Source organism: Pedobacter sp. L105 (assembly GCF_009765875.1).
In the GTDB taxonomy this organism is placed as follows: domain Bacteria; phylum Bacteroidota; class Bacteroidia; order Sphingobacteriales; family Sphingobacteriaceae; genus Pedobacter.
In genome coordinates this window covers 1-57,671 of the sequence record NZ_LMUP01000003.1, presented here as the reverse complement: position 1 = coordinate 57,671, position 57,671 = coordinate 1, and the positions used below count along the sequence as shown (strand labels likewise).

General features: G+C 41.1%; 41 protein-coding genes and 2 tRNA genes. 13 read left to right on the top strand and 30 right to left on the bottom strand.

The features are described from left to right. Nucleotides 1-440 precede the first annotated feature (440 nt). The 6 genes from GSQ84_RS04670 to GSQ84_RS04645 all read right to left on the bottom strand — a co-directional run bounded on the left by GSQ84_RS04670 (nucleotide 441) and on the right by GSQ84_RS04645 (nucleotide 5,234). A complete protein-coding gene (locus GSQ84_RS04670) occupies nucleotides 441-893 on the bottom strand; it encodes a nuclear transport factor 2 family protein (RefSeq protein WP_158796106.1) in 453 nt (150 codons plus the stop codon). A 49-nt stretch (nucleotides 894-942) separates the two neighbouring features. Beyond that, nucleotides 943-1,620, bottom strand: coding sequence for a GNAT family N-acetyltransferase (locus GSQ84_RS04665; RefSeq protein ID WP_158796105.1), 678 nt, complete (start codon nucleotides 1,618-1,620; stop codon nucleotides 943-945). 56 nt (nucleotides 1,621-1,676) lie between these two features. Next, nucleotides 1,677-2,426 carry an SDR family NAD(P)-dependent oxidoreductase gene (locus GSQ84_RS04660; protein ID WP_158796104.1) on the bottom strand — a complete coding sequence of 250 codons (750 nt, stop codon included), beginning with the start codon at nucleotides 2,424-2,426 and terminating at the stop codon, nucleotides 1,677-1,679. 39 nt (nucleotides 2,427-2,465) lie between these two features. Then, nucleotides 2,466-2,819 (bottom strand): helix-turn-helix transcriptional regulator, encoded by a 354-nt coding sequence (locus GSQ84_RS04655; RefSeq protein WP_158796103.1) that lies wholly within the window; start codon nucleotides 2,817-2,819, stop codon nucleotides 2,466-2,468. A 179-nt stretch (nucleotides 2,820-2,998) separates the two neighbouring features. Then, nucleotides 2,999-3,088, bottom strand: a tRNA-Ser gene (locus tag GSQ84_RS04650). Nucleotides 3,089-3,155: 67 nt separating this feature from the next. After that, the gene (locus GSQ84_RS04645) at nucleotides 3,156-5,234 is read right to left on the bottom strand and encodes an HD family phosphohydrolase (protein ID WP_371416349.1); all 2,079 of its coding nucleotides are present in this window, start codon (nucleotides 5,232-5,234) and stop codon (nucleotides 3,156-3,158) included. 144 nt (nucleotides 5,235-5,378) lie between these two features. On the opposite strand from GSQ84_RS04645, the gene GSQ84_RS04640 reads away from it, so the two are divergent. Further along, nucleotides 5,379-6,713, top strand: coding sequence for a sigma-54 dependent transcriptional regulator (locus GSQ84_RS04640; protein WP_158796102.1), 1,335 nt, complete (start codon nucleotides 5,379-5,381; stop codon nucleotides 6,711-6,713). A gap of 34 nt (nucleotides 6,714-6,747) precedes the next feature. Continuing rightward, nucleotides 6,748-7,464, top strand: coding sequence for a sugar isomerase domain-containing protein (locus GSQ84_RS04635; RefSeq protein ID WP_158796101.1), 717 nt, complete (start codon nucleotides 6,748-6,750; stop codon nucleotides 7,462-7,464). Between the two features lie 50 nt (nucleotides 7,465-7,514). Here GSQ84_RS04635 and GSQ84_RS04630 read toward each other — a convergent pair whose 3' ends face one another. The 13 genes from GSQ84_RS04630 to GSQ84_RS04570 form a co-directional block, all read right to left on the bottom strand. Next, nucleotides 7,515-8,384 carry an RraA family protein gene (locus GSQ84_RS04630; protein WP_254070783.1) on the bottom strand — a complete coding sequence of 290 codons (870 nt, stop codon included), beginning with the start codon at nucleotides 8,382-8,384 and terminating at the stop codon, nucleotides 7,515-7,517. Between the two features lie 199 nt (nucleotides 8,385-8,583). After that, complete coding sequence (locus GSQ84_RS04625) at nucleotides 8,584-9,873, bottom strand: amidohydrolase/deacetylase family metallohydrolase (protein ID WP_158796099.1); 1,290 nt, start codon at nucleotides 9,871-9,873, stop codon at nucleotides 8,584-8,586. A 250-nt stretch (nucleotides 9,874-10,123) separates the two neighbouring features. Next, nucleotides 10,124-11,647, bottom strand: coding sequence for a SusD/RagB family nutrient-binding outer membrane lipoprotein (locus GSQ84_RS04620; protein ID WP_158796098.1), 1,524 nt, complete (start codon nucleotides 11,645-11,647; stop codon nucleotides 10,124-10,126). A 13-nt stretch (nucleotides 11,648-11,660) separates the two neighbouring features. Next, nucleotides 11,661-15,089, bottom strand: coding sequence for a SusC/RagA family TonB-linked outer membrane protein (locus tag GSQ84_RS04615; protein WP_254070782.1), 3,429 nt, complete (start codon nucleotides 15,087-15,089; stop codon nucleotides 11,661-11,663). Between the two features lie 184 nt (nucleotides 15,090-15,273). Beyond that, nucleotides 15,274-16,254 carry a FecR family protein gene (locus tag GSQ84_RS04610; protein ID WP_158796097.1) on the bottom strand — a complete coding sequence of 327 codons (981 nt, stop codon included), beginning with the start codon at nucleotides 16,252-16,254 and terminating at the stop codon, nucleotides 15,274-15,276. A 177-nt stretch (nucleotides 16,255-16,431) separates the two neighbouring features. Then, nucleotides 16,432-16,971 carry an RNA polymerase sigma-70 factor gene (locus GSQ84_RS04605; RefSeq protein WP_158796096.1) on the bottom strand — a complete coding sequence of 180 codons (540 nt, stop codon included), beginning with the start codon at nucleotides 16,969-16,971 and terminating at the stop codon, nucleotides 16,432-16,434. Between the two features lie 230 nt (nucleotides 16,972-17,201). Then, on the bottom strand, nucleotides 17,202-20,015 hold the full coding sequence (locus tag GSQ84_RS04600) for a TonB-dependent receptor (RefSeq protein WP_158796095.1): 2,814 nt from the start codon (nucleotides 20,013-20,015) through the stop codon (nucleotides 17,202-17,204). 13 nt (nucleotides 20,016-20,028) lie between these two features. Beyond that, nucleotides 20,029-20,832 carry a hypothetical protein gene (locus GSQ84_RS04595; protein WP_158796094.1) on the bottom strand — a complete coding sequence of 268 codons (804 nt, stop codon included), beginning with the start codon at nucleotides 20,830-20,832 and terminating at the stop codon, nucleotides 20,029-20,031. Nucleotides 20,833-21,746: 914 nt separating this feature from the next. Beyond that, on the bottom strand, nucleotides 21,747-22,196 hold the full coding sequence (locus GSQ84_RS04590) for a nuclear transport factor 2 family protein (RefSeq protein ID WP_158796093.1): 450 nt from the start codon (nucleotides 22,194-22,196) through the stop codon (nucleotides 21,747-21,749). A 152-nt stretch (nucleotides 22,197-22,348) separates the two neighbouring features. After that, nucleotides 22,349-22,492, bottom strand: a complete 144-nt coding sequence (locus GSQ84_RS04585) for a hypothetical protein (RefSeq protein ID WP_158796092.1) — start codon at nucleotides 22,490-22,492, stop codon at nucleotides 22,349-22,351. A gap of 175 nt (nucleotides 22,493-22,667) precedes the next feature. Further along, nucleotides 22,668-22,961, bottom strand: coding sequence for a hypothetical protein (locus tag GSQ84_RS04580; RefSeq protein ID WP_158796091.1), 294 nt, complete (start codon nucleotides 22,959-22,961; stop codon nucleotides 22,668-22,670). Nucleotides 22,962-22,986: 25 nt separating this feature from the next. After that, on the bottom strand, nucleotides 22,987-23,391 hold the full coding sequence (locus GSQ84_RS04575) for a hypothetical protein (RefSeq protein ID WP_158796090.1): 405 nt from the start codon (nucleotides 23,389-23,391) through the stop codon (nucleotides 22,987-22,989). Between the two features lie 49 nt (nucleotides 23,392-23,440). Further along, nucleotides 23,441-23,593 carry a hypothetical protein gene (locus tag GSQ84_RS04570; protein WP_158796089.1) on the bottom strand — a complete coding sequence of 51 codons (153 nt, stop codon included), beginning with the start codon at nucleotides 23,591-23,593 and terminating at the stop codon, nucleotides 23,441-23,443. Between the two features lie 223 nt (nucleotides 23,594-23,816). On the opposite strand from GSQ84_RS04570, the gene GSQ84_RS04565 reads away from it, so the two are divergent. Further along, nucleotides 23,817-24,629 (top strand): sterol desaturase family protein, encoded by an 813-nt coding sequence (locus GSQ84_RS04565; RefSeq protein WP_158796088.1) that lies wholly within the window; start codon nucleotides 23,817-23,819, stop codon nucleotides 24,627-24,629. 336 nt (nucleotides 24,630-24,965) lie between these two features. Here the strand turns inward: GSQ84_RS04565 and GSQ84_RS04560 are convergent, their stop codons facing one another. From GSQ84_RS04560 to GSQ84_RS04545, 4 genes are all read right to left on the bottom strand, one after another. After that, the gene (locus tag GSQ84_RS04560) at nucleotides 24,966-27,986 is read right to left on the bottom strand and encodes an efflux RND transporter permease subunit (RefSeq protein WP_158796087.1); all 3,021 of its coding nucleotides are present in this window, start codon (nucleotides 27,984-27,986) and stop codon (nucleotides 24,966-24,968) included. 2 nt (nucleotides 27,987-27,988) lie between these two features. Continuing rightward, nucleotides 27,989-28,924: an efflux RND transporter periplasmic adaptor subunit gene (locus tag GSQ84_RS04555; protein ID WP_158796086.1), complete on the bottom strand. Its 936-nt coding sequence runs from the start codon at nucleotides 28,922-28,924 to the stop codon at nucleotides 27,989-27,991. Continuing rightward, nucleotides 28,924-30,168, bottom strand: coding sequence for a TolC family protein (locus GSQ84_RS04550; protein ID WP_158796085.1), 1,245 nt, complete (start codon nucleotides 30,166-30,168; stop codon nucleotides 28,924-28,926). Before GSQ84_RS04550 ends, GSQ84_RS04555 begins: the two co-directional genes overlap by 1 nt. A 108-nt stretch (nucleotides 30,169-30,276) precedes the next feature. Then, complete coding sequence (locus GSQ84_RS04545; protein ID WP_158796084.1) at nucleotides 30,277-32,232, bottom strand: LTA synthase family protein; 1,956 nt, start codon at nucleotides 32,230-32,232, stop codon at nucleotides 30,277-30,279. Between the two features lie 284 nt (nucleotides 32,233-32,516). On the opposite strand from GSQ84_RS04545, the gene GSQ84_RS04540 reads away from it, so the two are divergent. From GSQ84_RS04540 to hutG, 5 genes are all read left to right on the top strand, one after another. After that, nucleotides 32,517-33,026, top strand: coding sequence for a MarR family winged helix-turn-helix transcriptional regulator (locus GSQ84_RS04540; protein ID WP_158796083.1), 510 nt, complete (start codon nucleotides 32,517-32,519; stop codon nucleotides 33,024-33,026). Then, nucleotides 33,019-34,581, top strand: a complete 1,563-nt coding sequence (gene hutH, locus GSQ84_RS04535; RefSeq protein WP_158796082.1) for a histidine ammonia-lyase — start codon at nucleotides 33,019-33,021, stop codon at nucleotides 34,579-34,581. Before GSQ84_RS04540 ends, hutH begins: the two co-directional genes overlap by 8 nt. Beyond that, on the top strand, nucleotides 34,559-36,232 hold the full coding sequence (gene hutU / locus GSQ84_RS04530; RefSeq protein WP_158796081.1) for a urocanate hydratase: 1,674 nt from the start codon (nucleotides 34,559-34,561) through the stop codon (nucleotides 36,230-36,232). The genes hutH and hutU overlap by 23 nt, the downstream gene beginning before the upstream one ends. A 15-nt stretch (nucleotides 36,233-36,247) precedes the next feature. Next, nucleotides 36,248-37,477, top strand: a complete 1,230-nt coding sequence (hutI, locus tag GSQ84_RS04525; protein WP_158796080.1) for an imidazolonepropionase — start codon at nucleotides 36,248-36,250, stop codon at nucleotides 37,475-37,477. A 94-nt stretch (nucleotides 37,478-37,571) separates the two neighbouring features. Then, on the top strand, nucleotides 37,572-38,564 hold the full coding sequence (hutG, locus tag GSQ84_RS04520; protein ID WP_158796079.1) for a formimidoylglutamase: 993 nt from the start codon (nucleotides 37,572-37,574) through the stop codon (nucleotides 38,562-38,564). 117 nt (nucleotides 38,565-38,681) lie between these two features. On the opposite strand, the gene GSQ84_RS04515 is transcribed toward hutG, so the two are convergent. From GSQ84_RS04515 to GSQ84_RS28330, 7 genes are read right to left on the bottom strand one after another with little or no spacing between them, the layout of a single operon-like run. Further along, nucleotides 38,682-40,436: an ATP-binding protein gene (locus tag GSQ84_RS04515; protein WP_158796078.1), complete on the bottom strand. Its 1,755-nt coding sequence runs from the start codon at nucleotides 40,434-40,436 to the stop codon at nucleotides 38,682-38,684. A 50-nt stretch (nucleotides 40,437-40,486) separates the two neighbouring features. Beyond that, a complete protein-coding gene (locus GSQ84_RS04510; RefSeq protein ID WP_254070781.1) occupies nucleotides 40,487-41,614 on the bottom strand; it encodes a sensor protein KdpD in 1,128 nt (375 codons plus the stop codon). Between the two features lie 17 nt (nucleotides 41,615-41,631). Continuing rightward, a complete protein-coding gene (locus GSQ84_RS04505; RefSeq protein WP_158796076.1) occupies nucleotides 41,632-41,886 on the bottom strand; it encodes a hypothetical protein in 255 nt (84 codons plus the stop codon). Nucleotides 41,887-41,926: 40 nt separating this feature from the next. Further along, nucleotides 41,927-42,493 carry a potassium-transporting ATPase subunit KdpC gene (gene kdpC / locus GSQ84_RS04500; RefSeq protein ID WP_158796075.1) on the bottom strand — a complete coding sequence of 189 codons (567 nt, stop codon included), beginning with the start codon at nucleotides 42,491-42,493 and terminating at the stop codon, nucleotides 41,927-41,929. 11 nt (nucleotides 42,494-42,504) lie between these two features. Beyond that, nucleotides 42,505-44,535, bottom strand: a complete 2,031-nt coding sequence (gene kdpB / locus GSQ84_RS04495; RefSeq protein WP_158796074.1) for a potassium-transporting ATPase subunit KdpB — start codon at nucleotides 44,533-44,535, stop codon at nucleotides 42,505-42,507. 8 nt (nucleotides 44,536-44,543) lie between these two features. Then, the gene (kdpA, locus tag GSQ84_RS04490) at nucleotides 44,544-46,262 is read right to left on the bottom strand and encodes a potassium-transporting ATPase subunit KdpA (protein WP_158796073.1); all 1,719 of its coding nucleotides are present in this window, start codon (nucleotides 46,260-46,262) and stop codon (nucleotides 44,544-44,546) included. A gap of 9 nt (nucleotides 46,263-46,271) precedes the next feature. After that, nucleotides 46,272-46,349, bottom strand: coding sequence for a potassium-transporting ATPase subunit F (locus GSQ84_RS28330; RefSeq protein WP_158796196.1), 78 nt, complete (start codon nucleotides 46,347-46,349; stop codon nucleotides 46,272-46,274). A 502-nt stretch (nucleotides 46,350-46,851) separates the two neighbouring features. On the opposite strand from GSQ84_RS28330, the gene GSQ84_RS04480 reads away from it, so the two are divergent. The 5 genes from GSQ84_RS04480 to GSQ84_RS04460 form a co-directional block, all read left to right on the top strand. Then, a tRNA-Pro gene (locus GSQ84_RS04480) sits at nucleotides 46,852-46,925 on the top strand. Between the two features lie 310 nt (nucleotides 46,926-47,235). Further along, on the top strand, nucleotides 47,236-47,517 hold the full coding sequence (locus GSQ84_RS04475) for an Arm DNA-binding domain-containing protein (protein ID WP_158796072.1): 282 nt from the start codon (nucleotides 47,236-47,238) through the stop codon (nucleotides 47,515-47,517). Beyond that, nucleotides 47,495-48,061 (top strand): transposase, encoded by a 567-nt coding sequence (locus tag GSQ84_RS04470; RefSeq protein WP_158796071.1) that lies wholly within the window; start codon nucleotides 47,495-47,497, stop codon nucleotides 48,059-48,061. Before GSQ84_RS04475 ends, GSQ84_RS04470 begins: the two co-directional genes overlap by 23 nt. 440 nt (nucleotides 48,062-48,501) lie before the next feature. After that, nucleotides 48,502-52,716 (top strand): hypothetical protein, encoded by a 4,215-nt coding sequence (locus GSQ84_RS04465; RefSeq protein WP_158796070.1) that lies wholly within the window; start codon nucleotides 48,502-48,504, stop codon nucleotides 52,714-52,716. 66 nt (nucleotides 52,717-52,782) lie between these two features. After that, nucleotides 52,783-57,671, top strand: a 4,889-nt coding sequence (locus tag GSQ84_RS04460) for a DUF6443 domain-containing protein (protein WP_254070780.1), incomplete at its 3' end; no start/stop codon positions are given.

Below are 57,671 nucleotides of genomic sequence, written 5' to 3'. Positions count from 1 at the left end.
AAGCTATAATACAAATATAGTATTAAGATTATATATCGTAATTTTTTATTTAACCTTATTGAAGTTTTTGGATCAAACTCTGTTTCATATTAACAAGAACTATTCAATAAAAGGTATGTATATGTAGGCAACTTTCATCAGCTTCCAATAATTTCCCACTTGGTGGGGATAATGGGTTAATAACAGCACAACAGGTCTACTACATGAATGGCAATTTGATAAACAACGTATCATTAGCTGCGCTGATAAAAATCTCTATAATTACTACGCCAGCACTTTTAATACGGACTGGTTTAATTTAACAACATCTGCAACCCTGGCGGTAATCAGCCCGCTCTTATTTACTAAATGTGATTAATAAATCCGATCAAGCAATATCTTAAAACTTTCCCGCAACACTAATGATAAATTCAGCCTATTATTAAATACAAACCTCAAATTTATTCGTTAGACTGAGATTGGATTTCCTTATGAACTCCTTCAATGAAAAACGCATTGATGCCTGGAACATCAGAAAGATAAGTTGCCATCGACACGATAATGTTATTCTTAAGTTCAAAAACAATAGCTACCTGCTCATCTAAAATAAGATCCCCGCGGCTGGCAGTATTATGTAAAGACAAGCTGAAACCATTGATGCCTATAAGAATATGTTTCAGACTAAAATTAACACCGAAATTTTTAAGGCCTTGTGCCCGACTAATTATAGCCTCGGCACCGTTAGCCAAACCCGAAAGCAGGCTCGTACCAGGTAACGTCCACGTTGCATCATCAGCGAGTATGGCGCGCATATTTTCCCATTCATTTCTTTTCAATGAATTAACAAATGTATTGGCAATGACAAGTTTAATGTCATCAGTTAATGCCGGCTGATCTATTTGATTGAATATCATTTTTGATTTATATTAAATAATAAAACTAAGCTTTATCGACACTTGTTGCTTATTTACTGATAAAGTAAATAAACATTTGCTGCCGCGTCACAAATCCCAGTGATTTGTAAAGTTTGATCGCCCGATCGTTACCTTCCGCTACATGTAGATATGGTGTTCCTCCACTTTCTTTAATTCGATTGGCCTGACTTAATATAAGCTGTGCACCATATCCCCTCCCAATATAATCGGGATGAGTACAAACCGCGCTTATTTCTGCATAAGGTAAAGGGTGCATGCGCTGGCCAGCCATAGCCACAAGTTGTTCACCATCAAATATTCCCTGGTAATGTCCCAGATCAATTGTACGTTCCCTAAAGGGCCCTGGATTAGTAAGTGTAGTAAGCTGAAGCATCTGCGAAATATGCTTTTTGGAAAGCTCTTCTATTGAGTCACTAATAGTTTTGCGCTGAACAGGATCATCACAAACCATTTGTAAGAGTGGAACGCTACGAATAAGTTTCCAGGGAGCAGGTATGTGAAGCTGGCCAATGTTTTTTATGGCAAAAGTACCCTCCCCCGGAGTAATCTCATACAGCGTATTTAAATTCTCGGAGGTATTAAGCACTAATCCTGCAAATGGAGCTACATCTGCAGGGTAATATTTCACATTTTCTGTCCCGAGGGCTATATCCTTATTGCCACTATTAAGCGCGCTCCAAATGCTGTTGTCTAGTACGTGTTTCAAAGTAAAATACTATTTATTGTGAGTATATGATTGTAGTTTATTCATCAGTAAGTTATTCAATAAGTATGCACCGGGAACCTGCCTGCACTTGATTCAAATAACTCACTGACTATCTTGCCGGAGATTTGTGGAATTAGTCCCGCTGTCTGGGCAAAGCCAATCTCTGCCTGATCACCAGTTAACGCATTAAAAACCGCATCACAAAACTCGTTCAGCGGTACTCCGTGGTTCAATCCTGGTCCTGCAAGACCGCTTTGCACTGCTGGTGGAATTAATTCAACTACCTTGCACGAAGTTCTACTCAGCGCATGGCGAAGTGTTATTGTATAATGATGCAGCGCTGCTTTACAAGCACTGTATATTGGGGCAAACACTTGCGGAATAAAGGCTCCGCCAGAGGTGACATTCACAATGGTACTGGTTTTTCCGGGTAAAAGCAACAAAGGAATCAGCAAGTGATTTAAATGAACAGGTGCTGACAGTAATATATTTATCTCCGCTTGTCTTTCTGCCCAATCTGCATGGTCATCGGCCAATGCCACTCGTCGCTGAATACCCGCATTATTGATGAGCAAATTTAAGCCGGGCATGGTGTGGGCAACATATCGGGATAGCGCTTCCCGCTCTTCCGGAAGGCTAATGTCATTGATGAAAATTTCTAATCCAGGATTTTCTCTTGCCGCCTGTTTTAATTTTTCTCCATCACGGCCGGTAACCAATACGCGTATTCCTGCCGATAAAAAACGTTGGGCTAATCCAAGGCCAATGCCTGAACTGCCACCGGTAATCAATACTTGTCGTTTCATATCGTAAAGTTAGCCTTGTAAAATGATGTAAAATGGTCATCATTTCAGTATTTGTGTGCGATAAGCTTTGGGTGTGATTCCTGTCAGTTGTTTAAACCATTTTGTGAACTGGGATGGTTCAAAGGATAGCCGCAATGCAGTCTCATGGATCGAAAAATTTGTGTCAGCTAATAATTCCTGTGCAACCCTTAATATTTTTGGCTGGTAAAGGCCGCAGGGAGAAGTACCGCAAAGTTCTTTGATCGTATTGCTGAGGTGTGTAGGATGGATATGCAGAGTTTCGGCGAAATCTTTTATCTCCATCATTTCCGTCACACGCAGGTGCACCAGATCGTCCAGGTGCCGGTCGATCAGTGTTAAAAATTCATCCTTTATTTGTTCCGGGCGGGCCATACTACAAATTTAAAGATAAAAGTATCCAATCTGCTTTTTATTAGTAAAAGGAACATCTAATTACTTAGCTAAGTAGATTATACTATCATCCCCACCCAGTGCAGCAAGGAATATAGGTTTAAACGAAAAAAGACCGCTCTTTAGGAGCAGTCTTCATCGATTTTTTAGTGGAAACCACTTGGCGGAGGAAGAGGGATTCGAACCCTCGGTACCGTTGCCAGTACGACAGTTTAGCAAACTGTTCCTTTCGGCCACTCAGGCATCCCTCCGTTTAAAATTGTTACCCGTTTTTCGGGATTGCAAATATAGCAATTCAATCATATTTGCAAAAATTATTTACACAGATTGTAGGTAATCTATACGCACATGATAGATACTCATGAGCATTGTCTTGAATATCAGCTTTATAGTTTCTAAATCTTTTAGCGTTAAATCGCAATTATCTAACTGATTTTGCTCCAATTTGTAGTCAATGATGCGTTCTACCAGGTCATTTATGTTTTGCGCGTCCGGATTTTTGATACTTCTGGACGCCGCTTCCACTGAGTCAGCCAGCATTAACACCCCTGTTTCCTTAGAAAATGGTATAGGACCAGGATACCTGAAGATATTTTCATCTACAAACTTCTCCGGTGAATTTTTAAGAAAGGACTGGTAAAAGAAATCTACACGCGTATTGCCATGGTGCGTTCTGATAAAGTCGATCACACTTTCCGGTAACTGGTTCCTTCTGGTGATTTCAATGCCTTTATGCACGTGTTTAATGATAATCTGGGCACTTTGTTCATAAGGCAGCTTATCATGCGGACTGATCGACGTATTTTGGTTCTCAATAAAGTATTGCGGGTTCTCAATCTTACCGATATCATGATACAATGCGCCCGCCCGTACCAGCAAGGAGTTTCCTCCTATCTTGAAAATCGCTGCCTCCGCCAGATTGGCTACCTGCAGGGAATGCTGAAAAGTACCGGGTGCTTTAAATGCAAGCTCTCTGAGTAACTTATTATTGGTGTTGGTCAACTCTATTAGGGCAACATCAGAAGTGATTCCAAATACCCTTTCAAAAGCGTAGATCAGTGGATAAGCCAGTAAAGACAGCAATACGCTAATGATAAAAGGGACAAAATTAATCCATTCAATTTCCTTAAAAGATCCTTCACGTAACAAGCCAATACCCAGGAAGCTGATAAAATAAGCCGTTAGGATAAACAAAGCGGAAAGCAGCAACTGCTCCCTTTTAATCAGGTTCCTGATGCTATAGATAGCCACCATCCCGGCAGTGGTCTGATAAAATACAAACTCAAAACTGTTTGGTACAAAAAAGCCTGCGATCAATATAACCAGTAAATGGAGGTACAGGGCAAGGCGTGTATCAAACAATATCCTGATAATGATAGGAACTATACAAAACGGAATATAATAGACGCTGGGCAGGTTAAGCTTGTTCGACCAGGTTAAAGCCAGCAGCATGGAAGTGATCACCAACATCAGCAAAGAAAGTTGCCTGTTATCAGCAAAAATATCTTTCCTGAACATGTAAAGAAATACCATTTGTAAGGTCAGCACAAAAGCAACCAGCAATATCTGCCCCAGATAAACCAGCTTACTATCGCCAATAGTTTTAGTCTGTGCCTCGTAAGTTTCTTTAAATGATTGTAACTTCTGATAGATCTCGTCATCGATTACATTATTCTTGGCAATGATCAGCTCCCCTTTCTGCACCATTCCGCGGGTAGTGGAAAGGCTATTGACTGTATTGTTCTGTACAATACTGGTTAACTTTTCATCAAAAATAATATTAGGCTGCAAGTGATCTTCAACCAGGTTAATGATTACCTCTTTCTCTTTTAAATTTGTAGAGGTAAACGTATCATTGAAAAAATCAAGTGCCGTTTGTACCGTATATACATCCTGACTGCTAATGGTATAAGTAATGTTATTGTTCAATAATGAAAGGTCATAATACTTTCTTCCTTTCAGATGTTTTGGATTTACAGCTAATATTCCTTTCTCATAAATAGCTGTAAGCAGTCTCAGGGAAGCAGCTTTGCTAGGTTCTCTATCTGCCTCCAGAAATGTATTTGCACGCCATTTCACATCAAACTCATTCTCATAAGCTTCCTGTATCCCGCTAAATATATCCGGATCAAAGCGATATATGGGCAATACATTTTCCAAAGCATCATTTTTATCTGTAGCTACCTGTGGATTTGTTTTCAGAATGGCAAAACTGAAAGGGGAAACCAGATCTTTATTCAGCCATATTTTACCTTTTTGAAACTCATACCTGAAGCGCGGTTGTTTGGGCAAAAAAAAGGTAATGATAAAAACAGTTAAGGCCATCATCAGATATTTAATATTAGATGAATACTTCCTGTAAAGGATCTTATGAGAATTCTTATTGATCTTAGCCAAGATGTTGAAGATTATTATTCATCAAAAATAAGACTTTTTTGATGAATATGACCAAGTTACCTTTAAATAGAAGTTCGGTGCTTTAATTTTGAGTATTGATCAATACTATCATAATATAATTAAATTTGCTTAAATTTTTTATTTATGCAGCAAAGCGTTCTGATTATTGACGATGAAAAAAAGATCTGTAGCCTCCTGGCCAGAATTATTGAACTGGAGGGGTTTACAGTTTTTCAGGCCAATACAGGTAAAGAAGGACTTAAATTACTCGCCAATCAGGAAGTACATGTGGTGATCAGCGATGTAAAACTGCCCGATGTAAACGGCGTTGAGCTGGTTCAGCAGATCAAACAGATCAAACCTTACGCAGAGGTGATCAACCTGACGGCCTTCGGAACCATACAGGATGGTGTAAAAGCCATGCGCAACGGGGCTTTTGATTATATCACCAAAGGTGATGATAACGATAAGATTATCCCGCTGGTCTATAAAGCGATGGACAAAGCCAAGTTGCAGTACCGCGTTTTTGAGCTTGAATCCAAAATACAAAGACAATATGATTTCACGGCTATCCTGGGCCAGTCTAAACCTATTTTAGAAGCCGTAGACCTGGCCAGAAGAGTAGCACCTACAGATACTACTGTTTTATTATTGGGTGAAACCGGAACAGGAAAAGAAGTTTTTGCACAGGCCATTCATTATGAAAGTCCCAGAAAGTTAAAACCTTTTGTTGCGTTGAACTGCAGCGGCTTTAACCCGGATTTGCTGGAAAGTGAGTTATTCGGTTACAAACAGGGCGCATTTACGGGCGCCCAGAAAGATAAAAAAGGATTGTTGCAGGAAGCAAATGAAGGTACCCTTTTCCTTGATGAGATCGGGGAAATGAACCTCGACCTGCAAGCCAAATTATTACGTGTACTGGAAAACCAGACTTTTATTAAAGTTGGTGATACACAAACCACAAAGGTTAACGTACGTATTATCGCTGCTACCAACCGCGATCTGAAAACAGAAGCTGAAGAAGGCCGTTTCCGGCTGGACCTCTTTTACAGGCTTTCTGTTTTTTCTATTGAATTGCCTTCACTAAATGAAAGAAAAGGTGATATCCTGATCATTGCCAAATATTATTTAAAACAGTTTGCAGCCAAAGTGAATAAACCTGATTTCACGATGGAAGAGCAGTTTGGCGAGCGGTTAATGAACCATACCTGGAAAGGAAACATCAGGGAACTGAAAAACGTGATCGAGCGGGTAGTGATCCTGTCTGACGGACCAGTGTTAAATGCCGCTCTCCTGCCCTATGAATTTCACCAGGGAAATGTGGTGGAAGGCGACAACATGAAAATGGAAACCGTAGAAAAAATGCATATCATTAAAGTGCTGAAATATACCCGCAACAATAAAACCGAGACGGCACGCCTGTTGGGCATTGGACTCACCACACTTTACAGAAAACTTGAAGAATACCATATCAGCTAAACTATCTTCCTTACATTCCGATTAAAACAGATATATGTTCGAATACATTGAAAAGATCAGCGCGCTGATCAAACACATTTCCACCACTCAAAAAGAAAACATTGAAAAAGCGGCTGAATGGATTTCGGACGTTATTGTGGACGACCATATCATTCATGCATTTGGCTCAGGGCATTCTCATATCATCGGGATGGAGCTGTTTACCAGAGCGGGCGGCTTAGCCAATGTAAATGCCGTACTGGATGATCTGGTATTGGCTACCAGCGGCGCAAGAAGAGGCGGCGAAATTGAAAGAATAAGCGGATTAGCAGATATTCTCTGGGAAAAGTATAAAATCAGCTCTTCGGATATCATGATCATCATATCCAATTCAGGAAGAAATGCCATGCCCATTGAAATGGCTTTAAGGGCAAAAAAAGAAGGCCTTAAAGTAATTGCCGTTACTTCTCTTACGCAATCCCAAAGTTATCCTTCGCGCCATCAGAGTGGTAAAAAATTGTATGAGATAGCAGATCTTGTATTAGACAACGAGGTTCCTTCAGGAGATGGTTTGATGGAAATTGAAGGCAAATTAATCGGTCCCGGGTCGTCTATCGCCGGGATGCTGCTAGTGAATACCATTACAACGGAAGCTATCAAATTGGCCTCAGCCAGAGGTGCCAAATTGCCTGTCTACCACAGCCAGAACATAGATGGTTTTTCCAATGAAGAACTGTACCTTAAATATGAAGACAGAATAAAACATTTATAAAAAAACCCGCTGTTTTATATATAACAGCGGGTCTTTAATATTAAATGATATTACCAGGTTCTTGCTTTCATATATTCATCCAGCTTGGCACGCGTCATGGGCAATTTGCCTGGATTCTTGTCCAGCCATTTTAAAAATGCCTCTTTGATTTTATCTGTCCACTGGTTGTCAATTTCACCTGTCGCATAGGTTCCTTCTTTTAACATTTGAATGCCAAAAGTATCGCGTAAACCAATAAACTCGGCGGTCAGGATTACTTTCTCCGCTAAATGTGCAGGGATAAACAATACGCCTTCTTTTTTAGCCAATACCAGGTCGCCCGGCATCACAATCGCCCTTCCAATATGGATAGGTGTATTTAATCCCATCAGCACTTCGTCTTTCAGATAAGAAGGATCCCAGTCGCGTACAAAAGCATTAAAACCAGCGATGGCAGATAAGCCTTCCAGGTCCCTTGCAGAAGCATCAAAAATTACCCCATTACCAGATTTGGCATAAATGGAGTTTCCAAGGTTGTCACCAATTAAAGTTCCTTCGGCAATTTTCCCCATTCCATCGGCCACATATACGTCGCCTTTAGACAACATATCGATTGGCCAGGAATTGGAGTTCCCTTTTCTACCCTCCTTTTTACCCCTGTCCATGATCTTCTGCTGAACATCTGGTCGCGAAGGCATAAATGAAGCCGTTAAAGCCCTTCCCACTACAGGTACATCATCATGCACCATCTTCCAGCCCCGATCAAACTGGCAGTGATAACCTTCATTATTTAGCGTAGCCCAGGCATCTTCAATGCCTATGTTTTTTGCCCTTTCCAGCAGATCATCAGGAATTTTAGGCCTGCCATCAGGGAAACGCTCCCCTTTCCAATCGGAGGTCAAATAAATCAACTCTTCCTTTGACATCGTCTGAGCGCTCATGACATGGCCTGTTAAAATCATAACCGCCGCTAAAAGGACAATACGTACATTTAATTTCATCTATTTATTGCGTTTTTTCGAGTTAATATTGCTTTTTAAAGGTTCTCAGGCTAATCCTACGCATAGTTAAATTGTTAGATGCAGCTTTTGAACATTAAACTCATGGTCAGCCCTGATCATAAGTTTAATGTTATCAGTTTTACAGTTTGTGATGTTCTGAAGCGCCTTTTTTAACCACTTGTCTAACAGGAAACTCTGGAGTAGCAATTCCATTCAGGTCGTAAACAATCTTACCATCCCTGATGGTCATTTCACACTCAAACTTTTCAGTTCCTTTTTCTTTAATACCTGTATAATCATAAAAGCCAAAATCACCTTTACGAAGGTCGAAAATAGTAACATCGGCAGGAGCATCTTCAGATAAATTTCCCAGCATCTCTTTTTTAACCGCCTGTGCAGAATTCCAGGTAGATGCTTTAATCACTTCTTTCAATGGCATGCCCATATTCAGGAATTTAGACATTACACTCATCATATCTTTCATCGATCCGTTCATGCTTTCAGAGTGGATATCGGTACTGATCGTATTCGGGAAAAAGCCTTCTTTCATTGCCGGAATTCCTTCTCTGTAAGTGAAACTAATCCCTCCATAACCTACATCAAACAAAATTCCTTTTTTGCGTGCTTCCAGGAAATAAGGTTTTACCTTTCCGGTAGCCGGATCAATGATCTCTTCTCTCGAAGGATACAGACCAGCATACATATGTGTATAAATATCTCCCTTACGCAAATGTTTCATAAACAGATCATCTAAAGAAAGCGCAGGTGTGCTACCTCCAAAATCGATCATTACCGGAATGTTAGCCATTACGCCGGCAGCTACCGCGTGGTCAACAGCAGTCCACTCATGTCCTTCAAAATGCGCCACTTTGATTCCTACAATAATATCTTTATTGCCTCTGGCTACTAAAGCAATCATTTTAGAATTCATATCTGTGGTATCCTGCTCATAAGCCCCTCCGCGCATTCCTTCGCCCACTACGTTCAGCATGGCCAGTACCCTGGTTTTTGAACGGTCAACGATATTCTTTTTAAACAGTGCAAAATTACGCCATCCCGCACAGCCGGCATCTACTACTGTAGTTACCCCTACCCTAAAGGTAAAACCATCAGGGGTGAGCGCATCAAAACCATCATTTAAATAATGATCCGGCTCTGTACCCTGAAAATTATGGGTATGTAAATCAATAAAACCCGGAGAAACATATAATCCCTTAGCATCCACCACCTGTATTGCATTTGCTGTACTAATGTTTGCAGCTACTTTAGCTACTTTTCCGTCAATAATGGCCACATCCATGATCTGGTCAATGTTATTCTTAGGATCAATCACATGACCGCCCTTAATAACAATATTGTATTGCTGGGCATAAAGATTAGAACAAAGCATGCAGACAACTGCAGTGCATAATAGAAACAACTTTTTCATCTGTTTATGTATTTAATTTTAAAGGTGATGAAGCTTGCATGAGCTAGTTCATTTTTTTGAGAGCTTTAAACGCTCATGCAGGTTTCATATGTGTGTGTTAATGTTAAAGGTTATAAAGCTTGATCAGTTAAATTTATCAATGAAACCGATGTTTTTCATCTGATAAAATCTGGTGGTTTAAAAAAGCAGGGTTTTATTGCTAAAACCCTGCTGCAAGATAATAAATGAGAGTTTAATCTTGTGAAAATTCTTATTGTTTATCCCACCACATGCGTGTCATGAAATCATCTGCTCCCTGACGCGCCACTGCGGCCGCATAATTGGTACCGTTTAAATTCTGTTCACTCACCGGATATTCCATTCGTCTGAATATTTGTCCGCCTGTAGCATTACCCACATAATTGTTTGGAACGAGCGCAGGATATCCCGTTCTGCGATAGGAAGCAAAAACTTCCTGAAAATCAGGATATACGCCCACCCAGAACTGGGTATAAATCTGCGCCATCTGCGCATCCAGCGATCCGCCGGTATTTAGCGGATGGTTTCGGATATAACTATCCGTTTGATTTGCAGTAATCGTACCTGCAGCACCAAACAATGCCCATTGGTTCATCGAAGCCCTGATACCGCTTTCATAAAAGCTGCTTGCAGAACCTCCTGAATACCAGCCACGCAAAACAGCTTCCGCCAGTAAGAAATTGGTTTCGGCATTGGTTAAAAGTAACAACGGACTATTCAGCTGTAGCAATGTTAAAGGATTAGGCTGTGAATAGGTAACAAAATCTGCCGGTTTTGCACCTAATGTTGCAGACATTCCCTTCTGTACAGCTGCTGTAGTATCTGCAGTTCCATTAACATATACTACAGATAACACACCTAAACGGGGATCTGTATTTGCTTTTAAATAATTGATAAACACATCCTGAAACTTTCCACCTTCGGGATTGGTTACCCCATCCAGCACCGCATAATCTGAATTGATCATATTCAGTGCCAGCGGATTTTTATTGATATCCTGTCCGGCAGGAACATATCCGCCAACTCTCACAATGTCTGCATCGGCAGTGATTACACCACCTGCAATAGCTTTTTGTGCCCAGGTTTGTGCCAGCGTAGGATCTACTTTGGTCATTCTCATCGCCATGCGCAGCATCAGGGAATAAGCAAATTTCTTCCACTGTGTGGTATTACCGCTATAGATCAGGTCGGCAGCAGCAAAAGTTGGTTTAGCGGGGTCCAGACTAGCGGCAGATTCTGTCAGTTCTTTCAGAATATCTAAATAGATGCTCTGCTGTGTATCGTATACCGGTTTATAAACTGCTTCTGTATAACCTTTACCGGCTTCAGAATAAGGAATATCTCCATACAGGTCGGTCAGGCGGCTAAAACAGTATGCTCTCCAGATCCTGGCTTCGGCCAATAAATTGATATTGGTAGCGTCACCTGTTACGGCACGCACAACGGTACTGATCTCATTAATTTCATCCGGGTAGCCATTAGTGAAAGCACCCCACGACTGGCTATTCTGACTTAAGATATACTTAGCCCCAAAACCCGCCACATCGTTAAAACTAGTGGTATACTGCATCGTTCCCTGCAGCAGTATCAGATGATTGCCAGCACCATCAAGTTCCGCTTTAGTAAAGATATAAGAAGGATTAGGTGTAGTGGAAGCATTCGGGTTGGTATTCATTTGTACAAACCCTTTATCACATGCCTGGAAAACAAGGCAGGCGAGAACGGCAAAAGTAATTTTAGAAAAATATCTTTTCATATCTATAATATTATTAGAATTTAACCATAAGATTCACACCCAAAGATCTTGTTCTCGGTAAGCCGATAGATTCAAAACCCTGACCTGTTCCATTGGAATAACTTTGCTCAGGATCGAAGTTTTTAGTTTGACTGTAAAGGGTGAGCAGGTTACGTGCAACAAAGGATACGGAAGCCGACTGCACACCTTTGATCTTCATTTGTTTTACAGGGATGTTATAAGAGGCAATCACCTGGCGTAATTTGATAAATCCGTCGTTAAACACAAACAGGTCTGTATAACTTTTGTAATTGTCATAGTAAGACTGTAAACCGCTAACCGGGATAAATCGGCTGTAGGCAGCACCACTTTGGTCTACACCATTAACCGTTAAACCTGTGCCCCTTCCAGGAAGGGTGATTTTATCCAATCCAAGTCTAGTTGCATATACATCCTGCAGTGAGAAGATCTTGTTACCAAATTTACCATCAACCAGGATGCTTAAACTGAAAGCTTTATAATGGAAATCCTGTGTGATACCCATGGTATATGGCGCTACACCTTTTCCAAGCGTATGTAAGGCTGTTTGTACTGGTAATCCGGTGGTTTTATTAAAAATCACATCTCCATTAGCATCTTTCGCCATGCTTGTTCCTACAATGGAACCATACGACTGACCAACGATGTTATCAATATAAGCATATCCGTTTACAGAAGAGGCCATCTGGATCTGGTTTAAGCCAGAGCTCAGTTGTAAAACTTTGTTATCATTATAGGCAAAGTTATAGCTGATGTCCCATCCAAAGTTCCTTGTTTTAACCGGCGTACCGGTTAACAGGATCTCAACCCCTTTGTTGCTCAACTCACCAACGTTAAGAATTACATTGTTGTACCCTGAAGTTCCGCTGATCGCTGTATTTACAATATCATTGGTTGTTTTACGGTCGTACAATGTGAAATCAATACCTAAACGGTTCTTCAGGAATTTAGCTTCAAAACCAGCTTCAGAAGTAGTTGAGGTATAAGGACGCAAATTTGCGTTAGAAATACTGGTGCTGGAAACATTTTGCAACGGCTGACCAGAACTAGTGATCATGCTGTAAGCCAGGTTGATCGCATAAGGATCGGGAGCACCACCACCTACCTGTGCCCATGAACCTCTGAATTTGAAAAAGCTGATAAAGTCTGGCAGCTTAGTGGCATCAGAAAGTACAAAACTACCACCCACAGAAGGATAAAACAGGCTGTTGTGCTGAGGACTTAACGTAGAGAACCAGTCCTTTCTTCCGGTAAAGGTTAAATAAGCATAACTCCTGAAACCCAGATCGGCAGAGGCAAATAATGAATTTATGGCCGTGGCATTATAAGTAGGCAGTGTAGAAATAGTGGATAAATTGGTAGAACTGTAGAAGTAAGGAATGGTATAATTGGCACCATTGGTAGTTTCAAGGTCGTAAACCGTTCTTTGTTTGTTACCTCCGGCCAATCCTGTCAGCGTAAAATCATTTGAAAGTTTACCATTGTAATTTATGGTTACCATTCCATTTGTTTCCGAATTATCTGCTTTTAGAGCGGTATATTGTCCATTAGGTACATATAGCGTTCCTGTAGGCAGGATATAAGAATAGTTATAGTTATAAAAATCCCTGCTCACCGTACCTTTTATAGACAAATTTTTAACAATATCGTAAGTCAAACCAGCCTGGCCAATGAAACGGTTTTTGGTATCCTGTTCTTTAAATTTGTTGACTACAAAATAACTATTGGTGGCGATGCCAGCATCGTTCCATGCAATTTCATTCCCTTTACTGTCGTATCCAGGCTCCAACCAGCGGATGTCTGTGGTATTGGCAAGTAAAAGCGGGGTCCAGTTTGGGTTACCCAAAGCATCACCGGCAGTAGGCCTGTTGTGTGCCTGCTCTACATTATACTGCGCCAGGGCTTCAATCTTAATTTTAGATCCCAGTTTACCATTGATACTCAGGTTTCCTGTTTTTCTATTGTAATCACTATTGGGCAAAATACTTTTGCTATCCAGGTCGCTACCAGAAAAGCGGTATTGAAAAGTTTCAGAACCACCTGTAAAAGCCAGTGTGTTGGTATAAGTACGTCCGGTTTGATAAAAATTCTTTACGTTATCTTTCTCCGCAGAATAAGGATGTGTTAATCCATCAGCAGCAACATAATCAGAACCATCTATTTTAGCACCAAAAGAACGGCGTCCGCTGGCAATAGCTGCAGCCTGTGTCATTGGTTTTGTACCATCAGTACCCTGACCATATTCATATTGCCAGTCTGGCGATACTACGGCATTATCAAAAGTTAAAGCCGTATTATACTCAATACCTACGCCCTGTTGTGCTTTACCTTTTTTAGTGGTGATCAGGATCACCCCGTTTGCTGCCCTTGCACCATATAATGCGGCTGCTGTTCCACCTTTTAATACGCTAATAGATTCGATATCATCAGGATTGATGGCAGAAATTCCGTCTCCCCTGTCTACGTTTCCGGCACTACCGTTAGTCGTTGCACTTCCACCAGGAGTACTGTTATCTAAAGGCATACCGTTAATTACATATAACGGCTGATTACCCCCTGAGCCGGAAAGAGATCCGTTACCCCTGATCACGATACGACTTGAACCACCCGGGCCAGTGGATAAACCTGTTGCATTTACACCCGCAACTTTACCCGTTAAAGCATTTGCTACGTTATTTTCACGTGCCTGGGTAAGGTCGCTTCCATTTACCTCTGTAACAGAATAGGCCAGTGATTTTTTCTCTCTTTTGATACCCAGGGCAGTAACCACCACTTCACCAAGATCATTAGATTGTTCCTTTAATACCACGTCGATTAAATTTCTGCCGCCAACAGGTACTTCCTGTGAAACATAACCTATAAAGCTAAATAATAGTGTCGCATCTCCATCAGGAATAGTCATTGAAAAACGTCCTTCCGCGTTAGTACTTGCGCCTGTGCTTCCTCCTTTAACTTTTACACTTACACCTGGCAGTCCGTCACCTTTAATATCGGTAACGCGTCCTTTAATCTGCAACTGTTTTTTTGAAGATTCATTAACAGGTACAGGTTCATGTTTAGCAGCCGGTTTAATAGGTTCAATCAAGATCAGGTCGTCTGCAAATGAGTAACCCATATTCAAAGGCTCCAGCATCATTGTTAATACAACAGAAAGCTTTTGATCTTTAACATTTAAACTTACTTTTTTATCATCTGTTAAAACCCCTGATCCGTAGGCGAAATCGATTTTAACTTCGCGGTTGATTTTTTTTAATACATCCTTTACAGGCATTTGATTTACATTCAGGCTGATTTTTGTGTTCAGGTCCTGAAGTGTTAGCTTTGCGGCTTGCGCTTGGTAAGTAAATTGAAGTAAGATGATGGTCAATATAAGGCTAACCAGATTTTTACGCGAAAACCGGTAAGACAATGTCTTTTTTGTCATATATTTGGGAAATAATTGTGAAAAATAGCCTCCTTCCAGGGAGGTCAAAACGATTTAGTAGAGCGATAGCTCTGAATTTAGTTGAGTGTGCTGAAATCACATTCAACTTTTTTTTTGAGTCGGTCTTACCGCATAGGCAATTTTGTTTAGGTTAGGTTTAGGTTAAGTTGAAAAAGGTTATCGTTTAATAAATGATATAATCATCCGCAGATTTTTTATAATGTGTGTCTGAAAGGCGGGTTACCGCATCCATGATCGTGGTAAATGATTGTTTATTGAATACCCCGGTAATTCTTTTCTGATTTTGGTCGCTATCGGCTACCTCGATTTTAATTCCATATTTATAACCTACTTTATAAGCGATCTCTTCGAGGGTAGCATTGTTAAAAATTAATTCTCCTTTTTGCCATGCAATAGACTCCGTTACATCTTTTACTGAATCTATAGTAAAATCAACCTTTTTGCTGTTCAGTACGGCACGTTGCTTTGGCAACAGCGTTACCACCTGATCACTGGATGAATCTTTAACCGCTACTTTTCCTGTGATTACAGTAACCGACATGCTTGACATCCGTGGATAGGCCATTACATTAAAAGATGTTCCCAATACACTGGTGACCATCTTCCCTGAATGAACAAGAAATGATTTTTTCGGATTATGGTGTATTTCAAAGAAAGCTTCCCCATCCAGATAAACTTCCCGTTTGCCACCAAAAGTTTTTGGAAAACGTAATTCACTGCCAGAGTTAAGCGTAACCTTACTTCCATCACTTAAATAGACTACCAGTGTTTTGCCCAATCCAGCTTTCCTTAAGCTATAGCTGCTGGTAAGCGGACTTGTATTTTTACCTGCTGTTAGCCAGATCATCATTGAACACATTCCAATGAGTACCGCTGCAACAGCACCTAACCAAATGCGTTTGGCAGATAGTGATTTAATGATGCTATTTGGAGAGGTAGACTTTTTATATATTTTATCCCAGTCTACATTCTCCTGATCTGGCATTGCCTGCACCTGATTCCAGAAATTTTCCATCTCCATATCAAGATCTGCTTCAGAATTTTCGCTTTTAAGCAATTCCAGCAGTTCCCTGATTTCCTTTTGACTCGCATCACCCGACGTGTACTTGTTAAAAAGAGTAGATATCCTGTTTTTTTCTTCCATATTTCTGGCTGATTTGTAGTAAAGACACACAACTCAGCCAAACAGACTAATGAAAACTTAAAAAAAATGAATTACATAACAGAAGATGCTCACATTTTTAAATAAATCAGATTTATACCTATATATATAAGGTATAAAAATAGATTACCAGAGAATAAATTAGAATTTGAAAATTAATTATAGCCAATTCATGAATATAAAAAACATTATAGCAGATTTTACCCCGTTTTTTATTAAAAAAGAGCGTACTACACCTACAGCTGTCAAATAATGGTTTTTAACTGTATTTTTAGACAGATTGAGCTGAACAGCTATCTCGTCATAACTTAACTCATCCTCTTTGCTAAGTTTAAAAACCAAACGTCTCTGAGGGGAAAGACTAGCTACCGCTTCATTGATCAGTTTATTATACTCAAACAGATTAAATTTAGTTTCAGCATTGTCACCATCTTTTGCAGCAATCCTGATCAGCTCCGTAGACATCTTCTCATTATAGGCGATTTTCCGGAGATAATTTAAAGAAAGGTGTTTGGCAATTTTAAATATATAACCATCTAAATTTTTAATTTCATCTAAATGGTCCCTTGCAACCCATATTTTAATAAAAATCTCCTGTGTAATCTCCTCCGCAACATACTCCGACTTTGAAATAGCAAGAACATAGGCATATATCCTGTTCTTGTAATTATCAAAAAGCCTATTGAAGTCATTATTCATGAATTTTGCAGTATAAAATTTGGTTTTTAATCTATTAAATTGATAGAATATATAAAATCAGTGTTAAATTACAATTAACCGATCATATTTTCAAGTATAATAATTAAAACATTTAATATTTATAATAAAGTCAAAAAACAACTTCACTTACTATTGATAACATCAAAAATTACAGTAAATACATACTTATATTGCAACTTTGATAAAAGGGCATTGATCCCACAGCTATATTAATAAAAACTACCGTCACCACGTCGTTTTAACTCTTTTCCTCTCTTTTTAGCGGTACCGTTCCATTTTTGCAGGTTTAAGCTAAAACTAAGCATTAAATATCTGCTTAGCCTATTACTATTGGTATCGGTATACCCGTTAGCGCTAATCACACGGGATATGAATTTATTCTGATTAAACAAGTCAAAAACCGCAAGCTTTAAAATACCATTCCTCTTTTTGAATAACTGCTGTTCAAGAAATGCATTTATCACCAATGGATTATTGGAAAGGGCCGAAGTGATGCCATTGATGTAATTTTTGTTTGCATTATAACCAAGTGTTAAAGTCCTGTCGCTCAGCAAGTGCACCTGGCCTTCGATACCTAATTTTAATATGGTGAATTTTGTATCTATTGCTGCAGGAAGAGAATTTTTTGATTTATCCAGTTCATAGGACACAAATGGGTTTATTTCAATGATGTCATTGGGCGAAATTCTGGGACCCAATTTTTCATAAAAACGCCAGTTACTGACTACGTTGAGATCGTTATTATTAAATGTTAAGGTATGGTCTTTTGCAACCCATCCATTTAAAGCCAGGGAATAACTACGATTTTCCAATTGTTTAGTTACGCTATAATTACCTAAAAAAGAATAGGTTCCATCTGTATTTACAAAACGCGTTTCAGTAATATAACTTTTAAGATCCGGTGAGTATTCCAGCACACTATTAGGCACAATCTGATTGTGATAAAAAACACTGCTTAGCTCCCCTGCCAGATTAATTTTATCATTGGGGATATAATTTTGATAGCTTAGCTGAACAGTATGCCGCACAAATGGTTTTAACAATGGATTACCAATAATTGGGTTCTGCGGGGAGGAATAATCAGGAACAGGCTGTATCTGGTAACCTGCAGGTTCATTCTGCATCCCTGAATAATTAAGTTGCATACCTTGCTCTAAAGACCAGTTGTATTGAACCCTGAACACCGGTAGCAGGTAGATGAAGTTTCTTTTAAGTAGTCCATCCTGGTTTACCCCGCTTTCCTTTAATGTAGAAGGATTTACCAGAATACCAACATTCAGCGCAAATTTCTTTTTTACCAGGTCATAATTCAGCCCAAAGCGGTAATCATTAAAACTATATCTGTAATTGTTGCTCAGTGAATCAATCCTGCCTGAAGTCTGATTGGCGGCGACATTATTGGTAGTCATGATATCATTAAATTGCTTGGCATTTACCTGGGCGGTAAGGTTAATACGGGATACAGGTGAAATCGGCTCCGTATAAGTCAGGCTTGTTTTATAATTACGGGTAGTAGTGCGCCTGTCTATAACTCTCCGTATGGTAGAATCTGAGACTAAATTTTGTAACGAATCTTTGGTGATAAAAGTTGAATTAGAATTACTTTGCTGATTCTTATTATTACCCAATACTTCCATTTGCACCGAAATATTTCTTCCCGGTTTGTCAAATACATGCTGATAAAATACCAGTGTATGAGTTGCAGGAATGGTACTTTTATCTGCCTGGCTTCCTTTCGAATTTTGATTGATTAACCCCGTCTGATCGTAGGTGAAGTTATTCATATTTAAACTTTTGTCATATTTTAGGGAAGGAGAAATTTTCAGTAGATTTGATTTGTCCGGGGACCACTCCAGATCCAGATCCAGCACGTGCTGCGTTTGTTTACTGTAACCTTCCGCATTACGCGTAAAAAGAGTAGACAAGGCATAATTGCCCGCATCAGCTGTGTTAAAAAATAAAGCACCCGAACTGTTATTCACTAGATTTACATTGGTTGTATTCAGGTTATAATTGGCATTAACCTGCACATGTTCACCCCAGTCATCTCTGTAATTTAAAGAGGCCACACCAGTTTTAGTAGTACCGCCGTTTGGTGCACTGAAATTAGCAGAACTATTGTCAATAGCTGCGGAGCTAATAGAAACTAAAGCGTTATTGTCAGAAACTCCATTGATAGATTGATTAAAACTTCCTATCAATCCCAATTGTTCATTACCATTAATATGCTGTGCAAACAACTGTTCATCATATCGGCTGTCGCCACCAGCACCAGCGGTCGGCCGTAAAATAGTCCCCACCGACCGATCTGGTTTCGTGGTGATATTCAGCACCTTTTTTGAGTCTTCCGTTTTAACACCTGTTTTTGCCGCCTGAAAACCATAATCATCAATCACCTGGATCTTTTCTACAATGTCTGCCGGAAGATTTTTAATAGCCAGCGCAACATCCCCGCCCGCATATTCTTTACCATTCAGCTTCGCATTGTCGAGTTTTTTCCCAAGATAGCTCACCGAATTATCTGAACCAACTTCAAATCCTTCCATTTTTTTCAGCAACTCATTGATATTGGCATTTTCCCTGATTTTATAATCCGCAGCGCGGTATTCCACAGTATCCGTTTTATACTTTATGGTAGGCGTACCATTGATCTTAACTTCCTTCAGCATGCCCACATCTTCTCCTAAAATCACAGGATCGAGAATTAGCTTTACCTGACTATCATTGAACAGATATTTTCTTACTGCTGCCTTATAGCCGATTGCCAGTATAGAAAGCGAGAAAACGGAGGATTTAACTGTGCTAAAAACAAATATTCCGTCTTCATTTGTCATTCCTGAGATAGAATCCTGACTAGAATGTAAAATAACCGAAGCGCCGGGCACAGGCGAGCCGGCGGCATCTGTTAGAAGACCGCTCACTTTATGGATAACAGGAATGACTGTCTTATTAGAGGTTGAAGCTTGCGCGCAGACCTTTAACGATCCTGTTAGCGCAAGAACAAGGATAAAAATCCCCTTCATTATTTATAAGACATCAAAGTAGAACTTTATACTGAGCCCAGAAATCAGTGGGACTATACAACACAACGTCACCAGGATCAACAGGTGGCGGTGGTGGCGGGCGCTGTCCGTCTTTAGGAGCTGCGGGCTGCTTGTAGCCATTTAATTTAATGTTATAATAAAATACCTTGCCCGCATGTAAAGCATCACCAAAATATTTTAAAGGTATTGCAAGCTCGTAAGTGTAAGATCTATAACTATCAAAGGTTGCCGCAGCTTTGATACCATATTCATTGTAAACAGAGATTAAAGTGTCTTTAATTTCTTTAAATCCATAAACTTCAATTTCTTTAGCTTTTGCTTTAAGTCGCTTATTGATCACTTGATTTAATGAATCTTCTAAAACCACTTTATGATCAGAATTGGTTATTAAGTTTATTATCGCATCGAAATGAACTGCCAATTCAGCACCAGGCTGATAGACAGGATAAGAAACGGTCTTGCTGGTTGCATTGATCTCCTTTTTAGCAGTATTAATTGAAAAGGTAATCCCACCCATGATAATTTTTCTCATCATCAATTGATCTGTAGCTTTGACCAGCAGGTATAAATATTTATCGTTATTTCCTACGCTGTAGTAGACATTTACGTTTTTATTGTAAGCTTTAAAATCTTTAGGCCAGTCTGATGACTTACCATCAACAGTTACATTTGGCAGAACCAAACCTCCGGTTTGCACTGCGGGTAATTTTTGCGCAAGAGCGATACTATTTATAAATAGCGCCATTAACAGCATTAATAAAGGTGCTCGCCGCGTTGGATGGTTATTTGTAGTCATACAGCAGGTATTTAAGGAGTTAAATTATAGATTACGAAAATTCAATGACGACAACAACCCTGTTTTACAAGGAGATAAGAATCTTAAAAAAAAACACTCTAGGTTTTATATTGATAAAACAGAAGGTAGAAAATAAGAGACTAAAATAATAGTAGCTATACTTCGGTAAATAGGAAATTCAAGCTATTAAAATTGGGACTTAAATCCAAAGATTTTAGGTGAGACCATAAAACCGAACCAATATTGGCGATTTTTAGAAAGAAATTAAGTTTCATAATCATAAGAGGCATTAATTACACCCCAAATTAAAAAATAAAAACGTAAGAACCAATATATTTAATAGTAAAATTGATTTTTTTCAATCATTTATTGTTATAAATTTAAAAATATTGAATTTTAAGATTTACTTATTTAAAATAAAACAAATATCATTCGGCATGCATCCTGCAAAATAAAAATTAGCTCTTTAAAATTCATTTTTCTGCTGATTCAATTTTTTCGCTTTTGACAAAAGCATCCGCATTTATCTTTGAATAGTATCCGCAAGCACGCCGGCAATCTTAGCGATATGTTTTGTGTCAATATCAATATTAAATTCATCTAAGAATGTGTTGATCTTAGCGGTATCGGCTATAGGAATAACTTTGATGAAAGCTTCTTTCCAATTAAAGTAACCATTTCGTTCTTCTTCCCCTTTTAAATCAAGGAGATTATCTAATGCCGTTGTTTTTTTTAAAACATCAGCATGGCCGAGATAAGTGCCATTTATTTCTCTAACGCATTTGTAAACCTGCTCGTTGGTCTTAGCCTAAAAAATGAGCCCTATCTTCGAATTAATCCATTTTCTAATCTTAAATATCAAGACATTCATAAATTGAATATCTTGATAATCAACTATGTAAATTACAAAGCATTTATGATTTGATCAGAGAAGCCGCCAGTTGCGGAAGCAATCCAATGGCGCCTGCTAAACCCATGGTATTGGGATAATCCCGGTAGTTGATGATTTTGCCGTCTTTAAACCGGATTACCGCTACAGAAGAAGCCACATTAAAAGAATGGCTTGTAGCATTATTCGTGCCTTTCAGGCTTAGTTCCAATAGGATGGTATCCGGGTCAGTACTTTGATAAATAACCGCATTTACCTGATGAAGTTTATATAATTTATTGATGTTGTGCAGCTGGCTTTTTTCACCAAACCGCTCAGCTATTTTTTCAATTCCCTCAAAACGGGACGGTGTATTCTCTAAAGCGAAGGGCATTTCTAATACTGCATCTTGCGCAAAACAGTTCACAAAATCGTCATAGTTCCTTGTTTCCAATGCTTTACGCACATCCTCAACTATTTCTATCGGCTTTTTCATATTTGCAATTCATTGATTTATGATTACAAAATTATGATCCTCGCGCAAAAATATACTTGACAAAAGGCAAGAAATACGGTGATTATAATTTTGTTTTTCGCCTGATGCAGCTCAACGTACTATCCGTTAAGTTGAGATAGGATGCGATATATTTAAGCGGTACACGGCGATAGAAGTTCATCACCAACGTATTTGCCATAGTAGGATACCAAAACCTTTCCCTGCTCGTCGATAATAAAACTGGCACCTGCTCTGTTAAAACTACCCCGTAAAAAAAAGGTTAATGCTTCGTTCATGATTTTTTTATTTTAATTTGAAAAAATGGACAGAAAGGATTTTAGAAACTCATTCATAAATATCAAAATCATAAAAAAATCACCCATTGAAGAAAAAATTAGTGAACAAAATGTTAAGTACGATTTCGAAACGGCCAGGCAAACGCGTTGGCATATAATTACCGTATAGGAGATCTTAAACCGTGGGTGCTAAACACTCACGGTTTTCCTGCTTCAGCATTTCCCTAAGGATCAACTGGACACACTTGTATTTTTGATTGTGGGCCGCGTGCTTATTTTTCCAGCCCATTGTTTCCATCAACAACTCGATAGGGAATTGCAAATAGAAAAGAGATTTAATGATCCACCTGCAATTGGTGGTTATATTTTGCAGGTAAGCTTCCATTTTCTGTTCATTGGTCTGTTCGGGATATATTTCAGTTTGGCCATGCGCTGGATGATAAATTATATCAGGAAATTTTAAAATCATTTCACTTTGATTAATGAAAGCTAGGCTAGTGTTTGGGGTATTTAACCTTTGCAAGTTTAAACGGGATTTTTTTGCTGTTCAAAAAATAATCACCGGTAATAAATGCTGGTGTTTCTTCGTAGGCATCCTGCATATTGTCCAGTATAAAATATGCCGGTTCGTTCTTGTTGACAGCCACAAATTTTAGGCGGTTCAGTTCATTTGCCACACCAGCGTCGGGTACAAAAACAAGCGGCTTAGTTTTCCCCAGCATAAAAAAATTCAGCGAACTGGCCCCGATATAGCCGTTGGCCAATATTAACTTAACGAGCCGGCCTTTAACCTTGCCCTTGTAGTTAACAGCATCATAAGCTTTAGGAACACCCTGGCACAATGTTTCAAAGGAAATCAGGCAAAGCCCCATAAGTACCAGCAAGCTGTTTTTTTTCATTGTATCGGTTAAAGCCATTTAGCTAACAATTATTTACGATGCCTTTTTTTCATTCTGCAATACGTCGATAGGGCACTTCCGAACTTACAAAATAAAATACACCTACATCCTGATTCTGGTCTGTTTTGCCGCCGTTATTTACTCCTGCCAAAACGCTAAGGGAAAAGCCGCACATGATAAAGGCAACACAACCTAGCCACATGGGTAAAGATGCAGTTAAAAAGACTTTTACAAATAAAATGGCTGCAGAAAATAATCTAGAGAGAAACTATTTCAATTAGAAATCTATTCCTTAAAAAGACTGGCCCTGGCGGTATTAAAATGTCATTAATTTTTGCAAATGCGCCTTCAACTATAGTATTTCTACAGAATTTAATGGTATCCTTGCTTAGAATTACTTTACAATTCCCTAATAAATATCCTTCATGAATACAATATCTTCCATGTTAAAAGATCATGGTACGATGATACAAATTATCTTATATCTTGTAGTTATCGTGAGCATCTGGGTAGCAGAATTTGCCGTCACTTTAAAGTCCCTTAAAGAAAAATGGCAGCATACCTGGGTAAACCTGATGTTTATCATTACAGCACTTCCGGTTCAGCTCATGCTTACCTTTTTTGTGATCTTTATTTCCGGATGGGTAACCCTTCATCACTGGGGAATATTGTATTTGATCCCCTATCACAATAACCTGTGGGTAAAATATATCTGTGGATTTTTCCTGATGGATTTTTTCGAATATGTTTACCATGTGATTATGCACAAAGCAGCTCCATTATGGAATTTCCACCTGGTACACCATACCGATCTGGAAATGGATGTATCCACTACAGTGAGGGAACATCCGGGAGAAACTTTTGTGAGGGTATGCTTCCAAATGGTGTGGGTATTTCTTGCCGGTGCTTCTATAGGTTTGCTTTTACTGAGACAAACCGTTCAAACTTTTGCCAACCTGATTGCACATACCCATTTGAAACTTCCGCGAAAAGTAGATAAGTTTTTCGGCATGTTATTTATCACCCCTAGTCTTCACCACGTACACCATCATTGGGAATTGCCTTATACCGATTGTAATTATGGCGATGTATTTAGCGTATGGGACAGGTTATTCGGAACTTTCAAAGAGATGAAAACTACAGAGATTAAATTTGGCCTGGATATCTATCAGGGATACTCTACCACAAAGTTCTTCGATCTGGTTAAATTCCCATTTGTCAAAAGGACCAAGCATTAGTCAAAAACAGCTTTTATCTTATTTAGATAACGAATATAGCTACTGCAGGAGCACTAGCGGTGGTGCTTTCGTTCGCCACAAAATAATAGAAAAATCGGTTTAAAATGAGGGGAAAGCAACATGTGGAAAGGATTTAGGGGCGGGTTGCTAAGGGGTTGGTAAGGATATTTGATCGTTTACCCTTAATGACCCCTTGCCAACCCCTTACCAACGCGCCCCCAGATGTAGCTTCACCGGCACTTGTCCATAAATTTTTTATTGCTTTAAAGCGAACCAATCTGCCGAAGTTATCCGTTGGCTTAGAGGTGCTCAATCTAATAGGATGATACTTTAAGACTATTTCTGATAGAACCTGCTTATCATACTTGGCAGGATAATCAGCAACAGCGGCATGGCTATGATAAAACCACCAATTACTGCAATCGCTAAAGGCTGATGCATTTGGGCACCTGCTCCAATCCCTAATGCAAGAGGCATCAATGCGGTAATGGCTCCCAAAGCAGTCATCAATTTAGGCCTTAACCGTGTCGATATTGCATAAACAATGGCTTCATCTGCTGTTTTATCCAGCAGTGATTCCTTAAACTGGAGAAAAGTGAAGATGGCGTTCTCCCCGATGATACCTACAATCATGATCAGTCCGGTATAACTTCCCACGTTTAAAGGCGTATGTGTAAGATATAACGCCATATAACTTCCTGAAATACCCAGCAGGGAAATCACCAGAATGATAAATGCAATTTTAAAATCTTTAAACAGGAACAGGATTACACTAAAGACCAGCAGACTTGATGTGATCAAAATGGTAAACAATTCACGGAAAGAATTTTGCTGCTCTGCATAAGCGCCTCCGTACTCGATATGATAACCGCCAGGCAGGTTAACAGACGACTGCACTTTTCTTTTGATATCGGCCATTACACTGCCCAAATCACGCGATTCAAGCCTTGCCGTTACAATACCTACCGACTGCAAATTTTCCCTGTTGATTTCTGCATCGCCGCTTTTAATCTTTACCTCTGCCAGATGCTGAATAGGGATCAAACCACCACCAGGTAAAAAAAGCTGCAGGTTCCCTACTTCGGCAAGGCCAAATTGTCTGCTGCCCGGATAAATCAACCGGATAGGTGTAAGCTGTTCTTTATCGTAAACATTACCGATCAGGTTTCCTTCCAAAGCGGTTTGCACTTGGAACTGGAAATCGCCCGGGGTAATGCCATATTGGGCCAGCAGCCTGAAATCGGGTTGTATGCTTAGTGATGGGCCTGCGAGTACAATACCATTAAAAACATCGGCAGTACCTGGTATTTTCTTTATTAAGGCTGTTACCTGTTTAGCTAAAACCTGCAATTTTTGCTGGTCGTTACCAAATACTTTCACTTCTATAGGCTGTGTGGAACTCATTAAATCACCCAGCATGTCCCCTATCACCTGTCCGAAATCTATTTTAAGCGCTGGTTGTGAAGCTTCAATCTGATGACGGATATCGCTGATCACCTCCTCGGTACTTTTTCCCCGGTCTGCTTTTAGCTGGATCAGGTAATCACCGGTATTAGGTTCTGTAATAAAAAATCCCATCTGCGCTCCTGTTCTTCTTGAATAGGCCTGCACCTCAGGTGTTTTTACCAGCAGTTTTTCTACCTCTCTCAGCATCCGGTCTGTTTCCTGTAAGGAAGTGCCGGGAGGCGAATTGTAATCCAGCACAATACTGCCTTCATCCATCTCCGGCAGGAAACCACTTTCCAATCGCGGCAGAATGACCACGATTAAAACAGCCAATACAAGCATGACGACATAACTGATCCAGGGTCTATGAATAAAAAAATATACCCATTGCTGCTGAGAGGCCTGATGTACCTCAGTACTTTTCACGGCATTAGCCGATGAATTTTTTGTCAACAGGAGATACACTACAGGCAAGCCGATCCAGGTAACAAAAAAAGAGCAGACCAGGGCAATGATCATCGTGTTGGTCATTACCTGGAAATAGGCACCCGCCACCCCTGTCATCAGTAAAAAGGGAATAAAAATAACGATAGTGCTGACTGATGATCCCAGCATGGCAGGAAACAGATAATCTATAGCTTTTTTCAGCAGGCTTATCGTGGGTTCTTCAGGATGCTCTTCATGTGTACGGTGAATTTGCTCTACCACTACAATGGCGTCATCGATGATTAAACCTATGGCCGCGGCAATTGCACCCAATGTCATGATGTTTAAAGAATAACCTACAGCATACAGTACGATCAGGGTTAAACATAAAGTAATGGGAATAGTAATCAGGATAACCAGACTAGCTTTTAAAGAACGGAGAAAAATGATGGCTACAACGATGGCAAGCGCCAAACCGATGAGTAAACTATCACTCACGCTTTTAACCGATTCCTCTACAAAATCTGCTTGTTTGTAATAGGGTTTAATGCTTACTCCTCTGGGCAGAATTTTCCTGAGTGCAATGATTTTTTCTTCCATTTGCACAGAAAGATCTACCAGGTTAGCGTTAGGCTGTTTAATTACTCCCAAAAGGATGGCGTCCCTTCCATTGGCATTGATCCGGGTGTAAGCTACCCCCTCCTGTATCTTTACTTCAGCAAGGTCTTTGACCCTGATGATCCTATTGCTCTTTTTACTGACAATCAGGTTTTCAAGATCGTCCTTAGTTCTTAGGGTAGCATCGGTAATGGATAGGTAGAGGTAGTGATAATCCGACAGGTAACCATTGGATTTAATAAAATTTGTTTGTGCAAGTGTGGCGCTCAATTGGGCGGGATTAATACCCAGGGCACTCATTTTATGCTGATCGAGCTGAATCCAGTACTCTTTGTCTTTGCCGCCGGTTACCCTGATCTCAGAAACACCCTCTACCTGTGATAAAAATGGTTTAATGGTATACGTAGCTAGTTTTTTAAGGGCTATGGGCGACTGTGTATTGCTTTCCAAAGTATAACCGCTTACCGGAAGAATTGCAGGGTTCATTTTTTCAACCGAAATATCCAACCCTGCGGGTAAAGTCGATCTGATTTTTTCTATCTGTGATTCTATCCGCTGCTGGCTCAGGTCGATATCTGCATTCCAGTTCATGTAAGCCGAAAGTTCACAGCTCCCGCGACTGGTAGTGCTTTTTACCACTTTCAAATCGGGCACCTGCTTAACGGCATTTTCCAGCGGACGCGTTACCGTGATCATCATCTGGTCTACGGGTTGCAGGTCTGCCTGGGCAATGATCTTTATTTTCGGAAAAGTGATTTCAGGGAACAGCGAGGTTTTTAATTGCTGATAAGAGAAAATCCCTCCCGCCAGGATAATCAGGAGAACTACAGTAAGCGGATTTTTATGGGAAATAAAAAAGTTCTTCATAACTACCTGATGATTTTAACCTTCGCCGTATCAGCCAATCCATAGTTACCTGTGCTGATCAGCCTGTCTTTAGCACTAAACACTGGAGACAAGATCTGCACAGACTTTTCATTTTCCATTCCTTTTTTGACAATGGTTTTTACTGCTGTAGAATCGTTGATCATCTTCATCACCCAAAATTCATCTTCAGTTTCATTGGTCAGCACAGCCGATTTGGGCAGTAGTTGTGTATTGGAAGCCGCAGATTTGACCATTCTTACCTTTCCGATCAGGTTTTCAGGAATAGGATGCGTGGCGTTAACTTTCAGGATTAGCTTCTGGGTTTGTGCCAGTGTATCTACGGAAGGTAAAGCAGCAGATACAGTTCCCTTTAGTTTTTCACCGTCAGGCAAAGTAATGTCAAGAATCTGGTTTTGTAATGCCAGTCCCCTCATTTCATAAGGCAGGTCCAGCAGGAAAACCAGGCTGGACTGGTTGCTGATCACTGCCAGCGCTTCCCCATCCTGTACATAATCCCCTTTTTGATGGCTAACCAGGGTAACGAAGCCATTTTTTTCTGCCCTGATCGTAGAAATACCAGAAAATTTAAATCCCGGATCCAGCTGATTGATATCATTGCCAATCGCGCGCGCTTCTTTGGTAATTAGCCTGAATAAGATCTGGTTATTTTTAACAAAGGTACCGGGCTGTACAGATGAGCTCTGGATGTAGCCGTTGGTGTTGGCTTTTACATAACTTTTTTCCTGATAAGCAGCAGAAGCACTGAGCACAATATCGTCAGACAGCGAACCAGTGCTTACATAACTCACCTTAACAGGAGTTTGCGGAACAGCCGTTACATCATCATCGGCCGTAGCGGAGCCGCTCTGGCAGGAAGTCAGTAATCCGATGAACAGGCCATAAACAATCAGCAATGCAGGGGTTAAAATTTTATTCATTATCGGTTCCAGTAATTCAGCTGGTTAACCAGCTTTAAGCGGTTTATGTTTGTTTGTCTCAACAGGTTTTGTGCAGACAGGTAGTTATTAATGGCAATGATAAAATCAGCTATTCTGATATCGCCGGTCTGCAGCAAACGGCTGTCTACCTGGATCAGGCTTTTGGTAAATTTGATCTGTTCGCTCACCTGCTGGTACAACCCGTTCTGATCAGCGATCTGCTGCCGGATCAGCGCCAGTTGTTGTGCCTGCTGGTTCACAAAGAAATCCCTGTAGGTACTCGAAGTACGCTGTGCTATGGTCAGCTTATTCAGCAGCATTTTCTTCTGGTGCCCGTCATAAATAGGTACTGAAACTGTAAAGCCCACACTGGTACCAAAGTTCCGGTAAGGCTGATAGACAAAGGAAGAATTGTAGCCGCCATTGGCGTAAATACCGGCTTTGGGTTTATAGGAAAAATCAATTGACCTTCTCTGATTTTCGATCTTTGCACTATCAATTCCAAAACGGCGGATAAAAAAGGTATTTTCCGTCAAGGTTGATGGCTGAAGAATTGGTTCTTCCAGGGGATGGGCTACAGTATCAAGGATACCGGTGAGGTAATTCAGGGTAGAATAATCATTTTTCAATTGCAGCCCGGCCTGTTTCCATTGCAGCTGCTGTTGCTGTAGGGTAACCAGGAAAGTAAGGTAATCTACCTGTTTGTAGACATTGGATCGCGTTAGCTTTTTTAATACCTGCTCTTCATTTTTCAGCAATTCATACACTTCGAGATTAAACGAAGCCTGCAGCTGACTGGCAAAGGCAGTAATATATTGATCGGCAATAGCTTTTTGAAGATCCAGTACAGACAGTCCCGCGGCAAATTTCAGTGAATCAGATTGTAACCTGATGCCCTCCAGCTGGTTGTTGATATTCCGCTTACTGGCGATGTTATAATTTACGTTCAGAAGGGCTTCCAGCGATTGTCCGTTGGTTAATACCTTATCATAACCATACCCATTCACCACTGGCGCATACATACCTGCAGAACTTGCGGTAACCTGTGGAAGATAACCTGCTTTTATCCGCATACTATCAATACGGTTGGATTGCTGCTGATTACGGTAATCTTTTAATAAAGGACTGCGTTTTACCCCTTCATCTAAAAAGTAATTGAGATTTCTTACCGGTAGTTGTGCTTTAAGCTGATAACTGCCTGCAAAAAAGAAAAGGAGAAGGTAGTACTTTTTAAATTGTCCCATTAAAAGATCCCAGTTCAATCAACTATACATTATTTAATTTCCAGCGTAAACATAAAGCTAATATCAAATTAAAAAAATCCATTGCTTCTCTAATTTCAATTTCCCTAATTACTGATGCATTCCTCCATCCTTAAACAGATCATAGGCTGATTGATAATAAGCAACGGCCATGTCTACCACTGAAGAAGGAAGTTTAGCAGGTAACTGTTCATTTTTCAGTTTATTATACAGAAAGGTTTTATTTTTTTGCTGTGGCCCTAAAATCACCAGGCTATTTTGCTGCAAATAGGCTAATTTCTGATAGGTGCCCAATAATGCGCGCGGATGATAAGCAGGATCAAGTACGTTCTGCCCATAAAGATTACTTTCATAGGTCCAGCCCAGTAATTTAAACAAGGTAGGGTAAATATCTATTTGTGAACAAAGAGGGCTGATTTCCATTTGATTGTGCTCGGGCAGGTTGACAATAATGGCGGGAATATGGTATTTGCTGATATCTATCTCATCTTTCCCGGCGCTGCTGGCGCAATGATCGGCCACAATGATTACCACTGTATTTTTATACCATGGTTTGGTACTCATTTTCTTTAGAAATTCACCAATTGCATAATCTGTATAACGAACAGCTCCTTCCCTTCCGCTGCCCGAAGCTTCTTTTACTTTCCCTGAAGGATAAGTAAAAGGACGGTGATTGGAGGTGGTCATGATAAAACTGTAAAAAGGTTTTCCAGATTTATATTGGGCATCTGAACCCTTGATCACTACATCGAACAGATCTTCATCGCTGATACCCCAGGCATTTTCAAAATGCACCTGGCTGTCCTGAATAATTGTTCTTTTGGTTTTATAAGTATCATCAAACTTTAGATTTCTGCCACGGTCGGTGATATCGAACCCGTTACTGCCAAAGTATTCATTCATGTTATCAAAATACCCGTCTCCGCCATAGTAAAAAGTTCTGCTATAACCTGCTTTCTGGAAAATACGCCCCACTGTATTCAGGTGTTCATTTCCCTGTCTTCTAACAATACTGCTGCCAGGCGTTGGCGGGGCCGATAATGTCAGCGCTTCCATCCCCCTCACTGTTCTTGTGCCGGTAGCATATAAATTGGTAAACAGCACATTATGGCTTGCCAAAGAATCTAGTACAGGAGTAAGTCCCTGTTTATTTCCAAAGTGCGCCAGAAATTCTCCACTGAGACTTTCTACCGTGATCATGATCACATTAGGCTTATACACTTTTCCGGTATTGGTAATTTGTCTTTTAATTGAATTTTCCTGACTAAGGAATGAACTATTTGGTGTTTTTAATTCCTCTCTGATCAGCTGAAAAGCTTTTGCTTTGGGAATGGTGGTATAAAAATCATTATAACTCAGTTCATTGTTTTTAAAAGCTGCAAAAAAGGAATAAATACCTGCTTTTGATAATTCATCCTGGTAACGGTTATTACTGTAATCTGCTTTTGAATTAGACAGGAAAAAACCATAAAGAAGTGTCAGGATCAGTAAAGAACCGGTAACCATTAGCCGCCCGCCAAATGTAGAAACAGATTGAAACGCATGTTTAAATACCTTTCTTTTTGCAAACATATAGATAACCAGCGCCACCAGCAGCAGCACCCCGCCAATCAGCAGTGGTAAAGGATAAGATTCATTGATATTGTGGATCACCTCGTAAGTGTAGATCAGGTAATCAACTGCTATAAAATTAAAACGGCTCTCAAATTCCTGCCAGAAAGTAAGCTCTGCAAAAAAAGAGAAAAAGGTGATAAAAAGGATGATGGAGAGCCATGCATAAGTGACTATCCTGTTGGTAATGGTATCGGTATATTTTTGAGGAAGCAATAACAGGTAAAAGCTGAACAGCGTGCCCAGGAATAAGGCGACGCCGAAATCATAAACAAAACCCACCAAAAACAATTGGATAACGGAAAGAAAACTAAAATCTGCTTTAGGAATTGAAACCATCAGTAATCCAAAGCGGATTAAAAAAGAGGCAGCAATAAAAACTGCAAAAAAAGAAAATAAGACATTATATCTGCCTTTAAAAATTGACTGAAGCATGGTTTAGTTGTTCAAACTGCAATATTAAACTGCAATTCTGTTTCAATTCTGTAGGCCATTCTAAATTTCCAGGCATGAAATTTCAATTCCCGATTATCCAGTAAAATGTAATTTAAAAGATGATGACAAGTATATCCTGTGTAAATGCAATTCTGGATGAATGAAATACTTGATGCATGCAGAAGCAGACATATTGATCTTCATTCGTTCCAACTTTTAGAAGACAAATGATACAATTATCAAATAATATATAAGACCTTATATAATTACTTATATATTTAGCCATGAATTATTACCAGTCATTAGGATACTTAGTTTTAGGTAGTCGTTTAAAACGGCTCAGTGAAGTTTTTCTTTCAGAGATTAACAAAGCTTACCGCGCAGAAGGGATTGTTTTTGAAACAACCTGGTTCCCGGTGTTCTACTTGTTATCAGAAAACAATTCATTATCCATACAGGAATTGTGCGAACAGATTGAAGTTACCCATCCCGCTGCCAGTCAGCTGATTTCCAATTTAAAAAGCAAAGGATTGGTTGCAGCGACAACCAGCAAGGAAGATGCACGCAAGCAGCTGATCAAACTGACACCCGAAGGGAAAAAGCTGTTAAAAAAAATACTCCCGGTATGGGACGCTATCCGTGAAACGATGGAAGAAGTAGCCGGAGGCGGATCTGAAAGCCATGCCATTTTAAATACGTTAACTACCCTGGAAGAGGCTTTCAAGTCAACCAATATTGTTAAAAGCATTACAGAAAAAATTCATCAGCCCATTAATACTACAGTTCATGAATAATACTTTTTTATACGGCACAGACCATCTGACCATTGGTATTTGCCTGGATATCGCCAGTGGTAAAACACAGGGCATTATCGGACCCGAAGCTGCAGAAGCCATTCGGACTTCTAAAGAAGAGGTCACTAAGATTGTGCACAGCCAGCAGCCTGTGTATGGCGTAAATACCGGTTTTGGGCCAATGTGTGATACCCATATTTCTGAAAAAGACACGTCTCAGTTACAGATCAACATCCTAAAAAGCCATAGTGTAGGCGTTGGCAAGCCCATACCGGCAGAGATTGCAAAGATCATGATGATCACTAAAGTACATGCGCTGGCACAGGGTTATTCGGGTATATCCCCACAAACCCTGGAACGCATTATCTGGTTTATAGATCATGATGTAATTCCACTGGTACCCGAGAAAGGTTCAGTAGGCGCATCAGGAGATCTTGCCCCCCTGTCACATCTTTTTCTTCCATTGATTGGTTTGGGGCAGGTGTTTCACAAGGGAGCCCAGTTATCATCGGCCCATGTACTGGAAGAATATGGGCTGGTTCCGTTGGCACTAGGCCCAAAAGAAGGTCTGGCGCTAATCAATGGCACGCAGTTTATCCTGGCCTTTGCCGTAAAAGCAGTACAGCGTTTAGGCAATTCACTAGATATAGCCGATTTAATCGGAGCCATGTCACTGGAAGGCTTAACCGGCTCTAAACGCCCTTTTGATAAACGCCTTCATCAGTTAAGGCCTTATAAAGGCACTAAATTAGTAGCACAGCGCTTATCAGCTTTGCTGGAAGGATCTGAAATTGGAACCTCACATATTAACTGCAGCCGTGTGCAGGACCCCTATTCTATCCGCTGTATGCCGCAGGTACATGGTGCCTCACGTAATGCCTGGCTGCACCTGAAAGAACTGACTGAAATAGAGCTCAATTCAGTGACTGATAACCCCATTATTTTTAGTGCAGAAGATACCATCAGCGGAGGAAATTTCCATGGTCAGCCGCTGGCTATGGCACTGGATTATGTAACCGTAGCTGCTGCTGAGCTGGGCAACATTGCCGACCGACGCTGTTACCTGATGAATGAGGGTAGATATGATCTGCCTAAACTGCTGATTGCCGATGCTGGTTTAAACTCCGGTTTGATGATCCCACAATATACTACCGCTGCATTGGTTACTGAGAATAAAACCCTCTGTTTTCCTGCAAGTGCAGATAGCGTTCCTACCTCGCTTGGGCAGGAAGACCATGTTTCTATGGGTTCTATCAGCGGAAGAAAATTACATCAGGTGATAGATAACCTGGAATATATACAGGCTATTGAATTGTTATATGCTTCGCAGGCTATAGAATTCCGGAGACCTCTGCAGTCGGCCCCTGTTATTGAAGCCTGTCACCAGCTGGTTAGACAACATGTACCACCGATTACCGAAGACCGCATTTTTTCTGACGACATCAATCAGCTGCATCAGCTGATCTGCGATGGAACGCTACTGGCCCTTGCTGAAGAAACCGCTATACTGAACCACATAAACCTGACTAAAGATGAAGAATTCAGCATTTATTGATACTTACGCCAAACATCCTGTATATAAAGCGCCAAGAGGTTTGGAGTTACATGCCAAAAGCTGGCAGACTGAAGCAGTGCTGCGCATGCTGCTAAACAACCTTGACGGACAGGTAGCAGAAAATCCTGAAGAACTGGTAGTATATGGAGGTATTGGTCAGGCGGCGCGTAACCCCGAAGCCCTTCGCAAGATCATCGAGATCCTGCTGGAACTTGATGAACATCATTCCCTCCTTGTTCAATCAGGTAAACCAGTAGGTATCATCAGGAGCCATCCTGAAGCTCCGCGCGTATTGATTGCCAATAGCAATCTCGTACCTGCATGGGCAAACTGGGAGCATTTTAATGAGCTGCGCAGTAAAGGACTGATGATGTACGGACAAATGACAGCAGGCAGCTGGATTTATATTGGCACACAGGGAATTTTACAGGGTACGTATGAAACATTTGTAGAATGCGGGCGTCAGCATTTTGACAATGACCTGGCCGGAAAGGTCATTGTGAGTGCTGGCATTGGCGGTATGGGAGGTGCACAGCCTTTAGCAGCGACCATGGCAGGCGGTATTTTCCTGGGTGCGGATATAGATGCTTCAAGGATACAGAAAAGAGTAGACACACAATATATAGACCGGATTACACATTCTTATGATGAAGCTATCCAATGGGTTAAAGAGGCTAAAGAAAAGAAAGAACCTTTGTCTGTAGGGTTAGTTAGTGATGCAGGCGACCTGTTGAAGCGATTAATTGCCGACCAGTTTATTCCTGATATCCTAACCGATCAGACCTCGGCACATGATCCGCTGAACGGGTATATTCCCAATGGATTATCGCTTTCAGCAGCTGCTGATTTAAGAAAGGCCGATCCTGAAACTTATAAAAAACTATCCTTAAGCAGTATGGCCCGCCATGTAGGCTACATGCTTGAATTGCAAAAACTAGGTGCCATAACTTTTGATTATGGCAATAACCTCAGAGAGTTTGCCAGACAGGGAGGAGAAAAAGATGCTTTTAATTTCCCTGGTTTTACACCGGCCTACATCAGACCGCTTTTTTGTGAAGGCAAGGGGCCCTTTAGATGGGTAGCCTTGTCTGGTGATCCTGAAGATATTTATATTACCGACCGTGCGCTAATGGAAGCTTTTCCTGAGAACAGCCACCTGATCAACTGGTTGCAAAAGGCACAGGAAAAGGTGAGCTTCCAGGGCCTGCCTGCAAGGATCTGCTGGCTGGGCATGGGCGAACGTGAAAAAGCAGGATTATTGTTCAATGAACTGGTAGCCAGCGGTAAAGTTAAAGGACCAATAGTGATTGGCAGAGATCATCTGGATTGCGGATCTGTAGCCTCTCCAAACAGGGAAACCGAGTCGATGAAGGATGGTTCTGATGCGGTTTCCGACTGGCCCCTGCTTAATTTGATGGCCAATACTTCTGGTGGGGCTACCTGGGTTTCTTTCCATCATGGAGGAGGCGTAGGCATGGGTTATTCTCAGCATGCGGGTATGGTTGTGGTAGCGGATGGAACAGCAAGGGCAGCTTCCTGCATTAGCCGTGTGTTATATAATGATCCTGCTATGGGTATTTTCCGCCATGCAGATGCGGGTTATGAGCAGGCAGAGCATTGGGCAGATAAGTTTGGTTTAGCGATAAAATAATTCACAAGACTTGAGATGAAAAAATTAATCGGACCATTTGCAGAAATCATACCGCTAACTGGTTTAGCTACCGGCGGAGCTATAAATGATAGTCGGCTTCAGATCATCAATCATGGGGGCGTGATCGTTGAAAACGGATTAATTCTTCAGACTGGTAATTTTGAAGAATTAAAGGCTCTCTATCCTGCCCTGCCTCTAGAAGAGATTATAGAGGAAAGTGTGTTAATTCCTGGTTTTGTAGATTGCCATACCCATATCTGCTTCGCAGGAAGCAGGGCTAAAGATTACAGTCTTCGTATACAAGGTAAGTCTTATCTTGAGATTGCAAAAAGCGGTGGCGGTATCTGGGATTCTGTTACGCAAACTCGTTTGGCAGGTGAAGATTTGCTGACCAGTCTTTTATTGAAAAGGGTCCAGCGGCATTTAACTGAAGGCGTCACCACGATTGAAGTTAAAAGCGGATATGGCTTAAACCTGGATAATGAGCTTAAACAATTAAGAACAATTGCAAAAGTAAATGGCCAGACCGCTGCAGATCTTATACCTACCTGCCTGGCTGCACATTTGCTACCGAAAGATTTTAAAGGTTCAGCAATGGACTACCTCAATGACGTGATAGAAAATTTGCTGCCTGTGATCAAAGCAGAGCAGCTGGCCGGTCGCGTGGATATTTTTATTGAAGAGAGTGCATTTGATGTTCCGGCAGCGCTGCATTATCTGATGGCGGCAAAGGCGATGGGCTTTCAGCTTACTGTTCATGCCGACCAGTTTACTACCGGTGGCCTGGAAGTTGCCGTACAAACAGGCGCTTTATCAGCAGATCATCTGGAAGCTTCCGGAACTCAGGAGATCGGCCTGATCAGCGGATCTGATACCGTAGCCGTTGTACTTCCTGGTGCTTCTCTGGGATTGGGCATGTCTTATGCACCGGCAAGGAAATTACTGGATGCAGGTGCCTGTGTAGCCATTGCCAGCGATTGGAATCCCGGATCAGCGCCTATGGGCGATTTATTGATGCAGGCGGCTGTAATGAGTGCGTCAGAAAAACTCAGCACAGCTGAAGTATTTGCCGGGATAACTTTCAGGGCAGCAAGAGCTTTAGGGCTTCATGACCGTGGTAAACTGGAAACCGGAATGAAAGCTGATATGCAAGCTTATCCCTGCAGTGATTACCGGGAGATAGTATACCACCAGGGAAAAATGAAACCATATACAGTATGGAAAAGTGGAGTTCAGATCAGTTAAGATTATCAATTAAGGCAATCGAACGGTTATAGCGAACAATTAGAAAGTCTTTAAAAATAGAACTCGATTTTAGTGAATTTACAAACGTAAAAATATGGCTGTTATCAACCCTGAATTTTATAATAAAACCCCCGAAGCTACCTGGAAGGGACGCAATGATGGAACTGATCCCGCATCTCAGCGGTGGCATCAGCGGATTGTTACTGTAGATCTCTTAGAAGAAACTATTCCAATTTTACAAACCGGGCAAAAAGGAATTGCCCTGATAGGTTTTGCCTGTGATGAAGGTGTAAAACGTAACGGCGGACGTACAGGGGCAAAAGATGCTCCTTTACATTTCCGGATGGCCTCTGGCAGTTTACCTGTACATTTTAACGAAGAAACACTGTTTGTAGACCTGGGAGATATAACCTGTGATACGGAAGCTATGGAGGAAGCCCAGCAAGCATTGGCCGATCTGGTTACCGCAGCATTGGGTAAAGGTTATCTTCCGCTGGTAATTGGCGGAGGACATGAGGTTGCTTACGGACATTTCTCAGGAATAAACAACCATATCAATTCTTCAGCTACGATTGGCATCATTAATTTTGATGCACATTTCGATCTGCGTGAGCCTGCTGAAAAAGGCACTAATTCTGGCACCGGCTTCCTGCAAATAGCTCATGACTGCAAAGATCTGGGAATAGAATTTCGCTATCTTCCCATCGGGATTCAGCGGAACAGTAACACCAAGCTATTGTTTAATAGAGCTTTATCGCTAAACGTCAATCACATTTCTGCGGAGCTGTTTAGTCCTTCCCGGGAAAAAGAAATCTTTAGCCGGATAAAAGAATTTATCGAAGGATCAACCCATGTTTATTTGACGATCTGTATGGATGTATTTTCGTCTGCTGCGGCTCCCGGTGTAAGCGCCCCTGCTTATTCAGGTATTTTCCCTGATCCTTTTTTCTTTAGCTGCCTGACAGCGATTATCAGCTCTGGTAAAGTAATCAGCATGGACATTGCAGAATATAACCCGGCTTATGATACAGACCAGCGTACTGCAAAGTTAGCAGCAGCACTGGCCTTTAGCATGATCAGCAATTAGCATTTGGCAGGATCAGTCAAAATGTTCAATAAGATCAGTAACTAGCATTCCTCACAGTAGATCAGTAAGTAGCATTCCTCACGGTAGATCATCAATTTCCAGTAGGGTTATAACTCATTAGTCAACCGCAGGAAGGAAGAAACAGAACCTGCTTCCTTCTCCTATTTCACTTTCTACCCAGATTTTTCCGTTTTCTGCTTCAATAAAATCTTTAGAAATGGCCAGCCCCAATCCAGAGCCAGATTTATTGTTTCCATCTGTCGGCACCTGAAAATACCGGTCGAACAAACGCTGCTGGTATTGCTCATCGATGCCTTTACCATAGTCCCGTACAGAAAATTCGATGCCTTTACCCTTTTCCTCTATCAGGATTTGAACTTTAGATTTTTCTGCACTATAACGTAACGCATTGGACAAAAAGTTAATCAGCACCCAGGCTGTTTTTTCTACATCTGCATTGACCTTGGAAAGCTCATCTCCTAAAAGAAGTTCAAGTTCTATATTTCTCTGGTTGGCCTGAAAGCGCACAGCATTCAGCGCATAATTAACAATCTCTGATGGATCGGCCTTAACGAAATTCAGCTGCAGATTACCTGTTTCTACCTGCGCCAAATCAAGCAGTTCACTGGTGATCTTTAACAGACGACTGCAATCATCTTTAATGTGCGCCACCAGTTGTTTTTGCTCAGGGTTCATCATTCCGATACGTTCATCGTCCATCAGCTTCAGGCTCATTTTTATGGAAGAGATAGGTGTTTTTAATTCATGGGAAACGGTAGCTATAAAATTGGTTTTAGCTTCATCCAGCTCTTTAAATTGGGTAATGTTATTCAGGATATAAACAGTTCCTGCAGTTCTGCCTGTTTGCTGGATTACCGGTGCTACAGCTTCCTCAAAAACAGTGACAACGATCTCTCTTTTCTGCAACTGGAAGTAAGACTCCTTATGATCAGCATAAATCTTAATGGGCTGCTGGTTTCCTTCATTTTTCATGATCCTGGTCAGCAGGTCATTCTTTTTCATCAATACGCGCACGTCCATGCCTATTACTTGTCCCTCGTTCAGGTTCAGGATCTGTGCCGCAACCTTGTTCATAAAAAGCACCTCCTGCTTTTCGTTTAGACCAATGATCGCATCCTGCATCTGCTCAATAATTGCTTCAATGCGTAATTTCTCGGATTGAATTTTTGCAAGGTTGCTATTTTCCCATCTATCCAGCTGCGTAACCATCTCATTAAAAGATTTCGCCAGTTCGGAAAATTCATCTGTACCCGTAAAGTGCAAACGCTGTTTGTAATTCTTGCGTCCAATTTCCTGAATGGCTTCAGAGAACTCTCTTAACGGGTTGGCCACAAAACCCGGGAAATTAACTACAAAAGAGAACAGTACCAGAAAACAGAAGGAGGCTGCCGTCACCAGATATAAACTTGCTTTTTCTACGGCCGCCTGTGCCGCGGCATTTTTCCGCACAATGGCATCCATATTCAGCCGATCAATGATCATTAACTGGGTTCTTATTCCAGCTATGGCCAGCTTCCGCTGTTCGGCAGGGATATTCGGATCAGTCATGACCTGAAATGCATCTGTTAAGGTTTTTACCGCCTGCGCTTCTCCCCTTTCCGTAATATTATGCTGTTCCAGCACCAGGTTCTTTTTGAAGAGCGCAACTGACTCTCCGGGTAAAGGGAGATCATGCTGATCGAGGATAGACCGCATATCCCTGGTATAACTAAGGGTCTCATAGTTGTCCTTCAAAATTACCTTTGCACTTACAGAGATTTTATCCATGTAATACAATGAAATGGAACCGAACAACAGTACCACCACGAACAGGAATCCGAATCCGAGGCGGAGTTTAGTTTTTATCTTCATTTGGCGTAATTCTATTATTATTTTATACTTTGATACATCCTATTCTTCTTTTAAGACAGGATAACCAAATCAATTTCCGTTTCTGAGATATTCCTCAGCAGCTCATTAAAAACAGGAGTCCTCATGATCACCTGAAAAAGGTTCAAATGAGGTTTGCCCATGCATATCGTTGTTATATCTTTCTCTTGTGCAATGCGGATAATGGTCTTCGTTATCTCATTGCTTTTTACTTTAATCACTTCAGCCCCTAATTCTGTAGCCAGTTTAAAATTGTTGATCAGGTGACGCTGTAAATCTAGCTTAATCCTGTCACTACTTTCATTTGTATTCTGCACATATAAGACCATCCAGGGAGAGCGATAGTAGGAAGCGAGCCTGGCGGTTTTCCTGATCACAATTTTAGCCGTTACACTATTGGTAGAGATACAAGCCATAAAACGTTCCGGCCTTAATTTAATCTGTTTTGGAATCTCTATGTTTATTTTTCTTTCTACATAATGGGCTACTTCTTTCAATGCGAGTTCGCGCAACTGTAAAATACGTTCCGGCTGGAAGAAATTCCCTAAAGCTGTGGCGATCTTCGATTGGTCGTATATCTTTCCGGCCTTTAAACGGTCAATCAATTCATCAGCTGTTAAATCTATGTTCACAATTTCATCGGCCATATCCAGCACCTTATCAGGTATCCTTTCCGTGATCGGGATACCTGTAATTTCTTCGATCTCCTCATTCATACTTTCGAGGTGCTGAATGTTCACGGCTGAGATGACGCTGATCCCGGCGTCCAGAATATCCATTACATCCTGCCAGCGTTTGGTATTCTTGCTTCCTTCAATATTGGAATGTGCCAGCTCATCAACAATAACCACTTCCGGGTTTCTGCTTACTATGGCCTGTACATCCATCTCTTCCATTTCCTTCCCTTTGTAAAATAACTTACGACGGGGAATAAATGGAATGCCTGCTAAAAGTGCATGCGTTTCCTCACGGTTATGTGTTTCCACATAACCTATACGGATATCAATACTGTTTTTCATCAGCGCATGCGCTTCCTGCAGCATACGGTATGTTTTACCCACCCCGGCACTCATCCCGATATAGACTTTAAACTTACCGCGACGGGATTTCTTTACCAGTTCAATAAACTGACTAACCGACTGTTCATTTTCCTTTTCCAAAATAAGATCAGCTTTGCTTACCATTTGATGATCACATATCCTTGTTGCACTAAATAAAACACGCTGGAAATAAAGATCATTCCCATCAAAAATAGCAGTATAAATTTAACAGAATGATTGCGGGAATCAGCATGGGCGACATGCTTATCTTTTGGTCGGTGTATTTTAAAGTTTTGCTGTCGACGTTTTGTATTGGGTTTATACCTGACACATAAAAAACCTACTGTAAATGTTAAAATTGCCGTTATCAAAATCTCTAAAAACGTTTCCATTTCCTTTAATTTAAAGCCGGGCTATTCACCCGGCCGTTCGTTATTTTTTTAAATCGTCCAGCGCTAAATTCAATTCCAGCACATTTACTGATGAAGGACCAAAAAGACCTAAGAAAGGGTCTTTTGTAGCTTTTTTGACCAGATCAGCTACCGTTTTTTCATCCAGTTTCCTATAGGCGGCTACCCTTTTAACCTGCATCGCTGCTCCTTCCTTAGAAATATCAGGATCTAACCCACTCCCGGAAGCAGTTACCATATCAGCCGGGATATTTGAACGCTTCAGGTAAGGGTGATATTTGAGCAGGCTATCTATCCTGCCGTTTACTTCTTTCAGGTAATCCGGGTTCGATGGCCCTCTGTTCGAGCCTGCGGAAGCATCGGCCTTATAACCTACTCCGGAAGGCCTGCCCCAGAAGTATTGCGGTTTAGTAAATGACTGGCCTAAGAGCGCATAACCTACAACCTGACCATTTCTAATGATCTTTTCACCACCACCATTACCTTTGGAAAACTTTCCTGCAAAGGCAACAAACACAGGATATATCACGCATAACAGCACCAATAAAACTGCAGTAAGACGCAGGGACTGTAAAATGTACTTTTTCATAATTTCTATTTTTAAACGAATAACCCAACCAGTAAATCAATCAGTTTGATCCCTATAAAAGGTGCGATCACACCACCTAAACCATAGATCAGTAAATTCCTGCGCAGCAGTGCACTTGCCCCAATGGGTTTGTAAGCCACACCTTTCAGGGCTAGCGGGATCAGTATCGGGATGATGATGGCATTAAAAATAACTGCCGACATAATTGCACTTTCCGGACTGTGCAGGCCCATAATATTGAGACTCTGCAAGGCAGGGATCGATGCAATAAACAGAGCCGGCACAATGGCAAAATATTTAGCCACATCGTTGGCGATAGAAAAGGTAGTCAGCGTGCCACGGGTAATCAGCAGTTGTTTACCGATCTCCACAATTTCTATTAGTTTAGTCGGGTCATTATCCAGGTCGACCATATTCCCTGCTTCTTTTGCCGCTTGTGTACCACTGTTCATGGCTACGCCTACATCGGCCTGTGCCAGTGCCGGGGCATCATTTGTACCGTCGCCCATCATGGCAACCAGTTTACCCAGTGCCTGCTCTTCCTTGATATAGTTCATCTTATCCAAAGGTGTTGCCTCAGCAATAAAATCATCTACACCGGCTTTATCGGCAATAAATTTGGCGGTTAAAGGATTATCTCCGGTCACCATTACCGTCTTTACCCCCATTTTACGCAGGCGGTCGAAACGCTCGCTGATACCAGGTTTAATGATATCCTGTAACTCTATTACACCAAGGGCTTTTTCATTTTCAGCAACTACTAAGGGCGTTCCGCCATTGGAGGCAATCCTTTTTACTGCTGTTTCAATATCCTGCGGAAAGACATTTCCTGCCTTCACCACCATATTACGGATCGAATCAAAGGCTCCTTTGCGGATGCGTTTACCATCTGGTGTATCTATTCCGCTTGCCCTGGTTTCTGCAGTAAACTTGATGAATTGTGCCCCGTCAGGTGTGGAAGGCAAAGCAAAACTATCATTTGCTGTAGCCAGTTCAATGATTGATTTACCTTCCGGCGTTTCATCCGCTAGCGAACTCAATACACAGGCATTGACAAAGATCTTTTCGTCCACTTCTGAGGTTGGATAAAAATGGGTTGCTTTACGGTTTCCGATAGTAATGGTACCTGTTTTATCCAGCAATAACACATCAATATCACCGGCAGTTTCTACCGCTTTCCCCGATTTGGTGATCACATTTGCACGCAGGGCACGATCCATTCCCGCAATCCCGATGGCAGATAATAAACCGCCGATAGTAGTAGGAATCAAACAGACGAAAAGGGAAATCAGTGCAGCAATAGTAATAGGCGTATTTGCATAATCTGCGAAAGGTTTAAGCGTTACGCAGACAATGATAAATACCAGTGTAAAACTGGCGAGCAGAATAGTTAATGCAATTTCATTTGGCGTTTTCTGACGGGAAGCACCTTCTACCAAAGCGATCATTTTATCCAGAAAACTTTCTCCTGGTTCTGTGCTGACCATCACTTTGATTTCATCGGATAATACTTTAGTACCACCTGTTACGGATGATTTATCACCACCAGATTCCCTGATCACGGGAGCAGACTCTCCTGTAATGGCCGATTCATCAATAGTGGCTATCCCCTGAATGATCTCCCCATCTGTAGGAATGGTATCACCAGCCTCACAGAAGAAAACGTCTCCTTTTTTCAGCTGGCTGGATGAGCGCATTTCAATAGCGCCATTTTCAAGGATTAACTTTGCAGGGGTTTCTTCCCGTGTTTTCCGTAAACTATCGGCCTGCGCTTTACCCCTTGCTTCGGCAATTGCCTCGGCAAAGTTCGCAAACAATACCGTTAAGAGCAGGATTAAAAAGATAAAGAAGTTGTAGACAGGTGATCCCTGGCCGGTATGGCTAAAAGAATAAACAGTTACAAAGCCCATTACAATGGTGCCTACTTCAACGGTAAACATCACCGGGTTGCGTACCATTACCCGCGGGTCGAGTTTGATAAACGATTCCTTTATGGCGGTCTGCATTAAAGCAGGTTCAAATAATTTATTAGAAGACTTCATGAGATGATCTATTTAATCAGGGTAAAATATTCTGCCAGCGGGCCAAGGGCCAGGGCAGGGAAATAAGAAAGGGCATTGAGCACCAGGATCACGGCAAAGGTCATCAGACTGAAAGTCAATGTATCTGGTTTTAAGGTACCCGCTGATTCAGGGATATATTTTTTAGCGCCCAATAAACCAGCGATGGCTATTGGCCCAATGATCGGCAGGAACCTTCCCAGGAAAATCACTATTCCAGTAGATACATTCCAGAAGACGTTGTTATCACCCAAACCTTCAAAGCCAGAACCATTGTTTGCATTGGAGGAAGTCATTTCATATAACATTTCAGAGAAACCGTGGAAACCGGGATTATTTAACCAGGTTTTCGGCTGCACTGCCCAGGCTGCATTTCCATGAGTTGTAAAAACGAAGCTTGCCATAGCCGTACCAACAAGAATTAAGAAAGGGCTCAGCAAGGTAATGATTGCCGCAATTTTGATCTCCCTTGCTTCTACTTTGTGGCCCAGAAATTCTGGTGTACGTCCAACCATTAAACCAGAGATAAACACTGCAATGATGAGATAGATGAAGTAGTTCAGGATTCCCACGCCGCAACCACCAAAGAAGGCGTTGATCATCATACCCAATAACTGCCACATACCTGTTAAAGGCATGGTACTATCGTGCATACTATCCACAGAACCTGTAGAAATAATCGTTGTCACTGTACTCCAGTAAGCAGAAATCGCGGGCCCGAACCTCACCTCCTTACCTTCCATCGCACCAGATAACTGAGAAACGCCCATTTTTGCAATCGCGGAATTCCCCCCCAGCTCACTGCTAACAGTAGGGATCAATAAGAGGAACATCCCAATGGTCATTACACCAAATATCATCCAGGCTAATTTTCTGCGCCTGATAAATACACCGAAGGCAATTACCATCGCTATAGGGATAATCACCTGTGCAATCAGTTCTACTGAATTTGTAAAGTAAGACGGGTTTTCCAAAGGGTGTGCGGAGTTAGCACCAAACCATCCACCACCATTTGTACCTATATGTTTAATGGCAATAAAACCAGCAGCAGGGCCCCTGGATACATGTACTGTATCACCTTGTAAAGAGATAAACTGATCTTTTCCTTCGTAACTTGTAGGCGTACCCGAAAAGGCAAGGACTAACGCCATGATTATAGAAAGAGGCAATAATAACCTGGTGATGGCTTTGATAAAGAATTCCCAGAAGTTACCCAGGCTGGTAACAGTTTTATCCCTGAAAGCTTTAAAGAAAACAATCGCAGCAGCAATACCAGTGGCAGCACTTGTAAACTGAAGAAACATAAATACAAAGTGCTGTGTAAAATAAGAAACGCCACTTTCACCTGAGTAATGCTGCAGGTTACAGTTGGCTACGAAACTGATAACGGTGTTAAAAGCCAGATCTGGTGTCATCGCAGGATTACCATCAGGATTAAGCGGCAGTTTATCCTGGGTAATTAAGATCACAAAACCATAAACAAGCCACACCAGGTTAATGGTAAGCAAAGCTTTCATATGCTGCTTCCAGTTCATTTGCTCTTTGGGGTTTATACCCGAAAGTTTGTAGATTCCCGATTCAATGGGTTTCAGGAAGTCTGTCCAGACTTTCTCTCCGGCGAATACCTTCGCGAGATATTTACCTAAAGGAATAGCGATCACCAGCGTTAGCAGGTAAGTAGCAACAATTCCAAATAATTCAGTGTTCATAGCTTTTAATTAAAATTTTTCCGGTTTAATCAGCACGTAAATCATATAAATGAATACTGCGATGGCAACAATAAATAATGCGATCATATTTTTAGATTTTTTCGAACCAGTCGATTGATTTGTAAACGACCCATATCAGGATCAGGAGGGCAACAAAAAGTATTATCATCATGGCTGTAATTTTAATGGCTATTGCCAATCACCATACCAAATGAATAAAATCATTCACAATAATCTATATATCAATTGATTAGATTTAATATTTAGCATTAAATCTTTTTTTTAACACAAGAAACCCTTCCGTTTTGGAAGGGTTTTTATCGTTATGAAAATTCTATTAAAAGACAGTCCTAATCATCTTTAAATGATGAATTGAGACAGAGAAATGACTCCTTCTAAAATTATTCTACTTGAAAAGCAAGGCATTAACAATTTTACGGCACTTTATTAATTAGACATAATGAAAATGTCATCAGTTTCCTTACCTTTGTCCCACACCAAATCAGAAAGATCGGTAGGATCTGAAAATTTGGCCTCTGCAAAACCGCAGACCTTTCGCAAGAAGGAAATAAAAGGTGATACCATTTTTCGGGGTGTAGCGTAGCCCGGTATCGCGCCTGCTTTGGGAGCAGGAGGTCGTAGGTTCGAATCCTGCCACCCCGACACAAACAGTGCTAATAAGCACCGAAACCCCTTAAAATCAACGATTTAAGGGGTTTTTTGTTTTATTTCAATCCAATCGGTTCAGACAAATGCAAGGAAAATGAGACCTATTCGGTTACCCATTTTTATTTCTTACGTTTGAGTCACCAAAATCTTAATAACTTATTGATATTCAAATGATTAATTGATTAATTTTGACCTGTTTTGCACTGGTTTATTGCCTGATTTTTTAATCATCAGGTGCCCCTTTTATCTAACCCAATGCAAATCCGGTCAAATGATGCTTTTGAAACAGTTAAAAGATTTACATATGAAAACAGCAAGCAACACCTTCGGAGTACCATTTTACCTAAAAAAACAGAAAGCCACGCAAGCAGGCAAGCCCCCTATTTACGCCCGTATTACTGTTAATAGCAAGCGTATTGAAATCTCCGTTAAATGTTCCATTGAAGAAAATAAATGGAATCCAGTAAAAGGTATGGTAAGAGGAAGCAGGCAAGAGATTAGTTCGTATTATCTGAAATTGATAGTGCTTCTTTGCTATCGTAAAAATAATTCTATTTATCTACATGGAAATACCTGCAAAATCTAGCAAAATGCACATTGGCAGAAAGGTTAGTGGTATTCGAGAAATCAGAGGGATTAAACAGGAGTATTTAGCTACTGAACTTGGTTTAAACCATGGCAACGAAAAGCAAGAAATTATTCCTGCCATCAATGCTGTCCCGGTTGAACCGGGTACCATCAAAATAGCAGTAGCAGATAGTGGCTATTATAGCGAATCGAATGTGATTAAAGCTCAGGGACTTGGTCTGGAACCTATTGTTTGTCCTAATGCAGAGGAAGATGAACACAGTTTCCTGGAAAATCACCTAGGCAAGGCAGCACCAGCAAACACCGCTGTGAACGTAAAAGGAAAAATGACCGAGCGCCTGAAAACGGATCAGGGAAGAGAGATTTATAAGAAAAGGAAACAAATTGTTGAACCGGTTTTTGGGATTATTAAGAAAGTACTGGGCTTTAGGCGATTTTTACTTAGAGGGGAACAGCAAACCAATAATGAATCGTTGATGATATGCAGTGCCTATAATTTAAAAAGAATGTTTAATTTAAAATTAACAGGGCTTCGTTACTGACTGTAATATAAATAGGCAATATTATGAGCAGGACTAACTACACTAGATATTTTTACTGTTCCGTTCATATCAAATAACGGAACAGTAATTTCTTAACGGTGATTCATAATTCAAAAATCCTCTTCCTGAGTTGCTTAAATTAAGATTAGACAATCAAGTCCGACAGGCTCCTAGAATGGTTCTGTTTAAAATTTAACAGGAGTATTCTTAGTATTTGTATCTTATTATGATATATATTTTTTTCTGTTTTTTAAATATTGTTTTTCATTATTATGATTGATTTTATCAGTATTTATTTATTAAAAATAAAAAAACTTTTATTTCTAATAAATAAATACTATGTTTATTTTTAATTAACAAAGTATATAACGCGCCTCTCAACAACTGCTATTGTGTTCTTGATTTGTGATCTTGTCTGAAGGTGATTTTATCTTAAAATCATGATGAAAAATGAAGACATTGTTTCTACAGAAACAACGTTCGTAGCTTTAAAATTGCAACTCTTTGGACTTTATTCGTTCATCGTAAAAAACACCGCTATACTTATTTTTTTACTGGTCATGTCCGGTTTAAAAAGTTTCGCACAGGTTCCGGTACCCGGTGTTACCTTACCCTTTCCAAATCTGCCATCAGCTAACGCTATGGCCTTAGGGACTTATGGTACTTACCCAATCTCCTATACCAATGGAACACCTGGTATTTCAATCCCATTGTATGAAATTAAAACGCCCAAAATGTCTCTTCCTATTAGCCTTAGCTACCATGCCAATGGAATTAAGGTGCATGAGCAGGCAACCACAACAGGATTAGGATGGACTTTAAATGCAGGCGGCGCCATTACACGTCAAATCAATGATCTGCCAGATTTTGATCCCAATGGTTATAAACATAAAGTAGTGGTAAAAGGTGCTCATGCCAGTCCGGAATTAAGTACTAGTCCGGCGAATTTAGATTCTATGAATGATGAGCAGCGTTATTATTACGGGCGGCTTTCTATGGCACCCACCCAGAGTGGTGTGCAAAAATATGACGGGCAGCCGGACGACTTCTTTTTTAACTTTAAGGGTAAAAGCGGAAAGTTTATTTTAAGAAATACAGTAGATTCTTCCCTTGCAGCTAGTTTTACAACTATACCTTACTCTCCGCTAAAAATACAGTACACTGAGCTTAATGGTAGCAGCGGAGATAGTTTTGTGATCCATGATACAGACGGGATGGCCTATGTATTTGGCAGGTCGGTAAAAGACAATAGTGCAGCGACAGAAACCTCACATACCCTCACTACATCAGCTAATAATTATATGGATCAGTCAGGTCATCTGGTTGGTTATACTTCAGCTTCAGAAACCGGGACAAATGTAACCGCCTGGTATTTAACAGAAATGATATCTGCAGATCTTACAGATACAATTTATTTTAAATATGCCAGTCAATATAATGCTAGTAACATATCCAATTACCTGGCTAAAAGTACTAATATGTATTACTCTCAAAGTGCATACGGCGGCGTTTTCAAATCACCAACAAGTAACACTTCACAATCTACTGCTACTACAAATAATATTAACTTATCGGAGATTGATTTTAAAAATGGAAAAGTAGTATTTGAATACAGCAGTCGTCTAGACAGAGGCACCTTCAGATTAACAAGGATCAGGATCTATCAGTCCAAAGCAGGCCAGTTTAAAGAACTGAAGCGGCTAAACATGAACCAGTCTTATTTTACTTCCAATATGACCGCATCGCAAATTCTTGTCGGTACCGGAGATAGTACATTGAGCAGACGGCTGCGGCTAGATCAAATCACAGAAGAAGGTATCAATCCAGATGGTACAAGTGTTTCTAACCCACCTTATAATTTCACGTATAACACATATCAAAACACTGGTCAAATTGCCTATTTAGGAGAATATGGCCAGGATTTCTGGGGGTACTGGAATGGTAAAGCAAATACAGATCTCATTATCTCCAATCCAATAGGCACATCTTCCAGTCGGGTCCCGGATTCTACCAGGCTGATTGCCGGTACGATAAAAAGTATTCAATATCCTGTAGGCGGATCAACTGAATTTCAGTTTGAGCCTAATCAGACTACCAGAAATTACAATACCAGTGACAGTACCTTTCAATCTTATCATTTATCTACTATAGGTTTATATAATTCTACCTCTACCGATCAAACCTTTACTGCAAGCCAAACCATACAGGCCAATCTGCAGCTTTCCATTACCAGTGGGTGTAGCAGTAACTGCCTGCAAAATTTGCCACAGGTATATATCTATGATATTACCAGTGGTAGTCCTGGTACCTACGTCTCCTTTTTAGGGTCATCGGGAACACCGGCATTACCTTATTCCAGCTTTGCATCAGTTAGTCTGATTGCCGGACACAATTATCATTTTTATTTTCCCAGTCCGGGTACCGGTACCCAGACACCCATATACCATATGGAAGCTACGCTTTCACATGCCGGTCTGCTCAGTGTGGTCAGCACCCCGCATTCAGACCTGGTCCTTACCGGGGGGCTGCGGGTAAAGCGGGTGATTAACAGAGATATTAATAATACTGTTTTAACCACCAAGCGGTATAATTATAAATTGCCTTATTACGTATCCGGAATTTTTACCGGGGACTTTAGTAGTGCAGGGCAAGGTTATACTTTTTTAAAGTACCAATTACCCTTTGGAAGCTGGCAATATAGTTATAGCCCTATTTTGCTTCCTTATGTGCAAAATTACACGGAGAATTTCACCATTTCTATGGCTGGTGCCTCTGACGGTTCTCTGGCCTATAAGGAAGTAGAAGAATACCAGGATGATCAAAACGGTAATTCAACCGGAAAAATAGTTTATGATTTTAACCAGTCCAAAGATGATTCTACAAGCACCTTCTCCTATGTAAGGATAAATAATTCGTGGAGACGGAATCAATTGCTCGAACAGAGAACGTATAAAGGTACAGGCAGTACTTTTACGCTGATTAAGGATGTTCAAAACACCTATGCAGATCTTTTCCCCGCCTTACAAGATACTACACTCACATTTACCGTTAACCGTCTTTACAGCTGGGATGACTTTAAGCCTATGGCAGCGGGATTACCCAATTATTCAGCATCATCAATTGATAAAAGAGAGTTTGATGGCATGATCAATGGGCCCGAAATATGGAATGGGAACACTTACCATGTCTCATTAATCGGCCAAATCAATTATCGCAATGCTTTAACAAGTACTTTAACTACAGAATATGATTTAAATGGTGCAAGTCCAACCAGCTCGCAGACCAATTACTTCTATGAAAATGCAGGCCATTTAATGCTCACCAGAACTGAAACCATCAAAAGTAATTTAGACAAAGCGATAGAGAGAATCGTTTATACTACAGATTATCCATTAGATGCCTGTAATTCTCCTGCCAGCTACCTGGCTACTTTAAAATCTACAATTGCCAGTTTAAAGACCACTTTTGATGCGCAGTCTTTGCCTATTTACAATCAATGGATTGGAGATGTTTTTAGAAGATGGGGCATTTTGGGGAGTTGCCTGGCCCAGGGGAATACAGGCGGTTCAGATTATAGTGCCTGTATTGCTGGTAAAAACTATAGCCTGAATGATGCCACAATGATTAGTTTATACAATCAGTACGGCACCCTAAAGTCGTCATACAGATCTGCAGTTGCTGCGGCAGTTAACACCTATAACCAAGGTTTAACATCTTATGCCAATTGCTACAATAACCAGTTTTCCTCTGCAGTTGATTCTGTAAAAGCATTGCTAATAATGCAGCAGAATAATCAGATCATACCAGTTGAAGTAGATGGAACCTTAGCAGATCATATTTCAGGAACGGAATACATGACCTCTGTGCACAAAGCAGTATTCAAAACCTTAGGTAATACTACACAGATGGGAAAAACATTTTCGGGTTTTTTTACAAGCGGTGTACCATATAGTACTTACACAGGTCAGCCAAATACTTACCTGGTTAGTAAAATGAATTACGATAATTACAATACCTCAGGAAACCTGATTTCCTACCATCAAACTGCCGGTCCGCAAGAATCCTTCATTTGGGGTTACAATCAGCAATACCCAATAGCTGAGATCAAGAATGCACTTTCTTCCCAAATAGCTTACACCGGATTTGAAGATGGGATAACCAGCTCTGGTAACTGGAACTTTGCAAGTGCAGGTATAAATACAACGGCGGTTACTTCAACGCTTACGGTGCATTCTGGAACTGCAATTTACAGCATAGGCTCTGGTAGTGTTACCTGTAGCATGCCTGCAGGTACATACATTATATCTTACTGGGCAAGCGGAGCACTTGCCGTAAACGGTATAGCACCTGTTATAGCAGGCAACACAGATAATAACGGCTGGCATTATTATGAACATCAATTAACACTAACCGGGCAAACAACGGTTACTGTAAGCGGTACCAGCGGACTCTTACTAGATGATTTAAGATTGTACCCGGCAACCGCTCAAATGTTATCATACACTTATGATCCACTAATCGGGATAACCAGTGCTGCTGATGAAAAGGGAAATAGTACCCATTATGAATATGATGGCTTGCAACGGTTAATGAATACCCGTGATAAAGACAAGAATATCGTTAAGCACCTAAGTTACCATTATCAAGGCCAATAAATACTTATCTATAGCCGCTATTACCGTAGTAAAATGTTCAAGAAATAACGCTTCATTATCAATCATATGACTCTCAAAGAATACTTACTTTTAAGCTATTTAAGAACAGCTGCGCTTTTTTTTAAAAGCATTTACCTGGTTATTATCGGTCTGCTTTTATTGGTAATTCAAGTTAAGGCACAAAGTGCTGATACTACATCTTCTGTTAAAGCAAAAGGACTAGTCACCAATGTTGCAGCGGCCCTTCCCGGAAGGCCTGGAAATGTTACAGGTCCTACAGTCATTCCTAAGGGGACGGCTACTTCTACTTATACCGTAACGGCGTCTAGCGGCGCTACAAGTTATAACTGGACGATTTCTCCTACTTCTGCTGGCACTATCACTCAATCTGGTGCAACAGCAACTGTTCACTGGACTGCTACCTATACCGGAAGTGTAAATATCAATTGTTCTGCAGTAAACTCCTCCGGATCAACAGATGCGGTTGGTTTAACGGCTTCTGTAGTTCCACCCACCACTACTATTTATCCTGGTGCAATCTCTCCGGCAACTCAGACCGTTAATTACAACAGTATTGTAGGTACGCTTACCTCTGCAGTAGCTACGGGTGGTAATGGAACATTTGCCTACCAATGGGAAAGTTCGCCAAATTCTAGTACCTGGACCCCTATTTCAGGAGCTACCGGTTTAACCTGTAGCCTTACTGTGCTTGGCAGTACCATGTACTACCATGTGGTAGTTACCAGTGGTGGTCTAACTGCTACTAGTGGTGTAGCTACTGTAAATGTTTTAACTCCGGTAGCCGGAGGAAGCATTAATCCTTCCACCCAATCTATTAATTATAACACTACAGCAACTTTAACGGCTGCTGCGGCAACTGGCGGTGGTGGTAATTATACTTATCAATGGACGAGCGGAACAGATGGTATTAATTTTACAAATATTACCGGAGCCACATCCTTAAGTTACACGAGTGCAGCATTAACTGCCAATACTTATTTTCGTCTAATATCGAGCAGCGGAAGTTCTACCGGAACCAGTTCAGCTTACGTAACTGTTTATCCTTTATTGGTTTCCGGTAGTATTACCCCGGTTAGCCAGACGATAAACAATGGTGCTACCGCAGCTACTTTGACGGCATCGGCGGCTACCGGAGGGAGTGGCGTATATTCTTACCAATGGCAAATTTTAAGTGGTGGAACCTGGTCTAATATTTCGGGTGCTACGGCTTTAAGTTATGCACCCGGAGCATTAAGTGCAACTTCTTCTTATCATCTAATATCAACCAGTAACGGAGTAAACGTAACCAGTGGTACTGCCACAGTCTCAATTTATCCCCCGGTAGTTGCAGGTACGGTTAGCCCTGTAACCCAGTCCATCAATTATGGCACAGCTGGCACTGCAATAGCCTCTGCTGCAGCTACCGGTGGTAATGGCATATATACGTATCAATGGCAAAGTTCCCCCGATGCCAGTAACTGGAGTAGTATTTCTGGTGCAAACGCATTAAGTTACAGTCCGCCTGCTCAAACTTCAGTAGCCTATTATCATCTTATTTCTACGAGTAACGGCATCAGTACAACGGGTGCAACAGCTACAGTAAATGTTTATCCTCTGTTGACTACTGGTACAGTTACAGGCGCGCAGACGATAAATAATGGGTCAACTGCTGTTGTCATAAACGGAACGGCCGCAACCGGGGGTAATGGCACATATACCTACCAATGGCAACAATCAGTTGGGGGTGGGGCGATGACAAATATTTCCGGTGCACAAACACTAATTTGTTCTCCGGGTGCCTTAACTACTACAACTGCCTACCAGCTCATATCTACCAGTAATGGAGTAAGTGTAGTAAGTAATGTGATCACAATTTCAGTTTATTCCGTGCTGGTGTCAGGTACAATCAGTGCAAATCAAGCGATTAATAACAATGCAACCGCAACACTTACTGGTAATACACCAACTGGAGGGAGCGGAGTCTATAGTTATCAATGGCAAAGTTCAGTTGGTGCCAATCCATTTGCCAATATTTCCGGAGCTACAGGGATTAGTTATACCACGCCCACCCTTACCACTACAACTTCTTATCATTTGGTTTCAACCAGTAATGGTGTAAGTGTAACCAGTGCAACATCAACAGTTACTGTTTATCCTCAGCTGGTTCCAGGAACAGTGACCCCTTCTTTACAAAATGTTAATTATAATACTTCCGGGGTGGTTATTACTTCCCTGGCAGCAACCGGCGGTAACGGTATTTATAGCTATCAATGGCAAATTTCATCTGACGGTACAAACTGGAATAATATCAGTGGTGCGATGTCGCTAACTACTTCCAGCGCAAGCCTTACTGCAAATACGTATTACCATCTTATTTCTACCAGTAATGGCGTAAGTGTAACCGGGCCAACATCAGTGATCAATGTATATACTCCACTGACAGCAGGGGTTATATCTCCAATGTATCCTAATATTAATTATAATACGGGTATCACCCTAACTGCAACTGCTCCGACAGGAGGTGGAGGTGTTTATACTTACCAATGGACCAGTGGAACAGATGGTATGAACTTTTCAAATATTTTAGGAGCCAATGCACTGGTATATGCTACCCCATTATTAACCACTACCACTTATTACCGTTTAGTTTCCTCTACCAGCAGTACTGTAAATGTGATCAGCTCAGCTACTGTAAATGTATACCCGCTATTAGTTTCGGGAACGGTTAGCTCTACCAGCCAAAATATAAACTATGGGGCTACAGCTGGTGCAATTACTTCAACAACTCCAACCGGAGGCACTGGTACCTATACGTATCAATGGCAAAGCCTTGTAAGCAGCACCTGGACAAATGTTGCAGGAGCTAACGCTATCACCTTTTCTCCAGGTGCATTAACAGCTACTGCATCTTACCATTTGGTTGCCAGTAGTAATGGCGTTAGTGTAACAAGTAATACAGTTCCAATTACTGTTTACCCGCAGCTGGTTGCAGGTGCGCTAACTACAGGAAGTCAAACCATTAATTACGGAACTATACCGGCTATACTAACTGCTGTAGTGCCAACAGGCGGTAACGGTACTTATAGTTACCAATGGCAAAGTTTAATAGGGAGCACCTGGACCAATATTTCTGGAGCTAATGCTATAACCTATTCGACTGCTGCATTAACTGCCAGCACCTCTTATCGCTTGGTATTTACCAGTAACGGTGTTAGCGTAAATAGCACAACTGCAATCATCACTGTTTATCCGAAATTTTTTGCCGGTGCTATTACACCAGGTAATCAAACCATTAATTATGGTACAACGCCTGCTGTACTCGTATCGGCGCTACCAATAGGTGGTAGTGGAACCTATGCCTACCAATGGCAGAGCCTGGTATCTGGTGTGTGGACCAATATTTCTGGGGCAACAGTTATCAGCTATGCACCTGCGGCACTAACTGCTACCACTTCCTACCGTCTGATTTCGACGAGTAACGAAGTAATTGTAAACAGTGCGACGGTGATTATAACCGTGTACCCGCAACTGGTTTATGGCGCAGTAAGCGGGAATCAGACTATTGTTGCCGGTGCTACCGCTACCCAACTAACGGCTGTTCCACCAACCGGTGGAAACGGCAGTTATACCTACCAGTGGCAAAGTTATGTGGTAGGTGGTGCTGCGGTCAACATTAGTGGTGCCACTAGTTTAACCTATAGCCCTGGTGCAGTTGCAGTGACTACTGGTTATCATGTGGTTTTTACCAGTAACGGGGTGAGTGTGACCAGTAACAGTGTGACCATTACGGTGACCGCTGCGCCACCACTGGTAGCAGGGGCGATCAGTCCATCCAGTTACAGTATCCTTCCAGGTTCAAGTCCGGGTACTTTAAGCCCCGGCAGTCCTACAGGCGGCAGCGGGATATATACATATCAGTGGCGCAACTCTCCGGACGGATCTACCTGGGCCAGTGTGACTACAGCAGGTACCAGCTTAACTTATATGGTCCCTAACCTGCAGACCACTACTTATTACCAGTTGCAGGTGAGCAGCAATAGCGTGGTTGCAACTACAAATACTGTGATGGTAACTGTTACAGATTGCCCAGTGTATGCTACAGCAGCTACAGCAAGCCAAAACTACATCATGACTTACACGCCTAAAAATGCTGGTTATTCTGCTACAGCAACCGGTTATAGTCCCTGTGATGTAATGGAAACTCTGCAATATATGGATGGTATAGGCCGCCGGTTGCAATTGGTTCAGGTAAAGGGCTCACCCTTAAAAAAAGACATTGTACAGCCCTTTGCCTATGACGCTTTTGGCAGGGAGACTACTAAATTTCTTTCTTATGCGTACCAGGGTACCAGTGATGGGAGTTATAAAGCAGATGCTTTGGGCACCGGCACTACCAGTCAGTCTGGCTTTTACAAAAGCCCACAAACACCAACAGGCGTAACTTCTATGTTAAGTCCATATTCGGTTACGGCTTTAGAGGCTTCTCCATTAAACAGGCTAACTGAGCAGGGTGCTTCTGGAGATGCCTGGCAATTAACCGGTACTACGGGTTTAACTGTTACAGCAGGGCATACCATACGAGTTGCTTATACTTCGAATAATTTGACCGCATTTACAGATACCGCTAACAGCAGGATGGCTGTGCTTTACAAAGCAGTAAACAATGCAGGTGTACTGGCACTGAAAATAGGTAATGGAACTTCCAACTATTACAATACCGGCCAGCTCTCTGTTACGGTAACCAGAAATGAAAACCTGTCTGCTACCGGCAGAGGTGGTACCACAGAAGAATATAAAAATATGGAAGGGCAGGTTGTGCTTCAACGGACTTTCAATTATACTGCCTCATCTGCTATACTTCAAATGTTATCCACCTATTACGTATATGATGACCTGGGTAATATTGCCTTTGTGCTGCCTCCGGGAGCAAATCCTGATGGTGGATCTGTTACACA

Coding starts and splice junctions, on each gene's coding strand:
- GSQ84_RS04640 (WP_158796102.1), top strand. CDS start 5,379: ATGCAGCAAAGCGTTCTGATTATTGACGATGAAAAAAAGATCTGTAGC.
- GSQ84_RS04585 (WP_158796092.1), bottom strand. CDS start 22,492: ATGAACGAAGCATTAACCTTTTTTTTACGGGGTAGTTTTAACAGAGCA.
- GSQ84_RS04555 (WP_158796086.1), bottom strand. CDS start 28,924: ATGAATAAAATTTTAACCCCTGCATTGCTGATTGTTTATGGCCTGTTC.
- GSQ84_RS04570 (WP_158796089.1), bottom strand. CDS start 23,593: ATGTGGCTAGGTTGTGTTGCCTTTATCATGTGCGGCTTTTCCCTTAGC.
- GSQ84_RS04545 (WP_158796084.1), bottom strand. CDS start 32,232: ATGCTTCAGTCAATTTTTAAAGGCAGATATAATGTCTTATTTTCTTTT.
- GSQ84_RS04565 (WP_158796088.1), top strand. CDS start 23,817: ATGAATACAATATCTTCCATGTTAAAAGATCATGGTACGATGATACAA.
- GSQ84_RS04655 (WP_158796103.1), bottom strand. CDS start 2,819: ATGGCCCGCCCGGAACAAATAAAGGATGAATTTTTAACACTGATCGAC.
- kdpA (WP_158796073.1), bottom strand. CDS start 46,262: ATGAACACTGAATTATTTGGAATTGTTGCTACTTACCTGCTAACGCTG.
- GSQ84_RS04670 (WP_158796106.1), bottom strand. CDS start 893: ATGATATTCAATCAAATAGATCAGCCGGCATTAACTGATGACATTAAA.
- GSQ84_RS04605 (WP_158796096.1), bottom strand. CDS start 16,971: ATGAATAATGACTTCAATAGGCTTTTTGATAATTACAAGAACAGGATA.
- GSQ84_RS04470 (WP_158796071.1), top strand. CDS start 47,495: ATGGAAATACCTGCAAAATCTAGCAAAATGCACATTGGCAGAAAGGTT.
- GSQ84_RS04475 (WP_158796072.1), top strand. CDS start 47,236: ATGAAAACAGCAAGCAACACCTTCGGAGTACCATTTTACCTAAAAAAA.
- GSQ84_RS04630 (WP_254070783.1), bottom strand. CDS start 8,384: ATGAGCGCTCAGACGATGTCAAAGGAAGAGTTGATTTATTTGACCTCC.
- GSQ84_RS04580 (WP_158796091.1), bottom strand. CDS start 22,961: ATGATTTTAAAATTTCCTGATATAATTTATCATCCAGCGCATGGCCAA.
- GSQ84_RS04610 (WP_158796097.1), bottom strand. CDS start 16,254: ATGGAAGAAAAAAACAGGATATCTACTCTTTTTAACAAGTACACGTCG.
- GSQ84_RS04635 (WP_158796101.1), top strand. CDS start 6,748: ATGTTCGAATACATTGAAAAGATCAGCGCGCTGATCAAACACATTTCC.
- GSQ84_RS04615 (WP_254070782.1), bottom strand. CDS start 15,089: ATGACAAAAAAGACATTGTCTTACCGGTTTTCGCGTAAAAATCTGGTT.
- GSQ84_RS04505 (WP_158796076.1), bottom strand. CDS start 41,886: ATGGAAACGTTTTTAGAGATTTTGATAACGGCAATTTTAACATTTACA.
- GSQ84_RS04625 (WP_158796099.1), bottom strand. CDS start 9,873: ATGAAAAAGTTGTTTCTATTATGCACTGCAGTTGTCTGCATGCTTTGT.
- GSQ84_RS04560 (WP_158796087.1), bottom strand. CDS start 27,986: ATGAAGAACTTTTTTATTTCCCATAAAAATCCGCTTACTGTAGTTCTC.
- GSQ84_RS04600 (WP_158796095.1), bottom strand. CDS start 20,015: ATGAAGGGGATTTTTATCCTTGTTCTTGCGCTAACAGGATCGTTAAAG.
- hutI (WP_158796080.1), top strand. CDS start 36,248: ATGAAAAAATTAATCGGACCATTTGCAGAAATCATACCGCTAACTGGT.
- GSQ84_RS04550 (WP_158796085.1), bottom strand. CDS start 30,168: ATGGGACAATTTAAAAAGTACTACCTTCTCCTTTTCTTTTTTGCAGGC.
- GSQ84_RS04515 (WP_158796078.1), bottom strand. CDS start 40,436: ATGAAGATAAAAACTAAACTCCGCCTCGGATTCGGATTCCTGTTCGTG.
- kdpB (WP_158796074.1), bottom strand. CDS start 44,535: ATGAAGTCTTCTAATAAATTATTTGAACCTGCTTTAATGCAGACCGCC.
- kdpC (WP_158796075.1), bottom strand. CDS start 42,493: ATGAAAAAGTACATTTTACAGTCCCTGCGTCTTACTGCAGTTTTATTG.
- GSQ84_RS04660 (WP_158796104.1), bottom strand. CDS start 2,426: ATGAAACGACAAGTATTGATTACCGGTGGCAGTTCAGGCATTGGCCTT.
- hutU (WP_158796081.1), top strand. CDS start 34,559: ATGAAGAATTCAGCATTTATTGATACTTACGCCAAACATCCTGTATAT.
- GSQ84_RS04595 (WP_158796094.1), bottom strand. CDS start 20,832: ATGACTACAAATAACCATCCAACGCGGCGAGCACCTTTATTAATGCTG.
- GSQ84_RS04590 (WP_158796093.1), bottom strand. CDS start 22,196: ATGAAAAAGCCGATAGAAATAGTTGAGGATGTGCGTAAAGCATTGGAA.
- GSQ84_RS04465 (WP_158796070.1), top strand. CDS start 48,502: ATGATGAAAAATGAAGACATTGTTTCTACAGAAACAACGTTCGTAGCT.
- GSQ84_RS04620 (WP_158796098.1), bottom strand. CDS start 11,647: ATGAAAAGATATTTTTCTAAAATTACTTTTGCCGTTCTCGCCTGCCTT.
- GSQ84_RS04575 (WP_158796090.1), bottom strand. CDS start 23,391: ATGAAAAAAAACAGCTTGCTGGTACTTATGGGGCTTTGCCTGATTTCC.
- GSQ84_RS28330 (WP_158796196.1), bottom strand. CDS start 46,349: ATGATCGCATTATTTATTGTTGCCATCGCAGTATTCATTTATATGATT.
- hutH (WP_158796082.1), top strand. CDS start 33,019: ATGAATAATACTTTTTTATACGGCACAGACCATCTGACCATTGGTATT.
- hutG (WP_158796079.1), top strand. CDS start 37,572: ATGGCTGTTATCAACCCTGAATTTTATAATAAAACCCCCGAAGCTACC.
- GSQ84_RS04540 (WP_158796083.1), top strand. CDS start 32,517: ATGAATTATTACCAGTCATTAGGATACTTAGTTTTAGGTAGTCGTTTA.